The sequence below is a fragment of the Streptomyces sp. NPDC052064 genome, assembly GCF_055585925.1.
In genome coordinates, this window is the sequence record NZ_JBVJJE010000015.1 from 54905 (window position 1) to 109462 (window position 54558).

The 54558-nt window shown below is 71.3% G+C and carries 56 protein-coding genes and 3 pseudogenes (2 of these 59 only partly in view); 35 read left to right on the forward strand and 24 right to left on the reverse strand.

Annotated features, from left to right (window positions below):
- Together ACZ6TU_RS33715 and ACZ6TU_RS33720 are read right to left on the reverse strand one after the other, a co-directional pair.
- Positions 1-137: the start of a lysostaphin resistance A-like protein gene (locus ACZ6TU_RS33715; RefSeq protein WP_469552673.1), read on the reverse strand. 556 nt of this gene lie to the left of the window's left edge; the window shows 137 of its 693 coding nt (coding positions 1-137); its start codon is at positions 135-137; its stop codon lies off the left edge, out of view.
- 308 nt (positions 138-445) lie between these two features.
- Positions 446-1081: a DUF6461 domain-containing protein gene (locus ACZ6TU_RS33720; protein ID WP_469552675.1), complete on the reverse strand. Its 636-nt coding sequence runs from the start codon at positions 1079-1081 to the stop codon at positions 446-448.
- 532 nt (positions 1082-1613) lie between these two features.
- Between ACZ6TU_RS33720 and ACZ6TU_RS33725 the strand changes: the two genes are divergently transcribed.
- From ACZ6TU_RS33725 to ACZ6TU_RS33750, 6 genes are all read left to right on the forward strand, one after another.
- Positions 1614-2675: a LacI family DNA-binding transcriptional regulator gene (locus ACZ6TU_RS33725; RefSeq protein ID WP_469552678.1), complete on the forward strand. Its 1062-nt coding sequence runs from the start codon at positions 1614-1616 to the stop codon at positions 2673-2675.
- 90 nt (positions 2676-2765) lie between these two features.
- Positions 2766-4019: a sugar ABC transporter substrate-binding protein gene (locus tag ACZ6TU_RS33730; RefSeq protein ID WP_469552680.1), complete on the forward strand. Its 1254-nt coding sequence runs from the start codon at positions 2766-2768 to the stop codon at positions 4017-4019.
- Between the two features lie 10 nt (positions 4020-4029).
- Positions 4030-4989: a carbohydrate ABC transporter permease gene (locus ACZ6TU_RS33735; RefSeq protein ID WP_467679577.1), complete on the forward strand. Its 960-nt coding sequence runs from the start codon at positions 4030-4032 to the stop codon at positions 4987-4989.
- A gap of 6 nt (positions 4990-4995) precedes the next feature.
- On the forward strand, positions 4996-5835 hold the full coding sequence (locus tag ACZ6TU_RS33740) for a carbohydrate ABC transporter permease (RefSeq protein WP_469552682.1): 840 nt from the start codon (positions 4996-4998) through the stop codon (positions 5833-5835).
- Positions 5836-5849: 14 nt separating this feature from the next.
- Entirely contained in the window at positions 5850-7265 is a 1416-nt protein-coding gene (locus tag ACZ6TU_RS33745; protein WP_469552683.1) for a GH1 family beta-glucosidase, read from the forward strand.
- Positions 7262-7414, forward strand: a complete 153-nt coding sequence (locus tag ACZ6TU_RS33750; protein ID WP_469552685.1) for a hypothetical protein — start codon at positions 7262-7264, stop codon at positions 7412-7414. Before ACZ6TU_RS33745 ends, ACZ6TU_RS33750 begins: the two co-directional genes overlap by 4 nt.
- A 286-nt stretch (positions 7415-7700) precedes the next feature.
- On the opposite strand, the gene ACZ6TU_RS33755 is transcribed toward ACZ6TU_RS33750, so the two are convergent.
- On the reverse strand, positions 7701-7952 hold the full coding sequence (locus tag ACZ6TU_RS33755; protein ID WP_469552687.1) for a DUF4240 domain-containing protein: 252 nt from the start codon (positions 7950-7952) through the stop codon (positions 7701-7703).
- An 87-nt stretch (positions 7953-8039) separates the two neighbouring features.
- Positions 8040-8603: a VOC family protein gene (locus ACZ6TU_RS33760; protein ID WP_469552689.1), complete on the reverse strand. Its 564-nt coding sequence runs from the start codon at positions 8601-8603 to the stop codon at positions 8040-8042.
- A 656-nt stretch (positions 8604-9259) separates the two neighbouring features.
- On the opposite strand from ACZ6TU_RS33760, the gene ACZ6TU_RS33765 reads away from it, so the two are divergent.
- Positions 9260-10612, forward strand: coding sequence for an MFS transporter (locus ACZ6TU_RS33765; protein WP_467679589.1), 1353 nt, complete (start codon positions 9260-9262; stop codon positions 10610-10612).
- Between the two features lie 180 nt (positions 10613-10792).
- Here ACZ6TU_RS33765 and ACZ6TU_RS33770 read toward each other — a convergent pair whose 3' ends face one another.
- Complete coding sequence (locus ACZ6TU_RS33770; protein ID WP_469552691.1) at positions 10793-11635, reverse strand: SDR family oxidoreductase; 843 nt, start codon at positions 11633-11635, stop codon at positions 10793-10795.
- Positions 11636-11698: 63 nt separating this feature from the next.
- Between ACZ6TU_RS33770 and ACZ6TU_RS33775 the strand changes: the two genes are divergently transcribed.
- On the forward strand, positions 11699-12034 hold the full coding sequence (locus tag ACZ6TU_RS33775; protein ID WP_467679593.1) for a winged helix-turn-helix transcriptional regulator: 336 nt from the start codon (positions 11699-11701) through the stop codon (positions 12032-12034).
- Positions 12035-12055: 21 nt separating this feature from the next.
- On the opposite strand, the gene ACZ6TU_RS33780 is transcribed toward ACZ6TU_RS33775, so the two are convergent.
- Positions 12056-12937 carry a radical SAM protein gene (locus ACZ6TU_RS33780; protein WP_469552692.1) on the reverse strand — a complete coding sequence of 294 codons (882 nt, stop codon included), beginning with the start codon at positions 12935-12937 and terminating at the stop codon, positions 12056-12058.
- A 253-nt stretch (positions 12938-13190) separates the two neighbouring features.
- Between ACZ6TU_RS33780 and ACZ6TU_RS33785 the strand changes: the two genes are divergently transcribed.
- Both ACZ6TU_RS33785 and ACZ6TU_RS33790 read left to right on the forward strand, forming a co-directional pair.
- Complete coding sequence (locus ACZ6TU_RS33785) at positions 13191-13571, forward strand: VOC family protein (RefSeq protein WP_469552693.1); 381 nt, start codon at positions 13191-13193, stop codon at positions 13569-13571.
- A 142-nt stretch (positions 13572-13713) separates the two neighbouring features.
- Positions 13714-14496, forward strand: a complete 783-nt coding sequence (locus ACZ6TU_RS33790) for an MBL fold metallo-hydrolase (RefSeq protein WP_467679597.1) — start codon at positions 13714-13716, stop codon at positions 14494-14496.
- A gap of 225 nt (positions 14497-14721) precedes the next feature.
- Here the strand turns inward: ACZ6TU_RS33790 and ACZ6TU_RS33795 are convergent, their stop codons facing one another.
- From ACZ6TU_RS33795 to ACZ6TU_RS33805, 3 genes are all read right to left on the reverse strand, one after another.
- Complete coding sequence (locus tag ACZ6TU_RS33795) at positions 14722-15237, reverse strand: MarR family winged helix-turn-helix transcriptional regulator (protein WP_467679599.1); 516 nt, start codon at positions 15235-15237, stop codon at positions 14722-14724.
- Between the two features lie 46 nt (positions 15238-15283).
- Positions 15284-15487 (reverse strand): hypothetical protein, encoded by a 204-nt coding sequence (locus ACZ6TU_RS33800; protein ID WP_469552823.1) that lies wholly within the window; start codon positions 15485-15487, stop codon positions 15284-15286.
- A gap of 65 nt (positions 15488-15552) precedes the next feature.
- Positions 15553-16797 carry an SGNH/GDSL hydrolase family protein gene (locus tag ACZ6TU_RS33805; RefSeq protein ID WP_469552695.1) on the reverse strand — a complete coding sequence of 415 codons (1245 nt, stop codon included), beginning with the start codon at positions 16795-16797 and terminating at the stop codon, positions 15553-15555.
- 501 nt (positions 16798-17298) lie between these two features.
- Between ACZ6TU_RS33805 and ACZ6TU_RS33810 the strand changes: the two are divergent.
- From ACZ6TU_RS33810 to ACZ6TU_RS33830, 5 genes and pseudogenes are all read left to right on the forward strand, one after another.
- Positions 17299-18656: pseudogene (locus ACZ6TU_RS33810) on the forward strand (CAP domain-containing protein).
- 77 nt (positions 18657-18733) lie between these two features.
- On the forward strand, positions 18734-19411 hold the full coding sequence (locus ACZ6TU_RS33815; RefSeq protein WP_467679603.1) for an AIM24 family protein: 678 nt from the start codon (positions 18734-18736) through the stop codon (positions 19409-19411).
- 210 nt (positions 19412-19621) lie between these two features.
- Entirely contained in the window at positions 19622-20689 is a 1068-nt protein-coding gene (locus ACZ6TU_RS33820; protein WP_467679605.1) for a tetratricopeptide repeat protein, read from the forward strand.
- Between the two features lie 317 nt (positions 20690-21006).
- A complete protein-coding gene (locus ACZ6TU_RS33825; protein WP_467679826.1) occupies positions 21007-21990 on the forward strand; it encodes a polyprenyl synthetase family protein in 984 nt (327 codons plus the stop codon).
- A gap of 352 nt (positions 21991-22342) precedes the next feature.
- The gene (locus tag ACZ6TU_RS33830) at positions 22343-24010 is read left to right on the forward strand and encodes a serine/threonine protein kinase (protein ID WP_467679607.1); all 1668 of its coding nucleotides are present in this window, start codon (positions 22343-22345) and stop codon (positions 24008-24010) included.
- Here ACZ6TU_RS33830 and ACZ6TU_RS33835 read toward each other — a convergent pair.
- A complete protein-coding gene (locus tag ACZ6TU_RS33835; protein ID WP_469552698.1) occupies positions 24002-25435 on the reverse strand; it encodes a serine hydrolase domain-containing protein in 1434 nt (477 codons plus the stop codon). The genes ACZ6TU_RS33830 and ACZ6TU_RS33835 overlap by 9 nt on opposite strands.
- A 73-nt stretch (positions 25436-25508) precedes the next feature.
- On the opposite strand from ACZ6TU_RS33835, the gene ACZ6TU_RS33840 reads away from it, so the two are divergent.
- Entirely contained in the window at positions 25509-26480 is a 972-nt protein-coding gene (locus ACZ6TU_RS33840) for an LLM class F420-dependent oxidoreductase (RefSeq protein WP_467679610.1), read from the forward strand.
- On the opposite strand, the gene ACZ6TU_RS33845 is transcribed toward ACZ6TU_RS33840, so the two are convergent.
- Positions 26377-27069 carry a hypothetical protein gene (locus ACZ6TU_RS33845; RefSeq protein WP_469552701.1) on the reverse strand — a complete coding sequence of 231 codons (693 nt, stop codon included), beginning with the start codon at positions 27067-27069 and terminating at the stop codon, positions 26377-26379. The genes ACZ6TU_RS33840 and ACZ6TU_RS33845 overlap by 104 nt on opposite strands.
- Positions 27070-27221: 152 nt before the next feature.
- Here ACZ6TU_RS33845 and ACZ6TU_RS33850 point away from each other — a divergent pair, with 152 nt between their 5' ends.
- Both ACZ6TU_RS33850 and ACZ6TU_RS33855 read left to right on the forward strand, forming a co-directional pair.
- The gene (locus ACZ6TU_RS33850) at positions 27222-28262 is read left to right on the forward strand and encodes a hypothetical protein (protein WP_467679613.1); all 1041 of its coding nucleotides are present in this window, start codon (positions 27222-27224) and stop codon (positions 28260-28262) included.
- A gap of 66 nt (positions 28263-28328) precedes the next feature.
- Positions 28329-28754, forward strand: a complete 426-nt coding sequence (locus tag ACZ6TU_RS33855) for an SsgA family sporulation/cell division regulator (protein ID WP_467679615.1) — start codon at positions 28329-28331, stop codon at positions 28752-28754.
- Positions 28755-28865: 111 nt separating this feature from the next.
- Here the strand turns inward: ACZ6TU_RS33855 and ACZ6TU_RS33860 are convergent, their stop codons facing one another.
- Positions 28866-29363 carry a DUF6328 family protein gene (locus ACZ6TU_RS33860; protein ID WP_467679617.1) on the reverse strand — a complete coding sequence of 166 codons (498 nt, stop codon included), beginning with the start codon at positions 29361-29363 and terminating at the stop codon, positions 28866-28868.
- A gap of 147 nt (positions 29364-29510) precedes the next feature.
- Between ACZ6TU_RS33860 and ACZ6TU_RS33865 the strand changes: the two genes are divergently transcribed.
- Positions 29511-29858, forward strand: a complete 348-nt coding sequence (locus ACZ6TU_RS33865) for a hypothetical protein (RefSeq protein ID WP_469552704.1) — start codon at positions 29511-29513, stop codon at positions 29856-29858.
- Between the two features lie 9 nt (positions 29859-29867).
- Here the strand turns inward: ACZ6TU_RS33865 and ACZ6TU_RS33870 are convergent, their stop codons facing one another.
- Positions 29868-30851, reverse strand: a complete 984-nt coding sequence (locus ACZ6TU_RS33870; RefSeq protein WP_467679621.1) for an aldo/keto reductase — start codon at positions 30849-30851, stop codon at positions 29868-29870.
- 103 nt (positions 30852-30954) lie between these two features.
- Between ACZ6TU_RS33870 and ACZ6TU_RS33875 the strand changes: the two genes are divergently transcribed.
- Complete coding sequence (locus tag ACZ6TU_RS33875) at positions 30955-32730, forward strand: cholesterol oxidase substrate-binding domain-containing protein (RefSeq protein WP_469552706.1); 1776 nt, start codon at positions 30955-30957, stop codon at positions 32728-32730.
- A gap of 89 nt (positions 32731-32819) precedes the next feature.
- On the opposite strand, the gene ACZ6TU_RS33880 is transcribed toward ACZ6TU_RS33875, so the two are convergent.
- Positions 32820-34022, reverse strand: a complete 1203-nt coding sequence (locus ACZ6TU_RS33880) for an FAD-dependent monooxygenase (protein ID WP_469552708.1) — start codon at positions 34020-34022, stop codon at positions 32820-32822.
- Positions 34023-34368: 346 nt separating this feature from the next.
- Between ACZ6TU_RS33880 and melC1 the strand changes: the two genes are divergently transcribed.
- Both melC1 and melC2 read left to right on the forward strand, forming a co-directional pair.
- Entirely contained in the window at positions 34369-34731 is a 363-nt protein-coding gene (gene melC1 / locus ACZ6TU_RS33885; RefSeq protein ID WP_467679626.1) for an apotyrosinase chaperone MelC1, read from the forward strand.
- A 31-nt stretch (positions 34732-34762) separates the two neighbouring features.
- Positions 34763-35584, forward strand: coding sequence for a tyrosinase MelC2 (gene melC2 / locus ACZ6TU_RS33890; protein ID WP_469552711.1), 822 nt, complete (start codon positions 34763-34765; stop codon positions 35582-35584).
- A gap of 22 nt (positions 35585-35606) precedes the next feature.
- On the opposite strand, the gene ACZ6TU_RS33895 is transcribed toward melC2, so the two are convergent.
- Positions 35607-36020, reverse strand: coding sequence for a (R)-mandelonitrile lyase (locus ACZ6TU_RS33895; RefSeq protein WP_467679630.1), 414 nt, complete (start codon positions 36018-36020; stop codon positions 35607-35609).
- 163 nt (positions 36021-36183) lie between these two features.
- Here ACZ6TU_RS33895 and ACZ6TU_RS33900 point away from each other — a divergent pair, with 163 nt between their 5' ends.
- Both ACZ6TU_RS33900 and ACZ6TU_RS33905 read left to right on the forward strand, forming a co-directional pair.
- Entirely contained in the window at positions 36184-37047 is an 864-nt protein-coding gene (locus ACZ6TU_RS33900; protein WP_469552713.1) for a helix-turn-helix transcriptional regulator, read from the forward strand.
- 57 nt (positions 37048-37104) lie between these two features.
- The gene (locus tag ACZ6TU_RS33905) at positions 37105-38208 is read left to right on the forward strand and encodes an ABC transporter substrate-binding protein (protein WP_469552716.1); all 1104 of its coding nucleotides are present in this window, start codon (positions 37105-37107) and stop codon (positions 38206-38208) included.
- A 47-nt stretch (positions 38209-38255) separates the two neighbouring features.
- On the opposite strand, the gene ACZ6TU_RS33910 is transcribed toward ACZ6TU_RS33905, so the two are convergent.
- Both ACZ6TU_RS33910 and ACZ6TU_RS33915 read right to left on the reverse strand, forming a co-directional pair.
- Positions 38256-38954, reverse strand: a complete 699-nt coding sequence (locus tag ACZ6TU_RS33910; RefSeq protein ID WP_467679636.1) for a ribonuclease H family protein — start codon at positions 38952-38954, stop codon at positions 38256-38258.
- Positions 38955-38988: 34 nt separating this feature from the next.
- A complete protein-coding gene (locus ACZ6TU_RS33915) occupies positions 38989-39786 on the reverse strand; it encodes a VOC family protein (RefSeq protein WP_467679638.1) in 798 nt (265 codons plus the stop codon).
- A 144-nt stretch (positions 39787-39930) separates the two neighbouring features.
- Here ACZ6TU_RS33915 and ACZ6TU_RS33920 point away from each other — a divergent pair, with 144 nt between their 5' ends.
- The 3 genes from ACZ6TU_RS33920 to ACZ6TU_RS33930 all read left to right on the forward strand — a co-directional run bounded on the left by ACZ6TU_RS33920 (position 39931) and on the right by ACZ6TU_RS33930 (position 42934).
- Positions 39931-40938 carry a zinc-binding alcohol dehydrogenase family protein gene (locus tag ACZ6TU_RS33920; protein ID WP_467679828.1) on the forward strand — a complete coding sequence of 336 codons (1008 nt, stop codon included), beginning with the start codon at positions 39931-39933 and terminating at the stop codon, positions 40936-40938.
- Between the two features lie 186 nt (positions 40939-41124).
- Positions 41125-42027 (forward strand): SGNH/GDSL hydrolase family protein, encoded by a 903-nt coding sequence (locus ACZ6TU_RS33925; RefSeq protein ID WP_467679640.1) that lies wholly within the window; start codon positions 41125-41127, stop codon positions 42025-42027.
- A 31-nt stretch (positions 42028-42058) separates the two neighbouring features.
- Positions 42059-42934, forward strand: a complete 876-nt coding sequence (locus ACZ6TU_RS33930; protein ID WP_467679642.1) for an aminoglycoside phosphotransferase family protein — start codon at positions 42059-42061, stop codon at positions 42932-42934.
- 42 nt (positions 42935-42976) lie between these two features.
- Here ACZ6TU_RS33930 and ACZ6TU_RS33935 read toward each other — a convergent pair whose 3' ends face one another.
- The gene (locus ACZ6TU_RS33935) at positions 42977-43459 is read right to left on the reverse strand and encodes a VOC family protein (RefSeq protein ID WP_467679644.1); all 483 of its coding nucleotides are present in this window, start codon (positions 43457-43459) and stop codon (positions 42977-42979) included.
- Between the two features lie 123 nt (positions 43460-43582).
- Here ACZ6TU_RS33935 and ACZ6TU_RS33940 point away from each other — a divergent pair.
- From ACZ6TU_RS33940 to ACZ6TU_RS33950, 3 genes and pseudogenes are all read left to right on the forward strand, one after another.
- A pseudogene (locus tag ACZ6TU_RS33940) lies at positions 43583-44583 on the forward strand (epoxide hydrolase family protein).
- A 144-nt stretch (positions 44584-44727) separates the two neighbouring features.
- Entirely contained in the window at positions 44728-45369 is a 642-nt protein-coding gene (locus tag ACZ6TU_RS33945) for an ATP-dependent Clp protease proteolytic subunit (RefSeq protein WP_467679646.1), read from the forward strand.
- A complete protein-coding gene (locus tag ACZ6TU_RS33950; protein WP_469552720.1) occupies positions 45369-45971 on the forward strand; it encodes a ClpP family protease in 603 nt (200 codons plus the stop codon). The genes ACZ6TU_RS33945 and ACZ6TU_RS33950 overlap by 1 nt, the downstream gene beginning before the upstream one ends.
- 22 nt (positions 45972-45993) lie before the next feature.
- Here the strand turns inward: ACZ6TU_RS33950 and ACZ6TU_RS33955 are convergent, their stop codons facing one another.
- Positions 45994-46422: a helix-turn-helix domain-containing protein gene (locus tag ACZ6TU_RS33955; protein WP_467679650.1), complete on the reverse strand. Its 429-nt coding sequence runs from the start codon at positions 46420-46422 to the stop codon at positions 45994-45996.
- Between the two features lie 351 nt (positions 46423-46773).
- Here ACZ6TU_RS33955 and ACZ6TU_RS33960 point away from each other — a divergent pair, with 351 nt between their 5' ends.
- Positions 46774-47661 (forward strand): RNA polymerase sigma factor SigF, encoded by an 888-nt coding sequence (locus tag ACZ6TU_RS33960; protein ID WP_467679829.1) that lies wholly within the window; start codon positions 46774-46776, stop codon positions 47659-47661.
- Between the two features lie 125 nt (positions 47662-47786).
- Here ACZ6TU_RS33960 and ACZ6TU_RS33965 read toward each other — a convergent pair whose 3' ends face one another.
- Positions 47787-48251 (reverse strand): ATP-binding protein, encoded by a 465-nt coding sequence (locus tag ACZ6TU_RS33965; protein ID WP_467679652.1) that lies wholly within the window; start codon positions 48249-48251, stop codon positions 47787-47789.
- A 187-nt stretch (positions 48252-48438) separates the two neighbouring features.
- Between ACZ6TU_RS33965 and ACZ6TU_RS33970 the strand changes: the two genes are divergently transcribed.
- From ACZ6TU_RS33970 to ACZ6TU_RS33980, 3 genes are read left to right on the forward strand one after another with little or no spacing between them, the layout of a single operon-like run.
- Complete coding sequence (locus ACZ6TU_RS33970) at positions 48439-48579, forward strand: hypothetical protein (protein WP_467679653.1); 141 nt, start codon at positions 48439-48441, stop codon at positions 48577-48579.
- Positions 48576-49160 carry a PRC-barrel domain-containing protein gene (locus ACZ6TU_RS33975; protein ID WP_467679655.1) on the forward strand — a complete coding sequence of 195 codons (585 nt, stop codon included), beginning with the start codon at positions 48576-48578 and terminating at the stop codon, positions 49158-49160. Before ACZ6TU_RS33970 ends, ACZ6TU_RS33975 begins: the two co-directional genes overlap by 4 nt.
- Positions 49157-49573, forward strand: a complete 417-nt coding sequence (locus ACZ6TU_RS33980; RefSeq protein WP_467679656.1) for a PRC-barrel domain-containing protein — start codon at positions 49157-49159, stop codon at positions 49571-49573. The genes ACZ6TU_RS33975 and ACZ6TU_RS33980 overlap by 4 nt, the downstream gene beginning before the upstream one ends.
- An 11-nt stretch (positions 49574-49584) precedes the next feature.
- Here the strand turns inward: ACZ6TU_RS33980 and ACZ6TU_RS33985 are convergent, their stop codons facing one another.
- Positions 49585-50718, reverse strand: coding sequence for a DUF6777 domain-containing protein (locus ACZ6TU_RS33985; protein ID WP_469552725.1), 1134 nt, complete (start codon positions 50716-50718; stop codon positions 49585-49587).
- 179 nt (positions 50719-50897) lie between these two features.
- Here ACZ6TU_RS33985 and ACZ6TU_RS33990 point away from each other — a divergent pair, with 179 nt between their 5' ends.
- A complete protein-coding gene (locus tag ACZ6TU_RS33990) occupies positions 50898-52196 on the forward strand; it encodes a streptophobe family protein (protein ID WP_469552727.1) in 1299 nt (432 codons plus the stop codon).
- Between the two features lie 34 nt (positions 52197-52230).
- On the opposite strand, the gene ACZ6TU_RS33995 is transcribed toward ACZ6TU_RS33990, so the two are convergent.
- From ACZ6TU_RS33995 to ACZ6TU_RS34005, 3 genes and pseudogenes are all read right to left on the reverse strand, one after another.
- Positions 52231-53217 (reverse strand): serine/threonine-protein kinase, encoded by a 987-nt coding sequence (locus ACZ6TU_RS33995; RefSeq protein WP_469552728.1) that lies wholly within the window; start codon positions 53215-53217, stop codon positions 52231-52233.
- Positions 53218-53819: 602 nt separating this feature from the next.
- Positions 53820-54353, reverse strand: a pseudogene (locus tag ACZ6TU_RS34000) (hypothetical protein); the annotation flags it as partial.
- Positions 54354-54362: 9 nt separating this feature from the next.
- Positions 54363-54558, reverse strand: the end of a protein-coding gene (locus ACZ6TU_RS34005; protein WP_469552731.1) for an FHA domain-containing protein. 2135 nt of this gene lie beyond the right edge of the window; the window shows 196 of its 2331 coding nt (coding positions 2136-2331); its start codon lies beyond the right edge, outside the window — the gene reads right to left on this strand; the stop codon is at positions 54363-54365.

Below are 54558 nucleotides of genomic sequence, written 5' to 3' on the forward strand. Positions count from 1 at the left end.
GTGAGACCGTCCCACCGGGCGATCAGCAGCAGCGCGGCAGCCGCGACCACGCAGGTGGGTACGTAGGCGCCGGGCGCGAGCCAATTGTTGAGCAGGTTCGCGCTCACCAGGACCGCGAGGACACAGAACATTCGCATGGTGTCACCAGCATCCCTCGATCCACCCCACGAACCGGGATGACGGGACGAACGCGCTACTGCTGAGGAGTAATCCAGTCCAGGCGCTCGCGACGAAGGTGCGCCCCGGTTTGAACTGGGGTGCGGTCTGCCTGCTGGCCTGGCGTGCCGACCAGGGACAGCGAGCGGCAGCGGCCGTCCGCGCTCAGGGGGAGCTTACTGAAGGGGTGCCGGCGGCGGATCCGTGCGTGCGCCGGCCGCGTGCTGATGCGCCCGCACGATGGTGGAATCGGCGCGACTACATCTTCGATCGGCGCTCCATCCTGTACTCAGTACCGGTCAGCGATTTTGATCGTGAGGAGGCGGCGCTCATCGGCTTCCGGGGGCACCGTGCACTGCAGCCGCTGCTGGATCGCTCGCACAGCGTTCGCGTAGGCGTCGGCGCGATCACCGGTGTTGATGGCCGCCACATGCCCGGTGAGTCGCTCGAGCACTTCAGGCCGCGTACCGTAGTCGCTGTCCGGGAACAGCGGATCGAACGACGAGAGGATCTCGCCGTCCTCAGCGTAGGAGATCCAGCACGAGCCCGACTCGCTGTCCCGCAGCGAGAGAGCCACCGTCTGCCTGGACACCGACTTCACAATGTCATCTGCCGCCAAGTAGGAGCCCTCGGGCTCGATCACGAATGACCAACCGTCGTGTTCGCCAGCCCGGAGGACGGGGCCGTCACTGGCGAAGACTCCGCTGTCTTGCAGCTGCTCGAAGTCCACGTCGGACACATCATTCTCGTCGGTGTCCTCGCCGAGGGCCTCGATGCACGCTGCCTCTGTGCGGGTCAAGGCAACAGGGTGGAGATCTTTGCCTCCTGCCCGTGCGAGAAGTTCAGCGGGGGCGATGCCTCTCGCGAACACGGCGCAGTAGCCGAACTGGTAGAGCTCACGGTTCGGGAAGGTGTCACTGGTCACTGTGCCACCCCGTCGGATTCCTCCGGGCCTCTGTGCGCCGGCGCAGCCGCAGCGCGATGATGACCGCTGGCAGAACTGCCACGTTGATCGTCACCGACACCAGGTCAGCCCTCCCCCGTCAGGCACACTCCGATGACCTGTGTAGCCCGAACGCCTGCCTGGGGCAGCCGGATTGCTGATGGTTGGCGGCATAACACTTCTCTCCGACAGGATTCGCGGCGTTGACCAGCGAGTACAGCCGCAAACGTGCCCGGACCACGGTGCCGTGCATCCTTCGGGGTGTCACGACGAATTGACTCCCGTGCTGAGACAGGTGGCCGCGTCAGTGTCGAGACATCGTCTTGCGAGAGCGGCTTCTCTGCTGTGAGCGGTCAGCCGTTGGTGCTGTGTGCGCCTTCGCTCGGTTCGGGACGTATCGCTCAAAGTATTGCCCTTCCCGACCCGCCACGCTTAAGGTCACCCCGTTTGTCGAATCGATTCGACTGATGCGAGAAAGCCGACGGGCCCCAAGACGGGCCGGGTGGAGGTGGAGATGACCACGATCAAGGATGTCGCCGAGCGGGCAGGCGTCGCGCCGAGCACCGTGTCGTACGTCCTGAGCGGATCGCGCAAGATCTCCGAGGACACCCGGCGCGCGGTGCAGGCCGCGATCGACGAACTCGGATACCACCCGCGCGCGAGTGCCCGTACGCTGCGCAGCGCACGGACCCGGGTGCTCGCGCTGGCCGCGCCGCGCGTGCCCGGGGCCTACCGGGCGATCGACGGACGGTTCGCGATCGACGTCACCGACGCCGCCCGTGTGCACGGGTACGACGTGCTGCTGATGACGGACAGCGACGGCGTCGCTGGGCTGCGCCGGGTGGCCCGCAGCAGGCTCGCGGACGCCGCGGTGCTGATGGCGGTCGAGGACCGCGACCCCCGTGTCGAGGTCCTGCGCGAACTGGGCTTCCCCGGGGCGCTGCTCGGTCACGACGATCACGCGGCGCTGCCCTGGACCGACCTCGACTGGGAGGCCGCCGTCGCCCTCGCCGTGCGCGAGACCGCCGCAGCCGGCCACCGGCGGATCCTCTTCCTCTCGTCGGCCGAGCACGAGGTAGCCGCACGCCGCGGCTATGCCCTGCACGGCCTCGACGGCGCCCGGCGAGCGGCCGTCGAGACCGGGGCCGACGTCCGCGTGATCCCGTCCCACCGCGACCCGGACGTCCTCGCGCGGCGGCTGAGCGAGGCGCTGGCCGCGCGGCCCGTCCCGACCGCGCTGGTCGTCCAGCACTTGATCCTCCTCCCCCGCCTGCTGGACGCGGTGGCGGCGGCCGGGCTGCGGGTCCCCCACGATGTGACCGTCGTGCTCGTCGGCAGTCTCCCGGACGAGCTGGGCATCCGGCATCTGCCGCGGATCGATCTGCCCGTCGCGGAGATGTCCACGGCCGTGGCCCGGCTCGCCATCGACGCGATCGGCCCCGGCCGCGACGACCAGTCATCGACTTCGCAGGAGCCCCTCGCGGCACCTGCCTCGAGCATGCCCTCCGACGCGCCGCACCACCTGATCCAGCCGCGGATGACCGGGCCCGTCATCGCCCAGCCGTCGCCCGGCTGACCACTCGGACCGCCCGTACGGCACGGCCGGCCACGCCCCATCGCCGGACCACCGCATGTCCAGAGCCGCACCTGCAACAGAGGATCGATCTTGCCGTTCACAGCAGGACGCATCGGAACAAGACGTGGACACCTTCCCGCGTTCGCCGCCACCCTTGCCTGTGCCCTCGTCGCGCCAGGGCTGACCGGCTGTGCCGCGGAGCCCGACCCGGGCACCGTCACCGTGCTCAACTCGGCGACCGACACCGCCGAGCACACCGCCAACCAGCGGTTCTTCGACCGCTGCGGCAGGCCGCTCGGCCTGAAGGTCGAGCAGATCAGTGTGCCCGCCGACCAGATCGCCTCCAAGGCGCTTCGAATGGCGTCGTCCGGCTCGCTCACCGACATCCTGGAGCTCGACGGCTCGGAGCTGCCCCAGTTCGCGCAGACCGAGGGCCTGCGGCCGCTCGACGAGGTCGGGGTCGACGCCTCCGGCCTCTCCACGAGCGCGAAGTCCCTCGGCTCGTACAACGGCACGCAGTACGGCATCGCCCGTTCCGTCAACTCCCTCGCGCTGATCTACAACACCAAGCTCCTCAAGGACGCGGGCGTCGCCCCGCCCACCACCTGGGAGGAGTTACGGGCCGCCGCGAAGGGGCTGACCGCGGGCGACACGTACGGGATGGCTTTCAGCGCGAGCCCGAACGCGGACGGTGTCTACCAGTTCCTTCCGTTCTTCTGGTCCGCCGGCGGCGACGAAACCAAGATCGACAACGGCAAGGGCGAGGCCGCGCTCCAGCTCTGGAAGGACCTGGTCGCGGACGGCTCCGCCTCCAAGTCCGTCGTCAACTGGAACCAGCAGGACGTCAACGACCAGTTCGTCGCCGGCCGCGCCGCCATGATGATCAACGGGCCGTGGCAGGTGCCGGTCCTCAGCGCCCAGGAGAACGTGGACTGGGCGGTCGCGAGCATTCCGGTGCCCGAGGCGGGCAAGTCGGCGGTGCCGCCCATCGGCGGCACCGTCATGGCCGTACCGAAGAACGACGAGGACCCGGCCCGCGAGAAGAACGCCGGCAAGGTCCTGAACTGCCTCAACTCCGAGAAGAATCAGCTCCAGTGGGGTGAGTCGGTCAACAACGTGCCCACCCGCGACACGGCCGCACAGGCGTACGCGAAGCAGAACCCGAAGCTCGCCGCCTTCGCCGAGCTCGTCACCACCGCCCGCTCCCGTACCGCGAAGGTCGGCACCGGCTGGCCGGTCGTCGGCGATGCGCTCGCGGGTGCCTTCCAGTCCGTGCTGACGGGCCGGACCAGTCCCGAACAGGCCCTGCACCGGGCCCAGCAGCAGGCTTCGGCGGGGAAGTGAGGAACCGGCCATGACCACCATCACCTCCCCCGCGCCCGCCACCGGCGCCGCCCCAATGAAGTCCGCCACCGGCCGTGCTCCGCTGCGCCGCGGGCTGCTGCGCTGGCTCTTCGTCGCTCCCGCGCTCGGCTACATGGCGCTCTTCTTCGGCTACCCCCTCGTCCGCAACATCGTGATGAGCTTCCAGCACTACACGCCGAAGACGTACTTCACCGGCGAGGCGCCGTTCAACGGCCTCGACAACTGGCGGGCCGTCTTCGCCAACCAGCTGTTCACCGACGCCCTGTGGCACACGGCCCTGTTCACTGTGGGCTCGCTGCTCGGCCAGTTCACCATCGGGCTGGCCCTCGCCGTCTTCTTCTCCCGCCGCTTCCGGCTCTCCGGCTTCGTGCGCGCCATCCTGCTGCTGCCGTGGCTCGTGCCCATGGTCGTCTCCGCCGTCGTCTGGCGGCGCATCCTCGACCAGGACCACGGCATGCTGAACACCGCCCTCCACGCGGTCGGCCTGGTCCCGCAGGACGGCGTGCCGTGGCTGAGCAGCCCCGGCGTGGCACTGCTGTCGGCGATCCTGGTCAACATCTGGATCGGCATCCCGTTCAACATGGTCATCCTCTACGGCGGTCTCCAGGAGATCCCGCGCGACCTGTACGAGGCGGCGTCGCTCGACGGCTCCGGCCCATGGCGGACGTTCCGCAGCATCACGCTGCCGATGCTGCGCCCGGTGATCACCGTCGTGCTCGTGCTGGGCTTCATGTCGACGGTGAAGATCCTCGACCTGATCCTGGCGCTGACCTCGGGCGGGCCCGCGGACTCCACCCAGACGCTGGGCACGGTCACGTACCAGCTCTCCTTCCTTCAGCTGGACTTCGGCCAGGGCGCCGTGGTGGGCAATGTACTGATCCTCATCAGCGCGGTCTTCGCCGTGCTGTACCTGCGGGCCAACCGCGCCGACTTCGGCAAGGGGAAGTGACCGACGATGAACCGACCGACGAAACGACCGGCGCACCTTCTCCGCATTCGTTCGGTGTGGAACTCCGCCGCCGCGCTGCTGATCCTCGCCGTGCTGCTCTTCCCCGTGTACTGGATGCTCAACACCGCCCTCCAGCCCGAGTCGAGCATCGCCGCCACGGAGTGGTTCCCCGTCTCACCGTCCTTGAGGAACTTCGACACGGCGATCAGCACCCAGGCCGGCTCGCTGCTCACCAGCCTCGTCGTCGCACTCGGCGCCGTCGTCGTCTGTCTCGCGCTCGCCGCGCCCGCCGCGTACGGGCTCGCCCAGTTCGGACTCCGCGGCGGGCAGGGCATCGTCTTCGCGACGCTCATCACGCAGATGGTCCCGGGCATCGTCATCGCCAACGCCCTCTACAGCGCATACGCGCAGCTCGACCTCGTCAACTCCCATCTGGGGCTGATCCTGGCGGACGCCTCGCTCGGTCTGCCGTTCGCGGTCGTGCTGCTGCGGGCGTTCATGATGTCGATCCCGAGCGAGGTCGTCGAAGCCGCGATGGTGGACGGGGCGAACCGCTTCACCGCGTTCGTGCGGATCGTGCTGCCCATGAGCCGCAACGCCCTGATCACGGCGGGACTGTTCACCTTCCTCTTCGCCTGGTCGGACTTCATGTTCGCGCTCACCCTCAACACCACGGAAGACGTCAAGCCCATCACGCTCGGCATCTACCAGTTCGTCGGCGCACATGTCAGCGACTGGGGCGCGGTCATGGCGACCGCGGTGCTCTCCGCCGTGCCGGCCGCGATCCTGCTCGTCGTCGCCCAGAAGTACATCGCCGCCGGGATCACCGGCGGGTCGGTCAAGTAGGGCGGTTCCTTGCTGTGAGTTTCTCCGAGTTCCCCGAGTTCCCGGCCGGCTTCTTCTTCGGTGCCGCCACGGCCAGTTACCAGATCGAGGGCGCGTACGACGAGGACGGCAGAGGCCCGTCCATCTGGGACACCTTCTGCCGCGAACCCGGGCGCGTCGCGGACGGCGCCACCGGTGACGTCGCCTGCGACCACTACCACCGCTACCGCGAGGACACCGCGCTGCTGCGCGAGCTGGGCGTGGACAGCTACCGCTTCTCCATCGCCTGGCCGCGTATCCAGCCGACCGGCTCCGGCCCGGCCAACGCGGCCGGGCTCGACTTCTACGACCGGCTCGTCGACGAGCTGCTGGCCTCCGGCATCTCCCCCGCCGCCACCCTCTACCACTGGGACCTCCCCCAGGCCCTGGAGGACCAGGGCGGCTGGCGGACACGCGAGACTGCGGAGCGGTTCGCCGAGTACACCGGGCTGGTCGCCACCCGCCTCGGCGACCGGGTTGACCGCTGGATCACGCTCAACGAGCCCTTCTGCAGCGCCTTCGTCGGCTACGCGGCGGGCGGCCATGCCCCGGGAGCCCGCGAGGGCCGCGGCGCGCTCGCCGCCGCACACCATCTGCTCGTCGGCCACGGTCTGGCCGTGCACGCCCTGCGCGCGGCGGGGGCGCGGGAGGTCGGGATCACGCTCAACCCCGACCGGCTGCTGCCGGCGACGGACTCTCCCGCCGATCTGGCCGCCGTCCGCCGCGTCGAGACGCTCCACAACGACGTGTGGTTCGAGCCGCTGTTCGCCGGGCGCTACCCGGAGCACGAAGCAGAGACCTGGGGCGAGCTGCTGCCCTCCGGCGACGGCTCGTACCGCCTCGACGGCGACCTCGATCTCATCGGCGCGCCGCTCGACTTCGTCGGCATCAACTACTACCGGCCGATTACCGTCGCCGACGCCCCGCACCGCGCCCCGGACCCGGCCACCCGCACCGCGGTCGACGTCCGGGCCGAGGAGACCTGGCGCGACGACGTCCGCCACACCACCATGGGCTGGCCCGTCGTCCCGCACACCTTCACGGACCTGCTGGTCGACCTGGCCGAGCGCTACCCCGCGCTGCCGCCGATCCTGATCACCGAGAACGGCTCGGCGGAGGCGGACACCCTCGACGCCGACGGCCGGGTCCGCGACGTGGAGCGGATCGACTACCTCGACAGCCATCTGGACGCGCTCGCCGCCGCCCTGCGTGCGGGCGTCGACGTGCGCGGCTACTACGTGTGGTCGCTGCTGGACAACTTCGAGTGGGCCCGCGGCTACGGCCAGCGCTTCGGGATCGTCCGGGTCGACTACGACACGCAGACACGCACACCCAAGGACAGCTACCGCTGGTACCAGCGGCTGATCGCCGCCCACCGCGCCCGTACCACCCCTGGTGAGGAACCCCGATGAAGTTCACCGACGGCTACTGGCTGATGCGCGAAGGCGTCCAGGCGTACGTTCCGGGCCTCGCCGTTCCGTGCGTTCAGCCGCAGGCACTTACCTTGAGTTTCAACCTCAGACCCAGCCTCTGGTGTTCGTTGTGGGCGCATTGCTCCTGATGAGCAACGGCTCGATGTGCCGTGAACCAGGGGCGGTTTGAGTTCTGAGACACCGGCCTACGCGGCGCCCGCCCCATTGGGGTTCCGGAACCTGCGGGCCCCTGTGTGAGTCAGCCTGGTCCAGAACCGAGGTGGAGCGCAGCCAGCCGAGGCAGACGCCGGCGCATCTGCTGGGCATCGCCGAAGTCGAACGACTCGCCCATGCCCTCGCTGCCCTCCTCTTCGGTCGTGGCGCGAGCGTCGGTATACGCCTCCCATGCCTCCCAGAAGGCGTCTGCGTCACCGGTCAGCCGCTTATACGCCCTGGACGATACGAAGTTGAAGTCTTCGTCGAAGATGACGTCCTGTTCCCGGAGGCTGCCGCGGTACGCACGGCAGGATGCTCGGCGAGGTCGTCCGGGCAGGCAGCCGCTCGTTCATACCACTCGCGTCCAAGCGCCACCAGGCCCGCTGTGAAGTCGCTGAATCGGTCATCGGAGCAGCCCCCACCGATGAGGTAGGCGGCATCGAGCACGCGCCAGAACGCTTCGGTGTCCATGACGGGCAGTCTGCCAGGGGGCTACGAAAGCCTCCTCTGCACGGGCCCGGAGGTCAAAACTCAAGCTTGCTGATCGTTTCAGCGCTGCTACTTGCTGGGCGACACACTTTCGCGTGTGATGAGGCAGAAGGGGTGTCCTACTGGGTCGGCGTACACGCGGTAGCCGATTGGCTTGTCCGATCCTTCAAGCAACGTGGCGCCCAGGGCGAGTACCTTCGCCTCTGCCACATCCAGGTCATCGACCATCACATCAACATGCATCTGGGCCGGACGATCGGGATCGGGCCACCGGGGCGGCCGGAAACCGCCGACACGCTGGAAGGTCACGGTCTCCGTGCCCGTCGTGTTCGCGAGCACCACATAGTCAGACGAGTCCGCCACCCGCGGCAGCGACAGCAGGCTCTCGTAGAAGCTCGCGAGCTCAGATGGGGCAGGACAGTCAATGACGAGAGAGAACAAGCGTCCGATCATGTTGATCACACTATGCCGCGCTCGGAGGAAGAGGGATACGCGCATGCACGATTCACTGGGCTTTCCGTAGCCTTCGCTGGGCGGTGATCGAGCAGGCAAGTTCGGGCAGCAGGCCGTCGTCGACAACCAGGTCATCAACGTGATCAAGGACATCGCGATCGGGAACAACCCGATCGCCACTATCTGAGCCCCACTCCTGGCGTCCCCGGTACGACGACGCGATCGCGGAAAGCAGACGCGGCCGCTTCGGACTGGCACAGGCGCCTGACCCGGCTGATCGCGGCCAATCCCCATCTGACCACCACGGGCAGCACCTCCCCCGCGCTCCTGACCCGCGACCTGGGGGCCATGTGGTGCGCAGCATTGCCGAGCCCGAGGGGCTGGACGAAGAGTTCTGTACCTGGTTCTTCCAGAGCGGAGCGAAGGGCTGGGCGTTCGTGGCACCTGCCATCCCGAACGCGCTCGGTCACGGCTGTCCCACCCGGCATCATCTTGAGCACGACGTAGAAGTCCTCGCAGAAGTCCTGCGAGTAATCCAGGCCGTCGTCGAGCTCCGGCTGCTCGTCGAGGCAGGCCTCCCCCGCGGCAACGCACTCAAGTCTCTTGTCGGGCGAGAACACCGAGCGCTAGTGTCCGGGTGCAGCGAGTTGACCCACGAGGAGTTGCAGACATGGTCGGTCGTCCGAGCGCGCGTTGACGTTGTAGGCCGTGATCGGCCTGTCATCGCGTGCTGCCCTTGATGTTGCGGCACAGCGAGCCTTCCCCTGCCCGAATCGCAGGCGCACTTGGTGTGCGCCGGGTGATGGGCCTCGTCGTCGGCAATCCGAGGGATCTTCGTGCCGTCCACTTCCACCGCTGTATCCGATTCCAGTCGATCTGTTCCGCCGAGTCTGTGGCGGGATCGCGACTTCCGCAGACTCTGGGTGGGGCAGACTGCCTCCCAACTCGGCGAACACACCGCTCTGATCGTTCTCCCGCTCTTCGCCGTCCTGACGCTCAACGCCGGCGCCGGCGAGTTGGGCGTCCTGCGCGCGGTGGGCCAGGCGCCGCTCCTGTTGCTCTCGCTCTTCGTCGGCGCGTGGGTGGACCGGTGGCGGACCCGCACGGTGATGGTCGTGACGGACGCCGGCCGGACCTTGATACTGGGCGCCGCCGCCGTGACCGGTCTCCTCGGTTGGCTCGGTCTGCCCGCGCTGCTCGTGGTCGCCTTCACCGTCGGGGCGCTGTCCGTGTTCTTCGACGTGGCCTATCAGGCGTCTCTCGTACGGCTGGTGCAACGCGATCGGTTGCTGCAGGGCAACAGCGCGCTCGAGGGGAGCCGGTCGGCGGCGCAGATCGGCGGGCCCGCCCTCGGCGGTGCGTTGGTGTCCCTGCTGTCGGCGCCGATCGCTGCTGCCTCCAGCGCGGTGTCTTTCGCGCTGTCGTTCCTGTCGATCCGGCGGATCCGTCGGACCGAATCGATCCCGCAGCGCGCTGAACGTCCCGCTCGGGTATGGCGACGGATCCATGAGGGCCTCCGCTTTGTCGTCGGCGATACCTCGCTGCGGACCGTGTGCCTCGCCTCGGCCGCCTTCCAGTTCTCCCTGGCGGCCATGATGACCGTCTATCTGCTCTTCCTGCCGCGGGAACTGCACTTGTCCGGCACCACCGTCGGGCTGGCGCTCGCGGCGACGGGGCCGGGCGCGCTGCTGGGCTCGATACTGGCCGCTCGCCTGCCGAGCCGGTTCGGTTACGGCACGGTGCTCGTGTGCGCGGCGGCACTCGGCGACGGCGTGTTCCTGTCTGTGCCCGCACTGCACGGCTCCTCGGCGGTGACGGTTTCCGCGCTCCTGGCGATCAACTTCGTGTTCGGGACCGCCGGCCAGTTGGTGAATGTCACGGTGATGGCGGTGCGGCAGGCCGTCACTCCGGACGGGATGCAGGGTCGCGTGGCCGCGACGATCACGTTTGTCGGCATGGGAATGGCCCCGCTCGGCTCCCTGCTCGGCGGGTTCCTCGCGATGGAGTGGGGGGTGCGCACCAGCCTCTGGGCGACGGCCGCGGGCATGATGCTGTCCCCTGTGGTGATGGCTTTGTCCCCGCTCGCACGCCTGGGACGAACGCTTCCGGCCGCGCAGAATGCGCCGCCGACGGCTGGCCGCCTCGAAGCCCACGAGTCCAGCAGCCGCCCTTCAGCTGACGTCGAGTGACATCGAAACCCTGCGCTGATCACGGATACGGCGTTGACGCGGCTCCCGAAGCCATCGTGGAACGAATATGCAGGGCGTACGACCCAACGCCGACGCCCACGTCCCATTCCAACCGTCCAGACCGTCCCGAACACACCCACGCTCCCGGACGAACCCGGCCGAAGCCGGCGGTGATTGCCGTCAGAGGCCGATGTCGGCCAGCCACTGGCTCGTGGTCCGAGGGGTGACGCCCAGCAGCTTCTGGGCGGAGGTCTCCGGCGCGATCGAGCGGCCCGGCATGGCACTCATCGCCTGGTAGGCGCCAGCGATATCGGCAGCCGCGCCCTCCCCGATCAGGGGCGCGACCGAGGTACGGAACTCCTCGGGGGTGATCGGCTCGAAGACCACGTCCCGCCCGAGCCGGGCGCCGAACGCCTCGGCCAGGTCCGGCCCCGTGATCGCCGGGTACTGTCCGACGGAGACCACACCGGTGACGTCCGGGCGCTCGAACAGGGCGACGGCGGCGTCGGCGATGTCCAGGTGGGACGCCCAGGAGACGGGGAAGTCGGCCCGGATCGGGTAAGGCAGAACACCGCGCTCCCGGACCGAGTCGATGACGTAGGGCATGAGCAGGTTCTCCAGGTACAGCTCGGGCGCGATCACCGCGTGGGACACGCCGCTGTCGGCCAGGCCGGCCGCCAGTGTCGCGGCGGCACCGCCGATGGCGGGGTCGATCGGGAAACCGCTGGTGGAGAACACCACGCGGGCCGGCCGGGCCGCGCGGACGGCGGTGAGGATGTTGCCCGCGAAGATCTGGCGGTCCTCTTCCGCGGTCACCGGCAGGTGGACGAACACTCCGTCGGCACCACGGTAGGCGTCGGTCAGGTCAGCGGCGGAGGAGTAGGCGGCGGCCACCACGCTCGCACCGTCCACGACGGTGTGCTCGTTGCGGGTCACAGCGGTCACGGGCTTGCCCGCTGCAGCGAGAGCGGAGACGACAGGGGCACCCTGGGCGCCGGTGGCGCCATGGATCACGTAGGTCATGGAGTCATTAGTGCACACACTGCACCAGTTACATCAACTGCACTAATGGGCTACTCTCGAAAAGTGACCAATCCCTGCCTTCCTGAGTGCGGTGTCGCCCGGTTCCTCACCCTCCTCAACGGCCCCTGGGCCACCCTGATCGTGCGCGAACTCCTGCGCGGCCCCCACCGCTTCACCGAGCTGCGCGACGCTCTGCCCGGCATCAGCCCGCACACCCTGACCAGTCGGCTGCGCCAGTTCGAGACCCACGGCATCGTCACCCGCACCACCTACGCGGAGATCCCCCCACGCGTCGAATACCAGATCACCCCCCTCGGCGAAGGGCTGCGCGACGTCCTGGAGGCCATGGCCACCTGGGCTCAGGCGGTCCCCGACCCCGCGACCGACACCACTGCCTGACTCTCCGACAGCCCTTCACGGTCACGCGGAGCGCGCCAGCCTCTGCCGCAAGGCGTCGTTGTCGTCGTGATGGACGACCTCGTCGAAGCGCAGCCGCAGACCGTGCCTGGCGAGGAGGCCGGCCACGATCGCGTCGAGCCGTTCGCGGTGTTCCTTGGTTCGGGCCTGTACGTACGCCTCGCGCACGTCGTCGGGTTCGTCGGCGAGGACCTGGTCCATGCGCTCGCGGATGTAGCGCTTGAGGTTGATGTGCTCCATGAACACCTCGGTGATTCCCGCCTCGGCGAGCTGCCCGAAGAGGTGGTCGAGGAGTTCGGGCCGGGCGGCGAAGTGGGGAAGGAGCGGGCCGACGAAGGCGAAGGTGGGGATGCCGGCCTCGTGGAGTTCCGCGAGGGTGCGCAGGCGGCGGGAGGCGAGCGGGGCACGCACCTCCAGCCAGCGGCTGAGCTTGTCGTCCGCGGTGGTCACGGTCATGCCGACCTCCGCCCGCGGCAGACTGGTGAGCAGGTCGATGTCGCGGCTGACGATCGGCGACTTGGTCAGAATGCGCACCAGGCCCGGGTAGGCGACGGCGTCGAGCTCGCGCAGGATGCCGCGGGTGAGCCGGTACTTCGTCTCGTGGCCCTGGTAGGGGTCGGTGACCGAGCTGAGCAGCATCGTCCCGCGGCGCTTGTGCTCAGGCATCTGGGCCAGCTCCTTGCGGGCCAGGTCGACGGCGTTCTTCTTCACGTACAGGTAGTCGCCCCACTCCTTCACCGACCGGCCGAACTGCCGTCCCGCGAAAGACGCGAAGCAGTACGAACAGCCCAGCACACAGCCGGTGTAGGGGTTGATCACGTAGTCGTTCGACGGGGTCTTCGACTTCTGGATCAAAGTCTTCGCCTCGATCTCGACCAGTTCCATGACGGGCTCCCTCTCTGCTGACGGCCGCCCCTACCCGGGGTGGCCTCGTCCCTCTGCTGTCCGCGGGGCCGGGCGACTGGGCGCCGGCAAACCCGCATCACATGGAACAATAATCCTTGGAAGTTGATTCCATGGAATCTAAATGATTGGCTGGACGGCAGCTGATCCAGCCCCCTGGCCGCTTGCCCCAGCGGGTCGGCCTGCGGAGCCATCCCACCGGAAAGAAGCCGTCACCCTGCAAGGAGTGAGTGTCATGACCGTTCCCGCCCTCAACTCGGTCGCCTGGTTCGAGTTCGGCACCGACCAGCCGGAGAAGGTCAAGGAGTTCTACGGCGAGCTCTTCGACTGGAAGTACTCCCTCAACACCAACACCCCGGGCGTCACCTACCACTCGGTGATGACGCCGGGCGCCCAGCAGCCGACGGGCGGCGTGTGGGAGTCGGAGGGCAACTTCCCCAACTACGGGATCTTCTACGTCCTCGTCCAGGACGTCGCCGCGACCGTCGAGCGCGCCGAGGAACTGGGCGCCGAGGTGCTCATGGAGCCGGCCTCCGACTCCGCGGGCTTCACCTTCGCCCGGCTGCAGGACACGGCCGGAAACCACTTCGGCGTGTTCTCCGTACCCGCCCCGTGACCGGAACCGCAGGCCGCCGCGCGGCACGCGCCGGATGGCTGGTCCCGTGACGGGGCCAGCGGCCCGTCACCTTTCGCCCTGACTCCTTCCGGAGCCACCCGCAGGGCCACGTCCTCACTGTTCCCCGACCCGGAGGTCCCCGATGTCCGGCGCCAGCGCCATCAGCGAAAAGATCCCCGTCCGCGTCTACGGCGGCCCGACCACTCTGATCGAGTACGGCGGGCTCAGGTTCGTCACCGACCCCACCTTCGATCCGCCCGGCGAGTACCTCATGCCACTCCCCGGCGACCACAAGCTCGTCAAGACCGACCCGTCGCCCGTCATCGCCGCCGACCTGGGCCGCGTCGACGCCGTCCTGCTCTCCCACGACGAGCACGACGACAACCTCGACAACGCCGGCCGCGCCTTCCTGCCCGAGGTCTCCGTCGTCTTCACCACCGAGAGCGGCGCCGGCCGTCTCGGGGGCAACGCCCGTGGTCTCGCCTTCTGGCAGACCGCCGAGCTCCAGCGGCCCGACGGCGGCACCGCGACCGTCACGGGCGTGCCCGCCCGGCACGGCCCCGTCGGCTGCGAACCGATCTCCGGCGACGTCGTCGGCTTCATGCTCACCTCCGACGACCTGCCCTCGGTCTACGTCAGTGGCGACAACGCCGCCCTGCACCACGTCAGGGAGATCGCCGAGAAGTTCGCTCCCGTCGACACCGCGATCCTCTTCCTGGGCGGTGCCCGCATGGCCTTCGCCTTCGACAACGCCCTGCTCACCCTCGACAGCGCCCAGGGCGCCGAGGCCGCCAGGATCCTCGGTGCGCGCCGGGTCGTGCCCGCCCACTTCGACAGCTGGGCCCACTTCAAGGAGGGCCGAAACGAGATCAAGGCTGCCTTCGCCGAGGCCGGCCTGGCCGACCGCCTCGACTTCGCCCGATGACCACCACCCCAGTACAGCGAACTCCTCGAAGCAGGAACGTGGGGGCTGCCATCGGCACGGACGGTCGACAGTTCTGTCTGATTCCCCTCGCCCGCGGCGGCATCGGCACAGTCATCGCCTTCGACGGCATCGCCGACGGAACCGTGGGGGGATGGCCCGGGGCCGGGGGCTGTCTGCGCCCGGCCCCGGCCCATCAGCCCACGGGCCCTGTGGAGTAGTGGTCGCTCACGATGCCGGTCGGCCGGGCGGCTTCGGCGCCCGCGTGCCCGGCACCGGCGTCTGCCCGGCCGCCTTCCGCTCCGCATCCAGAGCACGTCCGGCTGCCCGCAGCGTGCTGAGGACGCCAGCCACCTCGCGTACGGACTTCCGGGGAATGACCGACCCGATACGCAGCTCCAGCTCGTCCTCGAAGACCTTCAGCGCGTCGTCCACGAGCTTCCGCCCCTCAGGCGTCAGCTCGACGATCGAGGAGCGGCGGTCGTTCGGATTGGCCCGCCGCTCACACAGGCCCGCCGCCTCCAGACGGTCGACCACCTTGCTCGTGCCGCCCACCGTGATCGAGAACTCCTCAGCGATGTCCTGGATCCGCGACCCGGGCCGCCGCAGCAGCAGGTGCAGCACCTCGAACGATGTCAGCGGCAGGTCGCACTCGGCCCGCAACCGCCCCTCGATGCCATTCCACAGCTCGATCTCCAGCGAGACCAGCTCCCGGTACAGCAGCTTCAGGTCAGCGTCAGCCATCACTCATCTTCCGAAGAATTATCTTCCGTGGATGTTTAATTGTAGGTCATTGCGGTGTCTGCCCGCGGGCGCGGTCCTTCTCGTAGAAGTCGTTCTTCAGGTCGGATGCCCGACCAGCGCGCAGTGCCTCGGGGAGGCGGGCCCAGTCGGAGGCACTGTCGGCGAGCAGCGGGGCGAGCGACCAGATCTCGTCGGCGTAGATCGAGACAGGGCGGGGTGAGGGCCAAGGCCAGGGCCCCTTCAACGTCAACCCGAGTGTGACGGCCGAGCTCGGCCACGAACGTTGCCGGCCTGGTCGCGTATCCCTGACCCGGGCTAGCGGCTCCCGCAGCCGAGGCTTTTCAGATCGGCGGCCTCGGCCATCGCCCGCATCCCCTTGTCGTTGGGGTGCAGATGGTCGCCGCCGTCGAAGGCGGGGAGGATCCGCTCGGGGTCGTAGGGGCTGCGCAGGACGCGGTCGAAGTCGGTGACCGCGTCGAACTCGCCGCTGGTGCGGATGAATGCGTTCACTTCCCGGCGCACGGCTTCCCCGGCGGGGTCCCATTCCTGCCAGCCCTTGTAGGGGGCGATCGTGGCGGCGACGACGCACTTCCCGGCCGCGTGCACCCGGTCGGCCAGCGTGCGGTACCCGGCGATGAGTTCGTCGGCCGTGACGCCGGGCTCGGCCTTGATGTCGTTGACGCCCTGGAAGAGGAACACCGTGCGCAGGCCCGGCAGTGAGAGCACGTCCCGCGACAGGCGGTTCAGGGCGCTCTGTCCGGGGCCGTCGGCGATGACCTTGTTGCCGGCGATGCCTGCGTTGGCCACTCCCTTGACAGTCGCCGTAGGGGATGTGCGCAGCCGGCGGGCGAGGTAGTCGGGCCAGCGGCGGTTGAGGTCCGTCGTGGACTCCCAGCCGTCGGTGATCGAGTCGCCGAGGGCGGCCACGGCACCCGCCGCGGGCCTGGGCCGCACGGTGACGGCGTCGAGGTAGAACCAGGAGCCGGTCCGCTGCGCCCAGTTGGCGCCGCTCTCCTCCGCGGTGTGGTCGCCGTCGGTGGTGTACGACGTCTGCATCGCCATCCAGTGCCCGGTGAGTACGCCTCCCGCCCGGGGGACGTAGAGGCTGACGACGAGAGCACTCGCGGCGGGGATGTGGACGGGCAGCGGGTCGCTGTAGACGATGCCGCCGGCGGGGACCGTGACGGACCGGGCGCCGCCGAAGGTCAAGCGCCGGTTGCTGCCGGGGACGAGTGCGGCTCCGTCGCGCTGGAGACCCGCGTGTACGTTGCCGAACGTCACCGGCTGGTCCCCGAAGGCGTTGGACAGCCGCACCCTGAGGCCGGTACCGCCGACGCTGGTGTGCACGACCAGCCGGTAGCCGCGGCCGTCCACCGCCGCGCCGATGCGGTCGGCGGAGGAGGCCCAGGTGACCACGCCGTACCCGGTCCCCGTCGGGGCGCTGGGCGGTGGGGCCGGCTTGTCCCCCTGGGGTGTCCCGCCCGCAGCGCAGCCCAGCATGAGGCAGCAGAAGAGGGCGGCCAGTGCGGTGCGGCCGCGGGGGCGTGCGGTGCGTGGCATCGTTGGCGCTCCTTCGGCCGGTGTGCACGGTCGGTGTCAGGGTGCGGGATCCCGCAGGGTCGCGGAGCCACCGGGAGCGAGTCGGATGCTCCGTGCCGCCCCGGCGTACGACACGGTAGTGGTGCGACCTGCCCCGACGCTGTGCAGGGTGGCCTCGGTGGGTCTGCCGCGCCGCCGACGGTGTGGAGCCGTCGGGGCGGATCCGGTCGCCGGGGAAGGTGCCGACGAGGGGCGGGAGATGGCGGTGGGTGGGAGATGGCGGTCGGTGGGGTCGCCGACGATGTCCGGGGACCGCCGCAGCTCGGCCGACGCCGTGTGCCTTTCTCTCCGCACTGCTCCGCGGCCGGCTGGTGTTCGCCTCACGGTCCGCCAAGATGCGGCGATGGGTGCCGGCGGCGTCGTGGACCGGGGCTGCCGTGGGAACCCTCGCGCCACCACGGCCGTTGTCCGGGCATCCGCGTCCCCACGGGGAGGCCGGTGCGACGACAGCAGGGCGGCGTGATGAACGAGTTGGTCCCCGGTGGCAATCTGCCGCTTCCGGGCGGGGCGGTGACCGTCCGGGTGCCCGGCCCGTTCGACGTGTCCGCGCTCGTCACGGACGACGGCGGAAAAGTGCGGGACGACGGCGACTTCGTCTTCTACAACCAGCCGGCCGCGCCGGGAGCGAGGCTGCGGGGCGACACGCTCACCGTGGACCCGGCGAGGCTGCGTACCGGAGCCACCCGGGTCACCGTCGCCGTCAGCCCCGCCGAGCCCGTAACCGCCCTCGGCCGCCTGCCTTCCCCCACGCTGCACGTCACCGACGCGGGAGGCCGCCCGCTCGCCCGGTTCACTCCCCCGCGCCCCCGCCAGGAGACGGTCCTGCTGCTCGCGGAGCTCTACCGGCGCGGCGACCGCTGGAAGCTGCGCGCCCTGGGCCAGGGGTATGCCGACGGACTGGCGGGACTCGCCAGGGACTTCGGCGTCGACGTCGTGGACGACACGCCCGCGCCGACGGCCGCCCCGGCCCCGCGGCGCCTGACCGGGAGCGCGACCGACGCGGGCCCCTCCCCCGGTCCCCCGCCTCGGCACAGTCCGCCCCCGGCCCGGACGGCTTCGCCGCACTGGTCAACTCCGCTCGTACCGCCGCCGGTTCACCACCGGTCTCGCTCGACCCGCGGCTCGGGTCCGCGGCGCGGGACCACGCCGCCGCCATGGCCGCGTCCGGGCGCCTCGGCGTCGAGAGCCGGGACGGCGTCTCCGTATACCAACGGGTCGTCGGCGCCGGATACGCGTACCTCACCGTCGGCGAGCACCTGGTGTCCGGCCCGCGCACCATCGCCGAGTTCGTCGCGTACTGTCTGCGCCCGGACGGGGCCCGCCGCGCCCTGCACGACCCGGCGTTCACCCACGCCGGAGTGGCCCACGTCCACGACGGTCCCACCGACGACACGTACTGGACCGCGCTCTGGGCCAGGCCCCTCACGGCGGAGGGACTGGCCGGCACGGCGGCGGCCGTCACCGACCTCACCAACCGGGAGCGCGCCCGGGCCGGACTCCCGCCCCTGGCCGCCGATCCCCTGCTCACCGCCGCCGCCCAGGCGCACAGCGCGGACATGGTGGCCCGCGCCTTCTACGCGCACACCGCGCCCGGCGGCAGCCGGCCCTGGGACAGGGCCGCCGCCGCGGGCTCCACCCGGCGTTCCATCGGCGAGAACATAGCCTGCGGCCAGCGCTCCCCCGGCGAAGTGGTGGAGGGCTGGATGAACAGCCCCGGCCACCGGGCCAACATCCTCAAGCCCGGTTTCACGCACCTCGGGGTCGGCTTCGCGGGCGGCGGCCGGGCGGGCACGTACTGGACTCAGCTCTTCGGCGGCTGACACCACGCCACCGCGCGCCCTGCCCGTCACCCGCCCCGATCTTGGCGGAGGGGAACGCTCCGGGTGAGGATGCGCGTATGAAGGGTGACCTCTTTTCCAGTCGGCACATGGCACAACCGTCCGTCGCACCGGGCATGTCGGTCGAGAACGCCAAGTGCCTCCGCTACACGGTGAACGGCGAGATGCTCGCCCGACAGGGCGCGATGATCGCCTACCGCGGCAACCTCCAGTTCGAGCGCAAGAGCCAGGGAGTGGGCGGCATGCTCAAGCGCGCGGTCACCGGGGAGGGACTTCCGCTGATGGCGGTGCGCGGGCAGGGCGAGGCCTGGTTCGCCCACGAAGCGCAGAACTGCTTCATCGTCGACGTGGAGCCCGGCGACGAGTTCACGGTCAACGGCCGCAACGTCCTGTGCTTCGACGCCACGTTGTCGTACCGCATCGCCACCGTGAAGGGCGCCGGCATCACCGGCGGCGGCCTGTTCAACAGCGTCTTCACGGGGCACGGCGAACTCGGTCTGGTGTGCGAGGGCAACCCGCTGGTCATTCCGGTCTCGCCGCAGTATCCGGTGTACGTCGACACCGACGCGATCGTCGGCTGGACGGCGGGCCTCCAGACCTCTCTGCAACGCTCCCAGTCCATCGGCTCGATGCTGCGCGGCGGCTCCGGCGAGGCCGTGCAACTGATGCTCCAGGGCGAGGGGTACGCCGTCGTGCGGCCGAGCGAGGCGACTCCGCAGAAGGCCGGTCAGCACTGAGGTCCCCCCCTTGAGCTCTCGGCTTCGCTCGAGCAGGGGGGACCCCACGGTGATCTGCGCCTCACAGGCAACCCCGCCCATACAGTCGGCGTCTTGATCCGCAACAGGTGATGCCCTGGCCCTTGTGGCCAGGGCGGGTTTCCACCCTTCTATACACGCCATGCATACGCTCTGTGTATACATGGCGTGTATACGGACCGAAAGGCATCGATGTACGGCAAGGCATTCGCCCCGGAGTACCAGGGCGCGCTCACCACCCTGTCCGTCAACTCCTCACTGACCGACGTCCTGGCCGCCGGCACCGAGCAGTTGAGGGCGGCGGAGCGCGCGGGGAAGCCTCGGGAGGCGGCGCGTTCCGGACTCGCGGTGGCCGAGGCGCACCGTCGGCTGGGCCGGGTCGAGGACGCGGACCGGGCGTGGAAGGCGAGCTACCGCGCCGCCCGCCGGGCCGAGGACGTCGCGGCGATGGCCTGGGCGCTGTGGAGCGGCGGCACGCTGGCCCGGCAACGCGGGGCGTTCCGGCTGGCCCGCCGACTGCTCCAGCTCGCGGCGGACCTGGGCGAACGGGGCGGGGACATCGTCGTACGCGGCTACTCGCTGGCGGGCCTGGCCGAGACCGGCCGCATCCAGGGCGACTACGAGGCCGTCGGCCTGCTGCACGAGCAGCTGCTCGCCGAGGCCCGGAGGCGCGGGGAGGCACGGCACACGGTGTGGGCGCTGGAGGGCATCGCGCAGATGCACCGCAACACCGGGGATTACGACACCGCGTACGCCCTGTTCGAGGAGTCCGCCGAGATCGCCGCGCGTGCCGACGACCGGCGCGGTCACGCCTGGGCGTTGCGCGGTCTGGCCGACGTGGTGTCGGTGCGTGACGGGGACACCGAGCGGGCCCTGGAGCTGCTGAGCGAGGCAGAGGCGACGTGCCGCGCGATGCGGCTGTCCAGCGCGCTGGCCTACAACCACAAGATGCGCGGCAACGTCCTGTACCGGGCCGGGCGTTACGCCGAGGCGCGCGCCCTGTACGAGCAGGCACTCGCGGAGTTCCGCGAGATGAGCGAGCCGCGCGGGGAGGCGCTGTCGCGGCTGGGCCTCGCCAAGTCCCTGGCCCGGCTGGGCCGCGACCGCGTCGAGACGGCGGCCGAACTGTCCGAGCTCGCCGGCACGCTGGAGCGGATCGGCCTCCAGCATGCCCGCAAGATGGTGGCTCGCGCGTATGACGAACTCGGCATATCGGATGCCGGGCTCGTCGAGGCGAGGGTGGCGGAGGTGGCACGGTGACGGCGTTCTCCATGGCGGTACAGGCGGCGCGGCGGGACGGGGTCGCGCACGACGAGTGGCAGGAGCACGCGGACGGTCTCCATGCGGGCGGCGTCGAGCACGCGGGCGGCCTCGACGACTCGGACGATGTCGACCACGCGGCCTGCCACGGCCATGCAGGCGACTCCAGCCACACCGGCGCCTCCAGGCACCAAGGCGTCCTCGACCAGGCGGGCGCCTCCAGCCATTCGGGCGCTCCCGACCACGCACGCGGCTCCAGCCACTCGGGCAGCGCCGAGCACTCGGTCGCGCCCGGCCCCCTTGCCGACCCCCACCAGATCCTCCACCGCTGCCGCACACTCGTACGCCCCGCCCTCGCCGACGCCGTCAGTCGACTGCACCCCTGGATCGGTGAGATGGCCGCGTACTCCTTCGGCTGGTGTGAGGTGGGCGGTGCCCCGGCCGTCGCCTCGGGCGGCAAGGGCTTACGGCAGGCGCTCGCCGTGCTCGGCGCCGAGGCGGCCGGCGCGCCCGGGCGGGACGGGGTGGCCGCGGCCGTCGCGGTGGAGCTGGTGCACGCCTTCTCCCTGATGCACGACGACATCATGGACGGCGACGCGGACCGGCGCCGTCGCCCGGCCGTATGGAAGGCCTACGGCACGGGCCCCGCGGTCCTCGCGGGCGACGCCCTGTTCGCGCTGGCCGTCGAGACGCTCGCCGCGCAGCCGGGCGGTTCCGCGGCAGTGCGGACGCTGTCCGTCGCGCTGGCCGACCTGGTGCGCGGGCAGGCGGACGACCTGCTGTTCGCCGACCGCCCCTGGACGGGAGCGGAGCGGGTCCGGCCGGAGGAGTACCGGGCGATGGCGGAGCACAAGACGGGCTCACTGCTGGGCTGCGCGGCAGCGCTGGGTGCCGTGCTGGGCGGTGCCGCCCCCGAGACGGCCGCCGCTCTCGACCGGGTGGGCCGGCACCTCGGGATCGCCTTCCAGATCGTCGACGACGTGTTGGGGATATGGGGCGATCCGCGGGTCACCGGCAAACCGGTCCACGGTGATCTGCGGGAGCGGAAGAAGACGTTCCCGGTGCTGGTCGCGCTCGGCTCCGCGAGTGGCGACCGGCTCGCCGCGCTTCTGGAGGCAGGCGACGACCCCGGTGCGGCAACGGAGCTGATCGAGCGGGCGGGCGGCCGTGCCGCGGCCATGGCGGAGGCCCGGCGTCACCTCGCCGCCGTCGAGACGACGCTCGCCGGGGTGCCGCTGGCGGCGAGGGCCCGTGATGAACTGCGGTCACTGCTCGGCTTCCTGGTGCGGCGCGACCTCTGACCCGACCACCCCGCGGAGAATCGGTCACCGAATTCGTCGGAGGGGTGTCGAGTTCAGCCGTCGGACACCTTCGCATTTACCGTCGGTTACCAGCAGGCCAGCCGGGGATTCGGGAATCCGCGGGCCGCGGGACGAATTCTCCGCGCCCGTGGCGACACCCTCGACGGTCCCGGGGCGGCCGAGGTGAGCCGCTCCTGATCCCGCGAAAGACCGTTTTCTCTCGCACGCTTGATCCCCTCTCTTGAATAAAAGACAAGAATGAACGCGGAGTTGCGATCCGTTTGAACACAGCACGGCTCATCCCCCGTACTTCTGGAAAAGGTGAGAGCCAGTTTTCCAGCGAGGGATGGCCATGGGCAGGGCGCACGTCTCCACACACCAGTTGGTCGCCGGCCGGTACCGGCTGCTCGAGATCATCCAGCGCGAGACCAACCGCATCTGCTGGTACGCCGAGGACATCGGTGCCGGCGAGGTCTCCCGCCCATGTCTCGTCACGCAGATCGGACTCCCGGACGACGCGTACGAGACCGAGCGCCGGGCCGCCGGCCGGCTGCTGCGCACGTCCGAACGCATGGCGCTGCTGTGCCCCGGCCGGATCGCCACGGTCGTCGACGCCGTCGAGGAGGCCGGCACCCTGTGGACCGTCACCGAGTGGATCGACGGCACCCCGCTCGGCGAACTCCTCTCGGAACAGGGCACGTTCAACTATGTGCGGGCCGCCCGTATCGGCCTGGAGCTGCTCGACGTGCTGGACGCCGCGCACGCCGAGGGCATCACCCACGGCGAGTTCAGCCCCGGCCAGGTGTTCGTACGAGAGGACCATTCGGTCGTCGTCACCGGCTACGGCCTGGTCGGCGCGACCCTCGCGCCCCGGCTCACGGCACCCGCGTTCGCCTCCCCGGAACAGGCCCGCGACCAGCGCATCGGGCCCGCGGCCGACCTGTGGGCGCTCGGCGCGATCCTCTACACGATGGTCGAGGGCCGCCCGCCCTTCCGGGACCGGGGCCGGCCGGAGAACACCCTGAAGGGCGTGGACCGGCTGCCGCTGCGCACGCCGGTGCGTGCCGGGCCGCTCACACAGGTCGTGCAGGGACTCCTCCGCAAGGACGCGCGGGAACGGCTGACACGCCCGGTGGTCCGGGAGGCGCTGACCCGCGCGCTCAGCGAGGATCCGGAAGCGGCCATGGGGGCGGTGCCCGCCCCTCGGCTGCGCGGCGCGTACGCCGCGATGCGGCCGGGGGGCCCGGCATGGAGCAGACGGACCATGGTCGCAGGGACCACCCTGGCCGTGGTCACCGTCGCGGTCGCCGTGCTCGCGGCGACCCAGGGCCTGCCCGGCAGCGACACGGGCAGCGACGCGGCGGACTCCCCGGCCCGGCCGCCGGCCTCCGCCGCCACTCCGGGCGAGGGCACCGGCGGCAGCAGCCCCGAGCCGTCCGAGCCACCCGGCCGGACCGCCTCCCCCTCCCCCACGCCCTCTCCGTCGTCCCCCGACCCCACGCCCACGCCCACCCCCACCCCTACGCCCACGCCGTCCGACCCGGCGGCGGCCCTGCCGCCCGGTTTCCACACCTACCGCGCACCGGAGGGCTTCTCCGTCGCGCTCCCCGAGGGCTGGGAGCGGCTTGACACCGATCGCCAGGGGGATCTGCGGTACCGCGTGGTCTTCGGTGCCGACGGTGACGACCGCACGTTGGCCGTCACCTACAGCGAACGCGTGGGCCCGGATCCCGTGGCCGTGTGGCGGGACGAAGTCGAGCCCAACCTGGAGCGGTCCGGCGACTACCGGCGGATCGGTGAGATCCGCGCGACGACGTACCAGGGGCGCGAGGCCGCCGACATGGAGTGGACGGCGGACGTCGACGGCACCCGGGTGCACACCTTCGGCCGGGGCTTCCTGCTGGGCGAGGGCCGGAGCTTCTCGCTGCGCTGGACGACCGCGGACGACGACTGGGAGGAGAAGGCGAACCAGGAGGCGTTGCGAACCTTCCTGAAGACGTTCCGGCCGGGCTCAGACTGAGCCGCGCGGGGCACGCAGGGAGGTGAGCGGGGCGGGGCGGTAGGGCTGCGTGCGCCAGCTCGCGCTGAGCGTACGGTCCGCGAGGGAGCACGTCAGCGCCAAGCGGTGCGGGGTCTCCAGGAAGGCCACCTCCACGGCCAGCGTGCCGGAATCCGTCCAGCCGCCGCTCACCGCGGTCGGGAGCGGCTTCTCCGCCACAGTCCAGCCCTCCGCTCCGATCCGCAGGTCCAGCCGGTTCTCGCCCTCGGTGAGCCGGAGCGTCCAGCCGTCCGCGTCCGGCACGAGCCCGGCCGACAGAGTGGGTCCGTCCCCCTTGGAGGACCTGAATTCGGCGGCCGGCCATTCCTCCGTCCGGTCCGGCGGTGCCGGCCTGCCCGGGGCGGGCGGCAGTGCGAGCTGGGCGAGGCGCTCCCGCAGGGCCTCGTCGGCGGCGTCCCGGCCCGGCAGCGGCTCGGCGCCGAAGGCGGGCAGCAGATGCTGCCAGACGAGGTTCAGGTAGTCCTGCATCCGTTCGGTCGCCGCTGTCGCCGCGATCACCGCGTCGTGCTCGGGCAGCACCAGGCAGAACTGGCCGTACGCGCCGTCGCCCCGGTAGCCGTGCCGGGAGATCCAGAACTGGTAGCCGTAACCCCGGTCCCAGTCCTGCCGGTCCAGGTCTCCCATGGCCCCGGCGGTCGGTATGCGCGGGCGCGTGGCCCGGGCCACCCACCCTTCGGGCAGCAGCCGCTCGCCCTCCCAGACCCCGTCGCGCAGATACAGCTCGCCGAGCCGGGCGACGGCGTCGGTGGTGGCGTGCAGACCGCTGTAGCCGATCTCGCGGCCGGCGCGATCCCGCTGCCAGAACACCTCGCCGATGCCCAGCGGATCCAGCAGCCGCGGGCGCAGATACGCGCTGATCGGCTGCCCGGTCACGCGCTGGACGATCGCGGCGAGGGTGTAGGTGGTGGGCTGGTTGTAGGCGAAGACGGTGCCCGGTTCGCGGTCCGGCTGCAGCAGCAGGAACCCGCGCACGGGCTCCGCCCTGTCCAGCGCGTAGACCTCCTCGACGGTCTCCCGCTCGTGGCCGCTCGACATGGACGCCACGTGCCGGACGAGCATGGCCCGGCTGCGCGGGTCGGTGATCTCGGCCTCGAGCTCCGGGAAGTACGAGATCACCGGCGCGTCGAAGTCGAGCAGCCCCTCGGCCTCGGCCAGGGCGGCGGCGGTCCCGGTGAAGCTCTTGCTGAGCGAGTACAGCAGGTGGGGGCGGTCGGAGGTGTACGGCGCCCACCAGCCGGAGGCGACCAACCGGCCGTGCCGCATGATCATCAGGCTGTGCGGCTCAATCTCCGGGGCCGCTTCGAGGGCGTCGAGGAAGGCGTGGACGCCGGACCCGTCGACGCCTTGGGCGGCGGGGCTGCTCACGGGCAGAGCGGAGGCACTCATGGGGGCATCCTGCCTCTGTCGGGGGACCTTGATCGAGCAGTTTTCACGTCGGTTGTCAGGGGACTCGGCGGTTATGGTGCAAATCGGATACACGATGATGACCGAACAGGCCGGCCCCCGAGAGCTCGTCGACCATGTGGTGCGGGCCGAGGAGGCGGGTTTCGACTTCTCGGTGACCTCCGACCACTACTTCCCGTGGCTGCGCTCGCAGGGTCACTCGCCCTACGCGTGGGCGGTGCTCGGTGCGGCCGCCCAGGCCACGTCACGTATCCCGCTGATGACGTACGTGACGTGCCCGACGTTCCGCTACCACCCGGCGGTGGTGGCGCAGAAGGCGGCGACGGTCCAGCTGCTGTCCGAGGGCCGGTTCCGGCTGGGGCTCGGCTCCGGCGAGAACCTCAACGAGCACGTGGTGGGCGGCGGCTGGCCGTCCGTCGACGTACGCCACGAGATGTTCGAGGAGGCCGTGGAGATCATCCGCGCCCTCTTCAAGGGCGGTCACGTCAACCATCGCGGCACGCACTTCGACGTGGAGTCGGCCCGGCTGTGGGACCTGCCGGACGAGGCGCCCCCCATCGGCATCGCCGTCTCCGGGGAGCAGTCGTGCGAGCTCGCGGGCCGGCTGGGCGATCTGGTGATCGCCACGGAGCCCAAGGCCGGGCTGCTGGAGGCGTTCGACCGGCACGGCGGCCAGGGCAAGCCCCGCGTGGGCCAGCTGCCGGTCTGCTACGACCCCGACCGGGACACGGCCGTCAAGCGCGCCCACTCCCAGTTCCGCTGGTTCGGCAGCGGCTGGAAGGTCAACTCGGAGCTGCCGCACCCGGATTCCTTCGAGGCGGCGACCCAGTTCGTCACGCCCGACGACGTCGCCGACTCCATCCCGTGCGGGGACGACCCGGACGCGTTCGTCGAAGCCGTCCGCCCGTACGCCGAGGCCGGTTTCACCGAGATCGCCCTGGTCCAGATCGGTGGCGAGTCGCAGCCGGCGTATCTGGACTGGTCGGAGAAGACCCTGTTGCCCGCCCTGCGCGACGCGTTCGGCTGAGGTCCTCCACCAGGGCCTCGACGGCCTGTTCCGCGAGTCGAGCCCTCCGCTCCGGAGGGCTCCTTCTCACGAGCGCGCTCACTCGCTGCGCCTCGTCGGTGGCGGGCCGGAACCCGACCAGGAGCAGGGGCAGTACCAGGCGCCGGAGCAAGACCTCGGTCTCGGAGGTGCCCTGCGGCCTGCGCACCACCGAGACATTGACCCGGATCGCGTGTTCGTTGCCCGGCGGAACACCCGGCCGGTCGGTCTCGATCGCGGCGTAGCGGAAGCCATGCGCCAGGTCGCAGGCCGGGCAGCCGGCCGGGCCGCGTGCGAGCCGGTCGCCGCAGTCGGGGCACACCAGCCGGTCGAGGGCGGCGTCCACCACCCGCCAGTCGTGGCGGTCGGGTTCGGCCGCGACCATCTCGGCCAGCGCCCTCTCCTGCTCGCCGTCGGCTGCGTCCCAGTGCCGCAGGAAGGCCGCCCACTCGTCCTCGACGATGCCGTCCACCAGTGCACGGCACACGACACAGGCGGGGGCACCGCCGTACTCGTATCCGCCGCACCGGGCGCAGCGGCACGGCGCCGCACCGACCTCGGGTCGTGTCATGCCGTGCATCTTCGCGCACCCGCGACCGGCGGGGAAACCCGTTTACGGCCCCCGGCCTGCGCAGACGGTGAACGGCGAGGCCGGCGGGTGCCGATAGGCTGCCGTCCGCACAGCGTGCAGCCCGATCCGTACCGCCCCCAGGAGAGTCGTCCGTGACCGTCGCCCTCACCCCGCCCGAGACGTCCCCCGCGCCGTCGGCGCCCGTCTCCGACCTGATCGCGCGGGACGCGCGGGAGTTCGGGGCGTACGCCCGGACCGGAGGATGGGCCTTCGGGCTGAAGGTGGCGCGCAGCGTGCGGCCCGGCGGGCAGGGTTCGGACGAGACGCCGAAGGTGTCGGCGAAGGAGTTCGCGGAGCTCGCCGGGTGCTCCCCCGAGCGCGTCATGCGCTACTACAAGGCGTGGGACCGGGCGGCCGACGACGGGATGGTCCCGCACTTCGAGGCCCTGACGCCGGGTCAGGAGGTGGAACTGCCGGACGCCGACGTGTGGCTGAGCTACTACGTCTCCCGCTCCGGTGCCACGTCCGAGCGCGGCACCGCCATCGCCGAGGCCGCCGAGGCGGAGGGCATCCGGCCCACGAAGGCGCTGGAGGTCGCGGAGAACCCCACCGCTCTGCGCGCCGCGATCCTCGCCGACCCCGCCACCGCCCGCGCGGCCCGCCAGGCCCTCCTGGACCGGGTCCGGGAGGACCCCGAACTCCAGTCCGAGCTGGCCCGTGACGTCGTACGCACGGACGAGCTCAAGAAGGCCGTCGCCGGCGAGAGCAGGGCGGCCGACCGGATCGGCTACGTGCGCCAGATCGCCGAGTCGGGGCAGATCAGGACGCCCGCCGGGCAGACCGTGGACGCACCGGCCGACCTCCGCCAGGAGGCCGAGCGGCACCTGTCGCTCATCGACGAGCTGGACGAGGGCGAGGACGCCGGCGAGTGGGCCGCCGAGGCGTACGACACCATGAAGTCCCTCGTCGTCGAGACCGTCGAGACCGACCCGGGGCTGCGGGTGCGGGAGCGGCGCACGAAGTTCTACAGCAGCCTCCAGAAGGCGACCAAGGTCTTCGAGGAACTGACCTTCGACGACGCCGGGGAGTTCTACGAGGACGACATGGTCCAGCGTCTGGAGGAGCTCCAGCGGGCTGTGGCCGTGTGCATCGAGTCCCTGCGCGGTGCCCGCGGGAATCACCCGGAGGGCTGAGCATCTTGTGCGTATGGGGGGTACTAGAGGGCTCTACGTCGGCTGGTTCTTCCCGGAGGCCCTCTCGTGAACTCCTTCGTGCACAAGACCCTGGTGGTGCAGCTCCAGGCGGGTGACACGGACCGTTTCTCCGTGCTCGCCCACCTGAGCTACGACGCCGCGGACCCGTTCGCCGTCACCGTCGTCTTCAGCCACGACGGCCGTGTCCTCGCCCGCTGGCAGCTGGACCGCGAGATGCTCGGCGAGGCGCTGCGGCGTCCGGTCGGGGTGGGGGACGTGCGGATGCGTCCCGAGTCGCTGGGCATGTGGCAGGAGCTGCGCATGGAGTTCCTCGGTGACGCCCGCCCCGACGGCGGCCGCCACCACGCGGTGGTGTTCGCATGGGCCCCGGCGTTCTCGGCGTTCCTGCGGGAGACCCACGAGGTGGTCCCGCCGGGCCGCGAGGAGGTCCGCGTCGACGACTTCCTGGCGGACGTCATCGCCGGGGGCTGATCCGGGGACGAGCCGTGCCGGCCGCCGGGCCGTCCACGCCGTGGTGCTGATCGTGGGCGGCGACTGCACGTACGCCGAGGGACCGGCGGCCGGCGACGGTACGGCCGGCCGTCACTTGGCCGTGTGGCGGTGCCGGGTCCACAGAGGCAGGGCGAACCAGCACAGCAGGTACCAGCCGACCACGCCGGCGACGAGGTAGGGCACGAAGTCGTCGTGCGTCGCCACGCGCAGGATCAGCAGCAGTGAGGCGGTCGTCGTGGCGAGCAGCAGCACGAGGCCGAGCAGCGTCAGCCGGGAGGCCAGCCTCACCGCCTGGGGCTTGACGCGCCGCCCCGAGACGAGGCGGTGCAGGGACACCGGCCCGATGAGCGCCCCTGTCGCGCACGCGCCGAGGACGACCGTCACGAGGTAGATCGTCTGGTCCGTGTCGGTCAGGTCGTCGTACTTCTCGGTGAACACCACGGTGAGCAGAAAGCCGAACAGGATCTGCACGCCCATCTGGGCCACGCGGACCTCCTGGATGAGCTCCTGCCACATCCGGTCGGCTCTCTCCTCCTCCGTCTCGTTGCGCCCCCGGCGCCTGGGCGCGCCCTCTGCCGTGTCCGCCACTGTTCCTCCCCGGTGTGAGACGTGAGTGCTTCTCTCACGCGGGTTCCCCGTAAGCGGCCGTCGTCCCCGCCCGCACGGCGGTTTGAGCGATCAGGAGACGGTTACACGGACGGCGACTGACGCACAGCCCGAGGAGGTCGTGGACGCATGTCCGGTACGCAGCTCACCGTCACGCTCAGCGGCGGGGGCGCCGACGACGCACGAGCGGTCGTACGGGTCCTGGAAGGCACGTTCGGAGCGCCGGACGAGCTGCCCGCCGACGAGAACGCGACGGTACACATGGCGACCTTCGACGGCGGCACGGACGCGAGTCCCGCCGGGAGCGCCGGGGAGGGCACCGAGCGCCTGTCCGCCCCGGTGACCGTCAATGTGCAGGGCGCCCCGGAGGCGGTGCGGCGGGCGAGCGACACGCTCACCCGGGCCTTCACGGCCCGCGACGACGGTGCCGCCTCCGGCGACCAGGAGCAGGAGAGGCAGCTGCTCCTGGTGCCGTGAGGGCGCGCCTCACCAGCGGGATCCCACCTGGCCCTTGATCCGCCGGTCGTAGAGGTCGCGGATCGCCGTCAGCGTCTTGCCGGACAGCTCCGGCAGGCGGGCGGCGGCCGCGTTGGCGCGGGCCTGCTCGGGTGAGCGGGCGCCGGGGATCACGGTCGTGACGCCCGGCTGGTCGATGATCCAGCGCAGGGCCAGCTGGGCCGGGGTGCAGCCCTCGGGGGCGAGCGCGGCGAACTCGGCGGCCGCCTCGACACCGGTGACGTAGTCGACGCCGGAGAAGGTCTCGCCCACGTCGAAGGACTCGCCGTGCCGGTTGTAGGTGCGGTGGTCGTTCTCGGGGAAGACCGTGTCCCGCGTGTACTTGCCCGACAGCAGGCCGGAGGCCAGCGGGACGCGGGCGATGATGCCGACGCCCGCCTCGCGGGCGGCCGGGAGTACCTCGCTCAGGGGCTTCATGCGGAACGGGTTGAGGATGATCTGCACGCTCGCCACGTTCGGCCGGGCGATCGCGGTCAGCGCCTCCGCACAGGTCTCGACGCTGACGCCGTACGCGGCGACGCGCTCCTCCTCGACCAGGGTGTCGAGGGCGTCGAACACCTCGTCCGTGGAGTAGACGGGCGTCGGCGGGCAGTGCAGCTGCACCAGATCGATGCGGTCGACGCCGAGGTTGCGCCGGGAGCGGTCGTTCCAGGCGCGGAAGTTGTCGAGGACGTAGTTCTCGGGGATCTGGTCGACGCGGCGGCCCATCTTGGTGGCGACCAGGACGTGCAGGTCCGGCCTGCCGCTGAGGAACGCGGCGATGGTCTGCTCGCTGCGGCCGTCGCCGTACACGTCGGCGGTGTCGAAGAAGGTCACCCCTGCCTCGGCCGCCGCCTCCAGCACCGCGAGGGCTTCCTTGTCGTCGACGTCCCCCCAGTCGGCACCCAGCTGCCACGTACCGAGACCGACGACGGAAGCGTGCTGACCCGACCTGTCGAATGTGCGCTCGTCCATGGGTGTCAGTCTGTCATCCGTCACGGCCGCGCGCGGAGTATCTCGCTCCGGGCCGCCATCCCTGCCCGATTCACTCACACGAGTGAATAGAGTCGGCAGGGATATGTCACGTGTCAACGGGCCCCTAGCGTGGCTTGACGTGACAACTGGTTCAGGGAGCAACTTCCCCTCGGACGAGGCGCGTTGGACGCGCCGGGGTTTCCTCCTCACCGCGGCCGCGCTGGCCGCGGTGCCGGGGCTGCCGGCGGATCCGGCCGCCGCCGCGGCGGAGTTGCCGGACTTCCCGGCGGACGTCGCGCTGTACCGCTCGGCGTATCGGAACTGGGTCGGCGAGATCACCGCCGACGGCCTGTGGGCCTGCGCGCCGGGAAGCCCGGGCCAGGTGGTCGACGTCGTCAACTGGGCCTGGCGGCACGGGTGGCGGGTGCGCGCCCGGGGCGCCTCGCACGGCTGGTCGCCCCTGACGGTGACGGAGGGGACACCGTCCGGAGCGCCCGTTCTCCTCGTCGACACCGCGCTCCACCTCACCGGCCTCGCCCTGGACTCGCCGGTCGTCGTGCGCGCCGGCACCGGCGTGACCATGGAGGCTCTGCTCACCTTCCTGGAGGAGCACGGCCTCGGTGTCACGGCGGCACCCGCTCCCGGTGTCCTCACCCTGGGCGGCGCCCTGGCGATCGACGCGCACGGCACCGCCGTTCCCGCGCGGGGCGAGCGACGCCTGCCGGGGCACACGTACGGCTCACTGAGCAACCTGATCCTGTCCCTGACGGCCGTGGTGTGGGACTCCCGGTCCGGCGAGTACGCGCTGCGCACGTTCCACCGTGACGAAGCGGACTGTGCCGCACTGCTGGCCCATCTCGGGCGGTCCCTGGTGACCGAGGTGGTGCTGCAGGCGGGCGCCGACACCAACCTGCGGTGCGTGAGCCGTACGGACATCCCGGCCGGCGAACTGTTCGCCGCGCCCGGTTCCGGGAACGGGCGCACGTTCGCGAGTTTCCTGGAGGAGGCCGGGCGGGTCGAGGCGATCTGGTTCGCCTTCACCGAGCATCCCTGGCTCAAGGTGTGGAGCGTCTCCCCCACCCGGCCGCTGACCTCACGGCACGTGAGGCGGCCGTACAACTACCCGTTCTCCGACAACGTCCCGACCCCCGTGGCGGAGCTGGTGGGCCGTATGACGTCGGAAGCGGCCTGGTATCTGGCGCCGGTGCTCGGCACCGCGCAGTACGACGCGGCCGCGCTCGGGCTGGTGGCGACGCTGTCCGGCGACATCTGGGGGCCGTCCAAGAACACGCTGCTGTATCTGAAACCGACCACTCTGCGTGTCCACGCGAACGGCTATGCCGTGCTCACGTCCAGGGACCAGGTGCAGAAGGTCCTCTCCGAGTTCGCCGCGTTCTACCGGGAGCGGCTGACGGCGTACGCGGCCCGGGGCAGCTTCCCGGTCAACGGGTCGGTGGAGATCCGGGTGACCGGACTGGACGAGCCGGGCGACTCCGGGGTGGCCGGGGCCCGTCCGCCGCTGCTGTCCGCGCTCCGGCCGCGCGAGGACCACCCCGAGTGGGACACGGCCGTGTGGCTGGACATCCTGACGCTGCCGGGCACGCCGGACGCGGAGGCGTTCCTGCGCGAGATCGAGCGGTTCCTGCTGCGCGCGTACGACGGCAGGTCCGCCCTGACCCGGGTGGAGTGGTCCAAGGGGTGGGCGTACACGGACGACGGGGTGTGGAGCGACGAGGAGGTGCTGGGCTCGGTGGTGCCGGCCGCGGTCGGTTCGGCCGAGTGGGCCGAGGCGGACGCGGTGCTGGACCGGCTGGACCCGCACCGCGTCTACGGCAATGCCTTCCTGGACCGGCTGTTCGGCCAGGCCGCCGAGGAGTGAGGGGCGCCTGCACGGCCCGGCGCGTAGCGGTCCACCAGGGCGTCGGCGGTGCTCGCCCGCACCTCCCTGCAGCATGCTCGCGCGGGCGCCTATTCGCGGGCGGCCAGCGCCCGCGCGTGCACCGTCCGCGCGACCTTCGGGCCCAGCCAGCGCTTGAACCGGCGCAGCGGCTCCAGCTGCCCGGCCGCCCGGTCGAGCCGGTAGTACAGCTGCGGCGGGACGTGGGGCAGCAGGGGTGAGTGCCGCTGGCCGAGCAGGGCGAACATCCGCTCCGGTGGCAGTCGCATGTAGCGCGGGAGGTTCTCGTACCACTGGGCGCTGTAGCGGGCCGCGCTCTGCACGGGCAGGAGGGCAGCCTTGCGTTCCCGCTCGTAGCGGGCGAGAGCCTGAGGGAGTGCCGAGTGCTCGCGCAGCGCGGCGGCCAGGGCGATCGCGTCCTCCAGGGCGAGAGTGGTGCCGGCGCCGATGGAGTAGTGCGTGGTGTGGGCGGCGTCGCCGAGCAGGACGAGGTTGTCGCGGTACCAGGTGCGGTTCGTGAGGGTGCGGAAGGTCTGCCAGGGCGTGCCGCCGGTGCGGCCGAGCAGGGGATGGCCGTCCAGGACGCCGGCGAAGATCTTCTCCAGCAGCGCCCGCCCGTCGTCCTCGCCCGCCCGGTCCAGTCCCAGTCCGGTCCAGGTCTCGGGTGCGCACTCGATGACGCAGGTGCTGCGGTCGGGGCCGTATCCGTAGCCGTAGCACCAGATCCAGCCGTGATCGGTCTCGGCGAAGGCGAAGGTGAAGGCGCCGAAGACCTTCGTGGTGCCGAGCCAGACGTACGGGTTGCGCCCGGTCGTGACCTCCGTGCCGAAGTGTGCGGCGTGGTGGGTGCGCAGGGCGCTGCGGACACCGTCGGCCGCCACGACCAGGTCGGCGTCGGGCAGGTCGGCGGCGGTGATCTCGCGCTCATGCTCCAGGCGTACGCCGAGCTCGCGGGCCCGGGCGGCGAGGATCTCCAGCAGCCGGTGGCGGCCGATGCCGTGCCCTTGGTCGCCGCTGTGCCTGGCCGTCAGGTCCCGGACGTGGGCGACGCCGTCACACCAGCGGACGGAGTCGCGGTCGAGGGCGCGCGCGGACTCGGGGTCCTGCTCGTGGAGTCGGTCGTACAGTCCGCGCCAGTACGTCACGCCCCAGCCGTAGGTCGAGCCCTCCGGGTCGCGTTCGTGGACGGTGATGTCGTGGGACGGATCCTGCCTCTTCAGCAGGATCGAGAGATACAGACCGGCGGGCCCGCCGCCGACACAGGCGACCTTCACACACACCCCTGATGATTACCGAGAGCGGTCGATTGCGGACGCAGAGTAGCAGGACAAAAGCATCATCGGCCGGACCGCCGAATCGCGTCAGCTTCTCGGCGTGACGCGCCCCACGGACAACGGGCCACACGGGGAGAAACATCCGCCACGGCACTCGCCGCGTGCGGAACTTCCCCTTCCGCGCCTGCCCGGGGGCCCTTCACAGCAAGATCATCTTTGTTCAATCTTCTACGACATAAGGGCACTTGTCCGATTCATAGCCAACCGGCTCGGGTGGATTTCTCCCGGTACCGGACGGGCCGATAGGCATGTGGGGTCATCAGCCGAACGAACTCAGGAGGTCCGCATGCCGGAACTCAGCCGTCGCCATGCGCTCACCGCCGCGGCCGTCGTCGCCACGGCCGCGGGGACATGGTCGGCCGGCGCCCCGGCCATGGCCGCCGGGCACCACGACTCCCACGGGACCTTCGACGAGGTCTACAAGGGCCGCCGGATACAGGGCCGTCCGGCCGCCGGAGGCGGTCACCACCACGGCGCGGGATACGGGGTGTTCGTCGACGGCGTGGAACTGCACGTGATGCGCAACGCCGACGGCACCTGGATCAGCGTCGTCAGCCACTACGACCCCGTGCCCACCCCGCGCGCCGCCGCCCGCGCAGCCGTGGACGAGCTCCAGGGCGCGCCACTACTGCCCTTCCCCGCCAACTGACCTGCCCGCAAGATACCCGGAGCTCCCGCACATGACCGTCCGCAAGAACCAGTCCGCCCTGACCGCCGACGAGAAGCGGCGTTTCGTCGCCGCGCTCCTGGAGTTGAAGCGCAGCGGCCGCTACGACGACTTCGTCACGACGCACAACGCGTTCATCGTCTCCGACACCGACGACGGCGAGCGGACGGGGCACCGCTCACCGTCCTTCCTGCCCTGGCACCGAAGATTCCTCCTGGAATTCGAACGGGCGTTGCAGTCGGTGGACGCGTCGGTGGCCCTGCCGTACTGGGACTGGAGCGTCGACCGTTCGCCGCGCGCCTCGCTGTGGGCTCCCGACTTCCTCGGGGGCACCGGACGCGAGCGGGACGGCCGGGTCACGGACGGACCCTTCTCCGCGTCCTCAGGGAACTGGCCGATCAACGTGCGGGTCGACGGCCGTACGTTCCTGCGGCGGTCCCTCGGTGCCGGAGGGCGCGGGCTGCCGACGCCGGCCGAGGTCGAGTCGGTGCTGTCGATACCCACGTACGACATGGCGCCCTGGAACAGCGCCTCGGACGGTTTCCGCAATCACCTCGAAGGGTGGCGGGGCGTCAACCTGCACAACCGCGTCCACGTCTGGGTGGGCGGGCAGATGGCCACCGGGGTGTCCCCCAACGACCCGGTGTTCTGGCTGCACCACGCGTACATCGACAAGCTGTGGGCCGAGTGGCAGCGGCGGCACCCGGGCTCCGGCTATCTGCCGGCCGCGGGCACGCCGGACGTGATCGACCTGCGCGAGACCATGAGGCCGTGGCACGACACGAGCCCGGCGGATCTGCTGGACCACACGGCTCACTACACGTTCGACGGCTGACGCCCAGGCGTGTTGTCGGCTGTCAGCGGCCGATGGTGGCCAGGGCGGCGGTGTACTGGTCGTCGGTGACGGGCTCCAGCCAGGTGGTGCCGTCCCCGCTCTCGTCGCCGACGACCATGGCGATGTGGGCCATGAGGGTGGTGTCGGTGGCGCCGTGCCAGTGCTCCTCGCCGGCCGGGCACCTGACGGTCTCACCGGCGGTGATCCGCACCACGTCGCCGTCGCGGGTGCCGACCAGGCCGACACCGTCGGTGACGTACAGGACCTGGCCCTTGGCGTGGGAGTGCCAGTTCGTCCGGGCACCGGGGGTGAAGCGCACCAGCGCGGACGCCAGACGAGCCGGGTCGGCGGGCGCCTCGATCGGGTTCAGGTAGACCTCGCCGGTGAAGCGCTCGGCCGGGGCCTTGACGGTGGGGGTTTCCGTGATGTGTTCCACGACTTTTCTCCTCGGTCGCGAGTACGTTCCGGTAGATCCACGCGCGTTCCGGCAGATCCACTGTCTTCGAGGAAACCGCAGGTCAGTCGAGCGGGGAAGGCACGGTCGTTCCAGGTGCTGACAGGACCCCCCTCAGCCGGGCCGGCCGACCTGGCCTGGACGCGTGAGTACCGAGAGCGACATCCGCGAGTTCCTCACCTCCCGGCGCGCGAAGATCACCCCGCAGCAGGCCGGTCTGCCCGCCTACGGGGGCAACCGGCGCGTGCCGGGGCTGCGGCGTGAGGAGGTCGCGCTGCTCGCCGGGGTCAGCGTCGACTACTACGTCCGTCTGGAGCGCGGTCGCCTCGCCGGCGCTTCCGAGGAGGTCCTCGACTCCGTGCGGCTGGATGACGCCGAGCGTGCCCACCTGTACGACCTGGCCCGCGCCGTCGCCAGGCGTCCCGCCCGCCGCACGAAACGCGCCCCCGGCCCTCTGCCGGACAGTGTGCTGCGTGTGCTGGACTCCATGACGGACTCACCGGCCTTCATCCGCAACGGGCGCCTCGACATCCTCGCCGTCAACCACCTGCGGCGCGCGCTGTACGCGCCCCTGTTCGCCGATCACGGCGTTCAGACGGTCAACATCGCCCGCTTCCAGTTCCTGAACCCCGCGGGCAGGGACTTCTTCCCCGACTGGGAGGAGTCCCTGAACACCACGGTGTCCCTGCTGCGCACGGAGGCCGGACGGGCTCCCGGCGACATCAGCCTGACCGGGCTGATCGGGGAACTCGTCACCCGCAGCGAGGAGTTCCGCGCCGCCTGGGCCAAGCACAACGTGCGCCTGCACCACACCGGCCGCAAAGCCTTCCGCCACCCGGCCATCGGAGAGATGACCCTCGACTTCGACGCGATGGAACTGCCAGCGCAGCCGGGCCTGACCCTGACCGCCTGTTCCGCCGAGCCCGCCACCCCGGCCCACGACGCGCTGCAGCTGCTGGCCGCGTGGGCGTCCACCGAGAACGCGTCCGCTGCCGCCGGCCGCGGCTGAACGGCGGCCTCGGCGCGAACACATAACCGGTTGCCCATCGGTGATGGCGGTGGATGAATGTCCGGCATGATCACCCAAGTGCGGACTGACGGATCACCCGTCCGGATCGGCGCTCTCGTTCCGCTGACCCGGCCTGGCTGGGTCGAGGCAGGCAGACACCTGCTCGCCGGACTCGAGCTGGCCGTTCGCGACGTCAATGACGCCGGCGGGATCGTCGGAAGGCCACTGGAGCTGGCGGTCCGGGATACCGCGGCTGATCCGCAGAAGGCCGCGGCGGCCGTAGAGGAACTGGCTCGGCTGGGCGTGGCTGCCCTGGCAGGCGAGTATCACAGCGTCGTCGCTCGCGCCGCTGCCGGCAGGGCCGACGCCCTCGGCCTGCCGTTCCTCTGCTCGTCAGCGGTTCTCGACGCGCTCACCGAACAGCCGACGGAATGGGTCGCGCGCCTCTCCCCGCCTCAGTCCCGCGGCTGGCGGATCTACGCGGACTTCCTCCTCGGCGCGGGCCACAGCCGCATCGCCGTGGCAGCCCAGCCGAGTGTCTACTGGGCATCCGGGACCCGCATTCTGCGGGACTACCTCACGTCACGCGGCGGCGCCGTCATCGAACTCGACATGAGCGCGTTCACCCCGACGGCCGTGTGCGACGAACTCGTCGGCCACCGTGCGACGGCCCTTCTTCTTCTGGTCGGCCACCCGGAGCCGGCCGTGCCGGTCGTCCGGTCCGTCCGCCGCGACCAGCGCCTCGCCGAGATCATGATCGGCGCTCCGGCCGGGCAACCGGAGTTCGCCGAATGGGCGACACTGCTGGGCGACGACGGCGCCGCGATCCCGTTCCTGCGCTACCTGCCCGAACGCCTCAGCCCACTCGGTGCGGGAGTCGAGACGGCCCTGCGCGAACGGCTGGGCGAAGCGCCCTCTTTCGTGGCCTTCGAGGGCTACGACACGGTCGCCGTCCTCGCCGATGTGCTGCGTTCTCACGGCGTGGACCGGGCGCGCACGGCCGAATCCTGGCCACGCGTCGCCGTGGAGGGCACCCGCGGGCAGATCCGGTTCGCCCGCACGCCTGGCATCAGCGTGTGGCAATGGGCCTCGGCGCCGGTCCAAGTCGTTGATCGAGATCCGGCGGAACCCGATCGCTTTCGGGTCCTCCACACCGGCTGAGAGAGCGGAGAGGTCCGACCGACCAGATCTGTCGGCCGAGAGGCCGGTCAGACGGTCTCGGCCGTGCGGCACTCCGGGTGGCCCCAGCCGCGGTCGTTCTTGGCGATGGACTCACCGGCCGCGTAGGAGCGGCCGCACTGGCAACGGCCGGGGAACTTGGCCTTGATGGTGCGCGAGGAGGCCTTCGCGGTGCGGGCCGCGCCGCCGCGTGGCCGGGAGCGCGGGGACTTGGCCGGGGTGTCCGGCGCGGGCGGCGGCTCGGGGGAGCCGAGGCCGCTGCCCGCGGGCTCCTGGACGGTGGCTGCCTGGCTGGCGGCGCGGTCGGCGAAGTCGTTGAGCCGGTCGCCGTCGACCTGGTGGGCGGGCACGTAGCGGAACTCGACCGAGCGGCCGTCCAGGAGCTCGTCGATGCGCACGACGAGGTCCTGGTTGGCGACCGGCTTTCCGCCGGACGTCTTCCAGCCGTTGCGCTTCCAGCCGGGCAGCCAGGTGGTGACGGCCTTCATCGCGTACTGCGAGTCCATCCGGATCTCGAGCGGCACGTCCGGGTCGGTCGCCGTCAGCAGGCGCTCCAGCGCGGTGAGTTCCGCGACGTTGTTGGTGGCCTTGCCGAGCGGCCCCGCCTCCCAGCGCACCGGGCTCTCGGAAGCGTCGGCGACGACCCAGGCCCAGCCCGCGGGCCCGGGATTTCCCTTCGAAGCCCCGTCACACGCGGCCACAACACGTTCACGCATGGCCCCGATCATGCCATGGCCGCGTGGGCCGTCCGGCCGGAGGTCCTCAGCTCACGTCGGTCGTCTTCGGCATCTCGCCCTCGGTCCTGGTGATGTCGATGACCGAGAAGTTGGCGCCCTGCGGGTCGCTGATGGCCGCGAACCGGCCGAACGGGGTGTCCATGGGCCCGAACCGGAGGACGCCGCCGAGCTTGGTGGCCTTCGCGACGGCGTCGTCGCAGTCCTCGACGGCGAAGTAGACGTTGATGTACGGCGGCACCTCGGGCGGGAAGTCGTCCGTCATCTTCATCCGGCCCAGCACGCTGCGGTCGCCGAGGTCGTAGATCCGGAAGTCCATCGCCTCGTGCTCCATCTCCTTCTGCTTGTAGGAGAAGACGGCGGGGAAGAACGCGTCGGACTTCTCGGGCTCGCGCGTGAACACCTCCGCCCATGTGTAGGCACCCGGTTCGGCCATCGTGTCGAAGCCCTCGTGGGTGCCCGCCTGCCAGACACCGAAGACGACGCCGCTGGGGTCGCGGGCCAGGCACATGGTGCCGAAGTCGCCGACCTGCATCGGCTCCATCAGCACCTCACCGCCGTTGTCACGGATCCGGGCGGCGGTGGCGGAGGCGTCCCGGGCCGCGAAGTACAGGCACCACTGAGACTGGCCCTCCTGGCCGGGCATGGGCGGGACGACGGCGGCGACCGCCTTGCCGTTCGAATAGGCCTCGGTGTAGTTGCCGAACTCCGTGGACGCCTCGGCGAAGGTCCAGCCGAGGACGTCTCCGTAGAAGCTCTTGGCCCCTTCGAGGTCACCGAACATCGCGTCGGCCCAGCACGGGCTTCCTTCAGGTTGCACGGCCATGGCTGCGGCCCTCCGAATGGGTGGACGGTCCGTTTCCTCACGCTAGTCACCCGGCGGCCGACCCGCGCGCCGAACGGGCGGTTCCGTCGCAGACTGGGCGGGGGCCTTCGGCAGACGGGGAGCGGCGGCATGGCGAACGGGACGATGCGCGCGTGGTCGGTGGTACGCCCGGGCCCGGTCGTGGAGGGGTCTCTGCGACTGGTCGAGAAACCGGTGCCGGTGCCCGCGGACGACGAGCTGCTGGTGCGGGTGCGCGCCTGCGGTGTGTGCCGCACCGATCTGCACGTCGTCGAGGGCGACCTGCCCGTGCGCCTGGCGGGTGTCACGCCTGGTCACGAGGTCGTCGGGGTGGTGGCCGGGGCGGGCGGGGCGGTGCGCGGCTTCGCGGTGGGCGACCGGGTCGGTGTGGCCTGGCTGCGCCGCACCGACGGCAGCTGCGCGTACTGCGCGCGCGGCGCGGAGAACCTGTGTCCCCGCTCCGAGTACACGGGCTGGTATGCCGACGGCGGCTACGCGGAGTACACGACGGTGCCGGAGGCGTTCGCCTACCGGCTGCCGGACGGCGTGCTGGACGTGGCCCTCGCTCCCCTCCTGTGCGCGGGCATCATCGGCCACCGGGCGCTGCGGCGGGCGGGGCTGCCGCCCGGCGGACGGCTCGGGCTGTACGGCTTCGGGGGCAGCGCCCATCTGTGCGCGCAGGTGGCGCTCGCCGAGGGCGCCACCGTGCACGTCATGACGCGCGGTGCGGCCGCCCGGCGGCTGGCGCTGGAGCTGGGCGCCGCCTCCGCGCAGGACGCGTACGCGGGACCGCCGGAGCCGCTGGACAGCGCGATCCTGTTCGCTCCCGTCGGCGAGCTGGTCCCGGTCGCCCTCCGCGCCCTGGACCGCGGCGGTGTCCTGGCCATCGCCGGCATCCACCTCACCGACACGCCTCCCCTGCACTACGAGACCGAGCTCTTCCACGAGAAGCAGTTGCGCAGCGTCGCCTCCAGCACGCGGGAGGACGGCCGCGAGTTCCTGACCCTCGCGGCGAGGTACGGCGTACGCGCCACCACGCATCCGTATCCGCTGTCGCGGGCCGTGGAGGCGCTCGCGGATCTCAAGGCCGGGCGGTTCGACGGCGCGGCGGTGCTGGTGAACGACTTGTCGTGAAGTGAGCGGGGGGGGGACGGCAAGTACGGCAGCTTCCAGTACCTGCTGATCGCCGCCGACCAGGTCTGACCCGCCGTCACGTCGTCGGCCGCGGACGCGATCCGTGGCCGACGCGCGTCTTCCCCCAGGGGTCCGGCTGTGCTTGCCTGGGGAGCCGTTTCACCGGCCCGGGGCGGGAGTTGCCGTATGCGCAGACCGTGGATCGTGGGGGCGCTGGTGGCGGGGTTGCTGCTCGGTGCGTGCAGCGATCCGTCGTCCGGGCCCGAGACTCCCCCGCCGTCCGCTCCGGAGGCGTCCGCGACCACCCACCAGCGGGCCCCCGCCTCCCCGAGCGCCCGGCCCCCCGTGAAGGCGCCGACCGTTCTGTACCTCGGCGACTCGCTCGCCATGGAGAACCACAAGGTTCTCGGCCAGGAGCTGCGCCGGGACCTGCGCGCGAAGTACACGAGCGCCCCTTACTCGGGCACCACCCTGTGCGACTACCTGGAGGGCACGGCCGAGCGGTCCCTCGTACCGGCCCGGGACAAGGCGGCCGCCCTGGTGCGGTCGCTGCGTCCGGACTTCGTGGTGTTGCAGTTCTGGGGCAACGCCTGGGACTTCACCTGGTGCATGGACGGGATCACGTACGACGGTTCGCGGGAGCGGTACTTCAAACGGTACGAGGCCGACGCGCGCAGGCTCGTCGAGCAGATCGCGACAGCCGGCGGGTCCCACCGGCCGCGGATCGTGTGGGTGCTCCAGGGCCCGGATCCGATCACGCCCGACCGGGTGCGCCGGGTGAACGGACTGTACGAGCGGCTGGCCGCCACGTCGGGCGGCATCGTCGCCGACGCCGGGAAAGCGGTGAGTCCGGGCTCGGACCGCTACGCCTGGACGCAGTACCTGCCGTGCACCGCCTACGAGCGCGCCCATCCCGACTACTGCACTCAGCCGTCCCGCGACCGGACGGCCCTGCACCGGGACGACGACTACCTGCACTTCTGCCTGGCGCCCACGACGTCCACGCCGAAGCCCTGCCCGGTCCGCTCCCCCGGCATCCTGCGCATCGCCCGGGAGGTCACGAAAACCATTCGACAGTCGGCGAGTTGACCGCTCGAATGGCGCCATGTGCGCGGTGCGAATGCATGAGGACGAAGTGGACATCGACGTCTCGCTCGTCGGCCGGATGATCGCGGGACGGTTCCCGCGGTGGGCAGGACTGCCCCTACGGCGCCTGGAGTCCTCCGGGACGGAGAACGCCATGTTCCGCCTCGGTGCGGACAAGGTCGTACGGCTCCCCCGGCATCCCCGCGCCGTAGAGGGCATCACGCACGAACTGCGCTGGCTGCCCCGGCTGGCACCAGGGCTGCCCGCCGCCGCGCCCGATCCTCTCGGGCGGGGTGAGCCCGACGACGACTTCCCGTGGCCTTGGGCGGTGTACGGCTGGCTGGACGGTCACAACCCGGTGCCCGGTGCGCTGGAGGAACCCCGGCTGCTCGCCGAGGACCTCGGGGCGTACGTCGCGGCCCTGCGCCGGATCGACGCGGAGGAAGGCCCGATCGGGTACCGGGGCGTGCCTCTGGCGACCCGGGACCGGTTCGTGCGTGAGGCGCTCGCGCAGCTGGCGGGGCGGATCGACACCGCGAAGGTGACTGACCTGTGGGAGCAAGCCCTGCGCGCCCCGGAGTACGCCGGGCCGCCGGTCTGGGCGCACGGCGATCTGATGGCAGGGAACCTGCTGGTCAGCGGCGGACGGCTGACCGCCGTGATCGACTACGGCACGGTGGGGGTGGGCGACCCCGCCGCCGACCTCATCGGCGCCTGGTGTGTGCTGCCCGCCGAGGTCCGCGGTGTCTTCCGCGAGGCCGTGGGCGCGGACGAGGCCGAATGGGCGCGAGGGCGGGGCTGGGCCCTGTCGATCGCGGTCATCGCGCTGCCGTACTACTGGGAGACGAACCCGCCGGTCGCGGAGAACTCGCGGCATGTGATCAGAGAGATCCTGGCCGAGTCCCGGTAGGGGCGGAAAGGAAAGGGTTCCCGCCCCTGTCCGGGGGGCGTGTCATTCGCCCGCGTACGCCTTCTCCAGCACCGCGATGTCGAACTTGCTCATCGCCATGAACGCCTCGGTCACGCGGGCCGCCTTCGCCGGGTCCGGGTCGGTGATCATGTCGTCGAGCCGGTCGGGGACGACCTGCCAGGACACGCCGTACTGGTCCTTCAGCCAGCCACAGGGGCCGGGCTCGCCGCCGTTCTCGGTGAGCTTGGTCCAGTAGTAGTCGATCTCCTCCTGGTTCTCACAGAAGATCATGAAGGAGACCGCCTCGGTGAACGTGAACTGGGGGCCGCCGTTGAGCCCGATGAACCTGTGGCCGTTGGCCGTGAACTCGACGGTCATCACGCCGCCGGCGGGCTGGGGCGCTCCCTCGGGGTAGCGGGCGATCTTTCCGACGCTGGAGTTCTTGAAGATCGAGACGTAGAAGTGGGCAGCCTCCTCGGCCCGGCCGTCGAACCAGAGACACGTGGTGAAACCGTCGGATGCCATGAGTACCTCCTGGAGCGTGGATCGCTGTCATCTGTGTCGACCGGTCCACGCCGGGAAACTCATCGGCCGGGCCGCTGATTATTTCGCTGGGGCGGCGTCAGGCCCGCGTCCAGCGTCGCGGTCATGACGACGTCCCCGCCCTCCGACAGCGGCATCCGGCCTTCCGCCTCGACATACCGCAGAGCGACCTCGACGACCTCCACGACCGCACCGGCCGGCCTGACGAGCTGCCCGGCACGGGATGCGCGTACGGCGTACCTGCGCGAGCCGGTCCGGTACTGGCGGAACGAGTACGACCGGCGGACCGCCGAGACGCGGCTGAACGAATGGCCGCAGTTCACGACCAGGATCGACGGCGCGACCGTCCGCTTCGCCCACGTACGGTCCCCCGAGCCGGACGCCACCCCACTGATCCTCACCCAGGGCTGGCCCGGCCCGATCGTGGAGTTCCTCGACGTGGTCCGTCCGCTGACCGGTCCCGCCGCGCACGGGGGTGATCCGGCCGACGCGTTCCACGTGGTGGTACCGGGCATCCCGGGGTTCGGGCTGTCCGGTTCCACCCGGGAGACGGGCTGGGAGGCGGGCCGGGTCGCCGACGCGTGGGCCGAACTGATGCAGGCTCGGCTACGAGCGGTTCGGCGCACAGGGCGGCGACTGGGGTGCGGCGACCTTCCGCGAACTGGGGCGGGCTCGTCCCGACCGCGTCACCGACGTACATCTCGATCTGCTGCCGGGCGGCCGGCAGGCCACCGAGCCGGCCCCGGAGGAACCGGACGCGCTCGGCCCCGAGGAGCGGGAGCGCGCCCTCACGTCGTGGCGACGCCGGCGCGACTGGTCCCGCGAGGGCACCGGGTACGCCGTGCTCCAGTCGCCCCGGCCGCAGACCCTGGCGTACGCGCTCGTGGACTCGCCCGTGGGCCAACTCGCCTGGATCGTTGAGAAGTTCCGGGAGTGGACGGACTCGGACGAGCTGCCGGAGGGGCGGCTTCGTCCGCCGGATCCACTCCGAGCGGGCGCACGCCACGGAGTTCGACCGCGGCGGGCACTTCGCGGCGATGGAGGAGCCCGACCTGCTGGTCGGCGATGTGCGGGCGTTCTTCCGGGAGCTGCGCGAGAAGGGCTGAGACCGGCTGTACGAAGGGGCTCTGCCGGGAGCGGATCTGCCGAGGGCAGAGAAACGGTCTGCGGGCATCGTCCGAGGTCAAGAGTGGAGTCGACGGCACATCCGCGGCACGTCCGCGGCACTTCTGCCACGACGAGGAGAACCGATGACTCCACTCACGACACTCGCCCCGCGGGCGGAGGAGGGCGACACCCCTCCGACCCGGTTCGACGACCACCTTGCTGCCCAGCTGCTCGCGCAGCGCATCGTGCTGCTGGGCACGCAGGTGGACGAGGTCTCCGCGAACCGGGTCTGCGCCCAGTTGCTGATCCTGTCCGCGGAGGACCCGCGCACCGACATCAGTCTGTACATCAACAGCCCCGGCGGCTCGGTGCACGCGGGCCTGGCCATCTACGACACGATGCGGCTGATCCCCAACGACGTCTCCACCCTGGCCATGGGCTTCGCCGCCAGCATGGGCCAGTTCCTGCTCTGCGTCGGCACCCCGGGCAAGCGCTATTCCCTGCCGAACGCGCGCGTCATGATGCACCAGCCGTCGGGGGGCATCGGCGGCACCACCGCCGACATCGAGATCCAGGCGGAGAGTCTGGAGTTCACCAAGCGGACCATCGAGCGGATCACCGCCGAGCACACCGGACAGACTCCGGAGACCATCTCCCGGGACGGCGACCGGGACCGCTGGTTCACGGCCGAGGAGGCCAGGGAGTACGGCATGGTGGACCGGGTTCTGGAGTCCCTCGCGGACATCCGCCCGGCGGCCACCCGGCGCAGGATGGGGCTCCAGTGATGGGTACGTACACGATTCCGAACGTCGTCGAGCGCACCCCGCAGGGCGAGCGGTCCTACGACGTGTTCAGCCGGCTGCTGTCCGAGCGGATCATCTTCCTCGGCACCGAGATCGACGACGGCGTCGCCAACGTCGTCATCGCACAGCTCCTCCATCTGGAGTCGTCGTCCCCGGAGAGCGAGATCTCGATCTACCTCAACTCCCCCGGCGGCTCGTTCCCTTCGCTCATGGCCATCTACGACACCATGACGTACGTACAGGCGCCGATCTCGACGTTCTGCGTCGGGCAGGCGGCCTCCACGGCGGCCGTGCTGCTGGCCGGCGGGGATGCCGGACGGCGGTTCGTGCTGGAGCACGCGCGCGTGCTGCTCGGGCAGCCGGCCTCGAGCGGAGCGCGTGGCACGGCGTCCGACCTGTCGCTCCAGGCCAAGGAGATGGTGCGGATCCGCTCCCAGGTGGAGGAGGTGCTGTCCCGGCACACCCACCACGACGTGGCGACCCTGCGGGCCGACATGGACCGCGACAAGGTGTTCACCGCGCAGGAGGCGGTGGACTACGGGCTGGCCGACGAGGTGCTCAGCCGGCGACTCGTGCGGGTCTGAGGCGCCGGCCGGCCCACCGGGCTCAGGCGGCCATGCACAGTCCCTCGGACGACGAGGGGGACGCCCCGCGGCGGCTGCCGCCCGTGTACCGCGAGGTGACACGGACCAGTTCGCCCTGCGCCCTCGAAAGCAGGTCGCCGAGGCTCAGTCCGAGGGCGTGGGCGGCGGCCGCGAGGACCTCCGAGGAGGCCTCCTTGCGGCCGCGCTCCACCTCCGACAGGTACGGCATGGAGATCCGTGCCTCGTCGGCGACGTCCTTCAAGGTCCGCTCCTGCGCGAGACGTTCGCGCCGCAGGACGTCACCGACCAGGTCACGCCACAGAGGCTCCTTGACCGCGGGAGCCGGCGGCCCCTGGCGTGCCGGAGCGCTGGCCGGACGGGCGGCCTGGGGGCGTGCGCCGGGCGGGCGCAGGGGGATGACGCGGGCTTCGTTCGGCACGTGGTTGCTCACTTCTCCAGCCTAGGAGTCGTGGTCGTCAGGGGAAGGGGCCGGCATTCCGCCCTGGGTGGAATCGCCGAACGGGCAGGTGGCCAGGCGGGGTTGGCAGAGTCTGACTCCGCCCGGCGGTCTGTCTGCTCCTCGATCACGTGCGCCGGCATGTCCCGCAGCGTGATCGTCTCGTCGCTCGGGTCCGGCGGCCCTGACGCGATGGAACCAGGTGTACTCGACGGCCCCGGCGGCCGCACGCCACCGACTTTTCCGCCGCTCGACCGATCGCCGGGCATGAGCAGCACATAACCGGGTACCCGCAACCCGGAAGAACCTAGGCAGATGTCCGCCGTGACGTTCATGGGAGAGGTAATGGAGACCGCCGTGATCCGGTCGCAGGCACAGGTCGTCGAAGAGAACGCGGAGGCCGGCACGGGTGACGGAGGACTGCCGGGAATCGTGGACCCGCGGTCCGTGGCTCCCCGGGACGCCAGGGAGCTGTCCCGCCAGTTCTTCCAGCGCCTGACGGAACTCGAAGAGGGCACGCACGAGTACCAGTACGCGCGCAACACGCTGATCGAGATGAACATGTCGCTCGTGCGGTTCGCGGCCGGCCGGTTCCGGGGCCGCGGCGACGACATGGAGGACATCGTCCAGACCGGCATGATCGGCCTGATCAAGGCCATCGACCGGTTCGAGCTGTCGCGCGAGGTCGAGTTCACCTCCTTCGCGCTGCCGTACATCGTCGGTGAGATCAAGCGGTTCTTCCGGGACACGACGTGGGCGGTGCACGTACCGCGGCGGCTTCAGGAACTGCGCGTGGAGCTGGCCAAGGCCCGCGAGGAACTCGCCAGCCGGCTGGACCGCGAACCCACGGTCACCGAGCTGGCCACGTTGATGAACATCTCCGAGAAGGAGGTCGTCGAGGGGCAGATCGCCGCCAACGGCTACAACTCTTCGTCGCTGGACGCCGCGCTCACCGGCGACGGCCCGGAGGGCGGCGAGGCGGTCCTGGCCGACTTCATCGGCGTGGAGGAGGACGGGCTGCGGCTCGTCGAGGACTTCCACTCGCTCGCCCCGCTGATGGCGGAGCTCACCGAGCGCGACCGGCAGATCCTCCACATGCGGTTCGTGGAGGAGGCCACACAGGCGGAGATCGGGGAGCGGCTGGGCTGCTCGCAGATGCACGTCTCCCGCCTGATCAAGCGGATCATCACGCGACTGCGCGAGGGCATGCTGGGCGAACTGGGCTGCGCCTGACGCGGTCGGGACCAGCGGGTGCCGTCCCCACACGCGGGAGTGGGACGGCACCCGCCACTGCTCCGGTGGTCCGGGGCCCCGGACGGACGGCTCACCCCTCGGTGGGGGGCTCAGCGGTGGAGGGCTCAGCCATCGGTTTCGTCGGTGAGCGGCAGCACGGCGCGCACCCGCTTGCCCACCGGCACCCGCTCCACGCTGACCCGCTCCGCGAGCGCGTGGACGATCTCCAGGCCGTGCCGCCCGACGCGCTCGGGGTTGCGGGGGAAGATGCGGGGCAGTGCGGAGCTGCTGTCGTAGACCGACACCGTCACCGCGGTGTCCGTGCCGACGAGCTCCAGGATGTACGGCCCGTTGCTGTGCCGGTCCGCGTTGGTGACCAGCTCGCTCACGACGAGCTGCACCGCGCCGTCGACCCGGTTGTCGATGCGCGCGCACCACTCGGTCCTGAGCTGGTCGAGAAAGAGCGCGGCGAAGGAACGCGCCTCGGCGATGCAGCCCTGCTCGCCGGTGTAGTGTGCCGCCCGCCTCAGCGGTTCCACGGGCACGTCGAAACCAGTCGGTATCACTGCCCCGTCCAGGTGGTCGATCATTCGTTTCTCTCCGGGAAGCCGGGCTGGCCGGACGCTCTGCACAGTGCTCGTACCCCGAGCCGGGCTTCGCAGTCCTGACAGGTTTTCGGCCCGTCCGGTGCCCTGGGCATTGTCCCCTGTCCGCGGGGCACCCGGGGAGGAATCGGGACCGGCCGAGGGCGGCCGGTCCGGTCGCCGGAGGTGCGCGGTGGTCTGGTGGATGTGGCTGGTCGTGGTGGTCGCGGCGCTCGCCGCCGTCGCCGTGGTGACGCTCGCCGTGCAGGCCGGCCGGCGGTCGGGGACGGTCATCGCGGTACGGCGCCGGCCCGACGGGAAGGGCCAGCGATGAACGAGCTGATGGCGGCACGGAGCCTGACGACGCTGCCGGTGGTCACCCTGGGCGGCGAGGCCGTCGCGCAGGTCAAGGACACGGTCTTCGACGCCGCCGCCGGGCGTGTCACCGGCTTCACACTCAGCGGCCGGGGGCTGCTGTCGGGTCCGCTGAAGAAGAGCCTGCCCTGGGCGGCCGTGCACTCGCTGGGTCGTGACGCGGTCATGATCGTCGACGCCGGTGCCCTGGCGGACATGCCCGTCGTGGTGGCCCGCCGGGAGGCCCAGCAGGGCCGGGTGCTGCACGCGAAGGTGCTGACCGACGAGGGCGCCGAGGTGGGCACGGTGCTCGACGTGGTCGTCGAAGGCGGCACCAGCGGCCGGGTCGTGGGCTTTCGGATCGCCGCCGGCAAGGCGCTGGTGCAGGGCTCCAGGCGGCGTCGGCACCGGGTGTACGTGCCGCGCGGCGAGACGCTCGCGGTCTCCGGCCGGGCGCTGGTGATCCCGGCGGACGCCACCCGCTACGTGGCCGACGACCTGCCGGCCTTCGCCTCCCGGGTCGGCGCCTTCCACGAAGGGCGGGAAGGTACGCCGTCATGATGCTGTTCTCGCAGGCGCGGGGGCTTCCGGTCCTGACACTGACCGATGCGGACGAGATCGGCGTCCTGAAATCCCTGACGGTCGACGCCCCGTCCGGTGTGGTCACCCACGTCCGGGTGCGCGGCAGGCACTCCCGCAAGGAGTCCGTGCTGGCCTGGGGTGCCCTGCACGCGATCGGCCCGGACGCCGTCCTGGTCCGCTCGGACGCCGCCCCGGCCGAGGTGCCGCCTCACCACGAACTGCCGGGCCTCAGGATCCTCACCGAGACGGGCGACGAGCTCGGCACGGTCCAGGACGTCGTGTTCGAACCGGAGACCGGCCGCGTCGAGGCGGTCCGCACCGCCCATGGCGACCTGCCGGCCGATCGCCTGCTGGGCCTCGGCGACTACGCCCTGGTGGTCCGTGCCGGGTGAGTCAGGCCGGGTCAGGAGGCCGGGGCCTGGTCCGTCGTGCCGTTCCCGGTGTCGTTCCCGGGCGGAGGCTGCTGGGGCTCCGACGTCGGCGGCTCGCTCGTCGGCGGCTCCGGCGACGTCTCCGGATCCGACGTCGGCGGTTCGCTCGTGGGAGGCTCCGACGAGGTCGGGTCGGACGGTGACGTCGGCGTGGTGACGCTCACCGACGGGGAGGGCTTGTCGGGCTTCTCGGTCTTGCGGTCCTTCGTGCCGGTGTCGCCCTTGTGGCGCTCGAACCACTCGCCGTCGGGCTGGCACATGACGAAGAGGTCGACCGGCTTCGGAGCGGGCGTGACCGCGACGACGTTCGACGGCTTGTATCCCGGCCACGCGTCGCCGGTCGTCTTGGGCGCGGTCTGCTGGGCGACCGGCGCGGACAGCGGGTTGCCGCACGCGCAGCGCACCCGGGGCACGCCGCGGTCGTCGACGAGGACGGCTGTGCCGACCTGGAGGACGGCCTGGTAGCTGGTCGCGCGGCCGTCGCTGTAGCCGTGGTTGGTGACGCGGGTGTCCGTGCGCAGCACCACGGGCGTGAGCGAGCGCAGGTAGGCGGGAACGTCGGGCGGGTCGACGCGGGCGACGGAGGCGAACGCCCGCTGCTTGTCCGGAGTCCCCTTGAAGTACGTGATCTGCTTCTCCACGTCGCAGCTGGCCACGTTGCGGGTGCCGCCGTACAGGCCGGGCGCTCCGCCCTGCACGCCCTGGACGGCGTTCTGCGTGGCCAACTCGGTGGGCGAGGGCGAGACCGGTGAGGCCGAGCTCTCCTTCGCCGTGGACTCGGTGAACGGGTCCGGGCCGGTGTCGGCCGCGGGCTGGAGGAAGACCTCGCCCTCGGACGTGCTGGTGCCGCCGTCGGACGCGCCGGTGCCGCCACCGTCGGGCCGGGTGAACACCACGGCCAGGATCACGGCGGCCACGACGGCGGCGGCGATCAGCGTGACGCGGGGTACCGACCCCCACCACGGTCGGCGGGGCTCCGGCGCCTGCCCTTCCCCACTCGGCGGCTCGGAGGGCGGCCCCCCTCCCGACGGCGGCTGGGAGGGACCCGACAGCGGGCCCGAGGGAGGTCCTGTGGGGCGGCCGGACGACGGCGGTTCGACGCTCACGAGCTCTTCTTCCCGCGTGGGTTCTCTGCGGCCTTCTCACACCTGAGGCGATTGATCCAGGTTTATGCCGCTTTCGCCATTACGCGTTCATTGTGTGCTCCGATCCCGTACGGCTCGCAAGCCGACGCGGACGGACCTCCCGACGGGCGTCCGGCGCGGGTGCTGCTTAGCGTGGCAGCGTGAGTTCGCGCACCTCCTCCGGCCAGGCACGCACCTCCGGCGAGCGGGCCGCCGCCCGCCACGGCTGGGCGCATGCCCTCGTCACGGTGCTCGGCGGGCTGCTCGCCATGGCGGTGGTGTCCGCGCTGGGCCTGTGGGCGGCCGGGGCGGCGGACCTCCCGGACGGCGCGTTCGCACCGGTCGTCGTGGCGACCATGGTCACCGCCGTCGGGGGCATCGTGAAGCTCTCCGGGAGCGCCGGAGACCTGGCCGACACGCAGGCGGGCCTGACCGTCATCCCGCTGTCCGTCACGCTCACCGGGGCGCTGGTGATCGCCTGGGGTTTCCTGCGGCCCCTGCGGCACCGCGCGGTCGCCGGTGCCGCGGAGCTGGCCGGCTGGGCCGCCAGGATCGCGGCCCTGTGGCTGCTCGCGCTGATCGGCCTGACGCTCGCCGCCCGCCACACGTTCGACATCTCCCTCGGGAACGACGCGCTGGGCGAACTCGGCGATCTGTTCGGCGCCTCACCGGAGATCGGCTTCACCACCGACGTTCCGCTGTCCGTGTTCGTCGGCGTGGTGTGGCTGGCCGGTGTGCTGGTGCTGGCCCTGCTGGTGTCGCGCGGCGCCCCCTTGCCGGCCGGGCTGCTGCGCTTCCAGACGTCGGTGCGGCCGGCCGCGTACGTGATGGTCGCGCTGCTGCTCGCCTACGTCGTCATCGGCGTGGTCGTCGCCCTGGTCGTCGCGGCGACCCGGGGGCACGCGGCGGAGACGTTCGCCGTGATCCTGCTCGGCATGCCCAACCTGGTGTGGCTGGCACTGACGATCGGCCTCGGCGCCACCTGGAACGGCCGGGTGGAGGGGCCGTTCGGGCTGCCCATGCCCCATGTGCTCGACGAGGTGCTGCGCACCCCGGACATCTCCGAGCTGAACCTGCGGACGCTCTCCGAGCACGACGGCAGGGTGTGGTGGCTACTGGTCATCGACGTGGTGCTGCTGACCGCCGCCGCGTTCGTGATGGCGGCCCGGTCGCCGGCCCGGGTACGGGCCTGGCAGCACGCCGTGCACATGGCGGTCGCGCTCATGCTCACGGTGTTCATGATCTGCCTGGTCGGGCGCATCTCCGCGCACTACGGACTGTCCGTACTCGGCATCGGCGACCTGGGCGGCAGCCTCGCGGGCGAGTTGTTCCTCAGACCCCGGCTGTGGGGAGCCGTGGGCCTGGCCGTCCCGTGGGGGCTGGTGACCGGGTTCGCCGGGGCGCTGCTGGCACGGCACGTACGGCGGCGGGGCGAGGTGCGCGCCGAGCAGGCGGGCTGACGCCGGGCCCACCGACTGCTCTGCGTCCGCTGCTCTACGTCCGCTCCACGAAGACCGGTTCGGCCCAGCGCGGGGGCGGCTTCGGCCGCTCCTCCCCCGGCTGCCGGCCCGCCCGGGCGGGGACGGGCCCGGCGACGGCCCCGCCACCGGCCGTCGCGGCGCGCAGTGCGGCGACGAAGGTGAGGCATGAGGGGTAGCGGTCGTCGGGTCTCTTCGCGAGGGCCTTGGCGAGCACCGGGTCCACCTGGGGTGGGAGGTCGGGCCGGGCCTCGGTCAGCGGCGGCGGGTCGTCGTACTGGTGAGCCCACAGCAGGGCCATGTCGTCGTCCCGGAGGAAGGGCGGGTGACCGGCGAGGATCTCGTAGACGACACAGGCGAAGCCGTACACGTCACAGCGGGCGTCGACCGGGCGGCCCGAGATCTGTTCGGGGGCGACGTAGTCGAGTGTGCCGACGAACTGGCCGACCGTGGTGAATCCGGTCAGCGACAGCGACTTCTTCGTCAGACCGAAGTCGGTGAGGTAGACGTGCTCGGGGTGGTCGCTGTCGGTGCCGCGGGATACCAGGATGTTGCCGGGCTTGACGTCCCGGTGCACCAGCCCGTGGTCGTGGGCCGCGTCGAGCGCGGAGGCGACCTGGGCGGCGATGCGTACGGCGGTGGCGGGCGGCAACGGCCCCTCCCGGTCCAGGAGATGACGCAGGTCGCTGCCGGCGACGAACCGCATCGCGATGTACAGCACTCCGTCCGTCTCTCCGGCCTCGAAGACCGGCACGATGTGCGGGTGGTCGATCGCGGCGGCGGCCCGGGACTCGTGGGTGAAGCGACGCCGGAAGGTGTCGTTGCGGGCGAGTTCCGGGGCGAGCAGCTTGAGCGCGACGGTGCGCTCCAGACGCAGGTCCCGGGCCCGGTAGACCACGGCCATGCCGCCGCGCCCGATCTCCTGCTCGATCCGGTACCCGGCGATCTGCTGCCCGACCAGCTCGGAGGGCCGCCCCGAGAACAGACTCGTCTCGCGGTTCAACGGGCGTCACCCTCGGGTGACACGATCCGGGTGGGCGGCGCCTCACCGGGCCCGGAGGCCTCCTCGTCCGGAGCCGACTCGCCGTCCCTCTCGGGGGCCACGACCCGCGTGGGCGGCGCCTCGGGGGCCACGACCTGTGTGGGCTCCGAAGTCTCGGGAGGCACGCCCCGTGGCGGCTGGGGAGCTTCGGGAGGCACGCCCCGAGGGGGCTGCGGTGACACCACCCGCGTGGGCTCGGGGGCCCCGGGAGGCACGAACCGCGTCGGCTCGGGCACCTCACGAGGCACGACCCGAGGGGGCTCGGACACCTCCGGCGACACCACCCGCGTCGGCTCGGGGGCCTCAGGAGGCACGAACCGCGTCGGCTCGGCAGCCTCGGGAGACACGGCCCGAGGGGACTCGGCAACCTCCGGCGACACCACCCGTGACGGCTCCGGTGCCGCAGGAGGCACGGCCCGTGTCGGCTCCGGCGCCTCACGAGACACGGCCCGAGGGGGCTCTGGCGGTACGACCCGGGTGGGCGGCGCCTCGGGCGGCGGGGTCGGCTGCACCGGCCGGCCCGGCTGCTCGGCCCGGGGTATCCCCTCGACGGCCTCCGCGGGTACGACCCGGGTGGGCGTGCGCGCCGGGGCCGGGTGGGATTCCGGGTCGGACCGGGGTGTCTCGTCCGTCGCGTACGTGGTCGCCCGGGTGCCCTCGGCGTACACCCAGTGCCCGTGGGCGGCGTCGTAGAGCCACACGGACTCGCCGTCGACGACGACGCCGATCCGCAGCCCGTGGGTGCGGGCGTGGAAGGACTCCCGGTCCGAACCGGCCGCGAGGTCCTCGACCGCGGACCGGTAGCGCGCCAGGGCCTCCTGCGCCCGGCTCAGCAGTGGACGCGGGTCGGCGCTGCGGGTGAGCGGTCCGTCCGCGGCGGGCGGGTCCTGCGGTACGGCGACCAGGCGGCGGCCGTCGACCCAGGCCGACCAGCCGTTGAAGCACAGCACATGCCCCCAGTCGCCCTGCCGCTCGACGAGCTGCACCGGCAGCAGGGGGTCGAGGTCCACGGTGGGCCGGGCCGGGTCGGGCGCCTCCCAGGCGGGCATCCCGTGCTGCGGGACGACGTGGGTGGGCCGGAAACCGGGAGTCGTCATAGGGGCTCCCTACTTCCGCATCACGGCCGGTTCGTGGCGGCGCAGCAGCCGGGACACCAGGAAGCCGAAGAACGCCGACAGTACGAGCAGCATTCCGACGTCGAGCAGCCACGTGCCCGCCGAGTGCTCGAAGAGCGGGTCCTTGGTCAGCTCGTCGGGCACGATCCGGGCCAGCCCGACGGTGCCGGCCATCGCAGCCAGCGCC

Excerpts from the sequence above, each read along its gene's own strand:
- ACZ6TU_RS33725 (WP_469552678.1), top strand. The coding sequence starts at position 1,614 with ATGACCACGATCAAGGATGTCGCCGAGCGGGCAGGCGTCGCGCCGAGC.
- ACZ6TU_RS33735 (WP_467679577.1), top strand. The coding sequence starts at position 4,030 with ATGACCACCATCACCTCCCCCGCGCCCGCCACCGGCGCCGCCCCAATG.
- ACZ6TU_RS33740 (WP_469552682.1), top strand. The coding sequence starts at position 4,996 with ATGAACCGACCGACGAAACGACCGGCGCACCTTCTCCGCATTCGTTCG.
- ACZ6TU_RS33750 (WP_469552685.1), top strand. The coding sequence starts at position 7,262 with ATGAAGTTCACCGACGGCTACTGGCTGATGCGCGAAGGCGTCCAGGCG.
- ACZ6TU_RS33755 (WP_469552687.1), bottom strand. The coding sequence starts at position 7,952 with ATGGACACCGAAGCGTTCTGGCGCGTGCTCGATGCCGCCTACCTCATC.
- ACZ6TU_RS33770 (WP_469552691.1), bottom strand. The coding sequence starts at position 11,635 with ATGACCTACGTGATCCATGGCGCCACCGGCGCCCAGGGTGCCCCTGTC.
- ACZ6TU_RS33780 (WP_469552692.1), bottom strand. The coding sequence starts at position 12,937 with ATGGAACTGGTCGAGATCGAGGCGAAGACTTTGATCCAGAAGTCGAAG.
- ACZ6TU_RS33785 (WP_469552693.1), top strand. The coding sequence starts at position 13,191 with ATGACCGTTCCCGCCCTCAACTCGGTCGCCTGGTTCGAGTTCGGCACC.
- ACZ6TU_RS33790 (WP_467679597.1), top strand. The coding sequence starts at position 13,714 with ATGTCCGGCGCCAGCGCCATCAGCGAAAAGATCCCCGTCCGCGTCTAC.
- ACZ6TU_RS33795 (WP_467679599.1), bottom strand. The coding sequence starts at position 15,237 with ATGGCTGACGCTGACCTGAAGCTGCTGTACCGGGAGCTGGTCTCGCTG.
- ACZ6TU_RS33805 (WP_469552695.1), bottom strand. The coding sequence starts at position 16,797 with ATGCCACGCACCGCACGCCCCCGCGGCCGCACCGCACTGGCCGCCCTC.
- ACZ6TU_RS33815 (WP_467679603.1), top strand. The coding sequence starts at position 18,734 with ATGAAGGGTGACCTCTTTTCCAGTCGGCACATGGCACAACCGTCCGTC.
- ACZ6TU_RS33820 (WP_467679605.1), top strand. The coding sequence starts at position 19,622 with ATGTACGGCAAGGCATTCGCCCCGGAGTACCAGGGCGCGCTCACCACC.
- ACZ6TU_RS33830 (WP_467679607.1), top strand. The coding sequence starts at position 22,343 with ATGGGCAGGGCGCACGTCTCCACACACCAGTTGGTCGCCGGCCGGTAC.
- ACZ6TU_RS33835 (WP_469552698.1), bottom strand. The coding sequence starts at position 25,435 with ATGAGTGCCTCCGCTCTGCCCGTGAGCAGCCCCGCCGCCCAAGGCGTC.
- ACZ6TU_RS33840 (WP_467679610.1), top strand. The coding sequence starts at position 25,509 with ATGGTGCAAATCGGATACACGATGATGACCGAACAGGCCGGCCCCCGA.
- ACZ6TU_RS33845 (WP_469552701.1), bottom strand. The coding sequence starts at position 27,069 with ATGACACGACCCGAGGTCGGTGCGGCGCCGTGCCGCTGCGCCCGGTGC.
- ACZ6TU_RS33865 (WP_469552704.1), top strand. The coding sequence starts at position 29,511 with ATGTCCGGTACGCAGCTCACCGTCACGCTCAGCGGCGGGGGCGCCGAC.
- ACZ6TU_RS33870 (WP_467679621.1), bottom strand. The coding sequence starts at position 30,851 with ATGGACGAGCGCACATTCGACAGGTCGGGTCAGCACGCTTCCGTCGTC.
- ACZ6TU_RS33875 (WP_469552706.1), top strand. The coding sequence starts at position 30,955 with ATGTCACGTGTCAACGGGCCCCTAGCGTGGCTTGACGTGACAACTGGT.
- melC1 (WP_467679626.1), top strand. The coding sequence starts at position 34,369 with ATGCCGGAACTCAGCCGTCGCCATGCGCTCACCGCCGCGGCCGTCGTC.
- melC2 (WP_469552711.1), top strand. The coding sequence starts at position 34,763 with ATGACCGTCCGCAAGAACCAGTCCGCCCTGACCGCCGACGAGAAGCGG.
- ACZ6TU_RS33905 (WP_469552716.1), top strand. The coding sequence starts at position 37,105 with ATGTCCGGCATGATCACCCAAGTGCGGACTGACGGATCACCCGTCCGG.
- ACZ6TU_RS33910 (WP_467679636.1), bottom strand. The coding sequence starts at position 38,954 with ATGATCGGGGCCATGCGTGAACGTGTTGTGGCCGCGTGTGACGGGGCT.
- ACZ6TU_RS33915 (WP_467679638.1), bottom strand. The coding sequence starts at position 39,786 with ATGGCCGTGCAACCTGAAGGAAGCCCGTGCTGGGCCGACGCGATGTTC.
- ACZ6TU_RS33920 (WP_467679828.1), top strand. The coding sequence starts at position 39,931 with ATGCGCGCGTGGTCGGTGGTACGCCCGGGCCCGGTCGTGGAGGGGTCT.
- ACZ6TU_RS33925 (WP_467679640.1), top strand. The coding sequence starts at position 41,125 with ATGCGCAGACCGTGGATCGTGGGGGCGCTGGTGGCGGGGTTGCTGCTC.
- ACZ6TU_RS33930 (WP_467679642.1), top strand. The coding sequence starts at position 42,059 with ATGCATGAGGACGAAGTGGACATCGACGTCTCGCTCGTCGGCCGGATG.
- ACZ6TU_RS33935 (WP_467679644.1), bottom strand. The coding sequence starts at position 43,459 with ATGGCATCCGACGGTTTCACCACGTGTCTCTGGTTCGACGGCCGGGCC.
- ACZ6TU_RS33945 (WP_467679646.1), top strand. The coding sequence starts at position 44,728 with ATGACTCCACTCACGACACTCGCCCCGCGGGCGGAGGAGGGCGACACC.
- ACZ6TU_RS33950 (WP_469552720.1), top strand. The coding sequence starts at position 45,369 with ATGGGTACGTACACGATTCCGAACGTCGTCGAGCGCACCCCGCAGGGC.
- ACZ6TU_RS33960 (WP_467679829.1), top strand. The coding sequence starts at position 46,774 with ATGGAGACCGCCGTGATCCGGTCGCAGGCACAGGTCGTCGAAGAGAAC.
- ACZ6TU_RS33965 (WP_467679652.1), bottom strand. The coding sequence starts at position 48,251 with ATGATCGACCACCTGGACGGGGCAGTGATACCGACTGGTTTCGACGTG.
- ACZ6TU_RS33975 (WP_467679655.1), top strand. The coding sequence starts at position 48,576 with ATGAACGAGCTGATGGCGGCACGGAGCCTGACGACGCTGCCGGTGGTC.
- ACZ6TU_RS33980 (WP_467679656.1), top strand. The coding sequence starts at position 49,157 with ATGATGCTGTTCTCGCAGGCGCGGGGGCTTCCGGTCCTGACACTGACC.